The 54,998-nt window shown below is 64.4% G+C and carries 55 protein-coding genes and 2 pseudogenes (2 of these 57 only partly in view); 30 read left to right on the top strand and 27 right to left on the bottom strand.

What is annotated here, in order from left to right; all coding sequences use genetic code 11:
- A protein-coding gene (gene ku / locus AC0NIH_RS14675; protein WP_473467770.1) for a non-homologous end joining protein Ku crosses the window boundary here: on the bottom strand, nt 1-448 show its 5' portion. It extends 458 nt beyond the left edge of the window; the window shows 448 of its 906 coding nt (coding positions 1-448); its start codon is at nt 446-448; its stop codon lies off the left edge, out of view.
- Nucleotides 449-765: 317 nt separating this feature from the next.
- Between ku and AC0NIH_RS14670 the strand changes: the two genes are divergently transcribed.
- Nucleotides 766-1,053, top strand: a complete 288-nt coding sequence (locus AC0NIH_RS14670; RefSeq protein WP_023767193.1) for a GIY-YIG nuclease family protein — start codon at nt 766-768, stop codon at nt 1,051-1,053.
- 81 nt (nt 1,054-1,134) lie between these two features.
- Here AC0NIH_RS14670 and ligD read toward each other — a convergent pair whose 3' ends face one another.
- The 3 genes from ligD to AC0NIH_RS14655 form a co-directional block, all read right to left on the bottom strand.
- Nucleotides 1,135-3,636: a DNA ligase D gene (gene ligD, locus AC0NIH_RS14665; protein ID WP_473467768.1), complete on the bottom strand. Its 2,502-nt coding sequence runs from the start codon at nt 3,634-3,636 to the stop codon at nt 1,135-1,137.
- Between the two features lie 246 nt (nt 3,637-3,882).
- Nucleotides 3,883-4,107, bottom strand: a complete 225-nt coding sequence (locus tag AC0NIH_RS14660; protein ID WP_473467795.1) for a hypothetical protein — start codon at nt 4,105-4,107, stop codon at nt 3,883-3,885.
- A gap of 61 nt (nt 4,108-4,168) precedes the next feature.
- Complete coding sequence (locus tag AC0NIH_RS14655; RefSeq protein WP_473467766.1) at nt 4,169-4,372, bottom strand: hypothetical protein; 204 nt, start codon at nt 4,370-4,372, stop codon at nt 4,169-4,171.
- On the opposite strand from AC0NIH_RS14655, the gene AC0NIH_RS14650 reads away from it, so the two are divergent.
- A complete protein-coding gene (locus AC0NIH_RS14650; RefSeq protein ID WP_473467765.1) occupies nt 4,365-4,679 on the top strand; it encodes an EthD family reductase in 315 nt (104 codons plus the stop codon). The two genes, AC0NIH_RS14655 and AC0NIH_RS14650, sit on opposite strands and share 8 nt — an antisense overlap.
- 7 nt (nt 4,680-4,686) lie before the next feature.
- On the opposite strand, the gene AC0NIH_RS14645 is transcribed toward AC0NIH_RS14650, so the two are convergent.
- Genes AC0NIH_RS14645 through AC0NIH_RS14630 form a run of 4 tightly spaced genes read right to left on the bottom strand, consistent with a single transcriptional unit; the run spans nt 4,687 to nt 9,638 of the window.
- A complete protein-coding gene (locus AC0NIH_RS14645; protein ID WP_473467763.1) occupies nt 4,687-5,910 on the bottom strand; it encodes a GNAT family N-acetyltransferase in 1,224 nt (407 codons plus the stop codon).
- Between the two features lie 12 nt (nt 5,911-5,922).
- Nucleotides 5,923-7,167 carry a GNAT family N-acetyltransferase gene (locus AC0NIH_RS14640; protein ID WP_473467761.1) on the bottom strand — a complete coding sequence of 415 codons (1,245 nt, stop codon included), beginning with the start codon at nt 7,165-7,167 and terminating at the stop codon, nt 5,923-5,925.
- Nucleotides 7,168-7,170: 3 nt separating this feature from the next.
- The gene (locus AC0NIH_RS14635; RefSeq protein ID WP_473467760.1) at nt 7,171-8,472 is read right to left on the bottom strand and encodes a polysaccharide biosynthesis protein; all 1,302 of its coding nucleotides are present in this window, start codon (nt 8,470-8,472) and stop codon (nt 7,171-7,173) included.
- Nucleotides 8,469-9,638, bottom strand: a complete 1,170-nt coding sequence (locus AC0NIH_RS14630; RefSeq protein ID WP_473467758.1) for a glycosyltransferase — start codon at nt 9,636-9,638, stop codon at nt 8,469-8,471. The genes AC0NIH_RS14635 and AC0NIH_RS14630 overlap by 4 nt, the downstream gene beginning before the upstream one ends.
- A gap of 316 nt (nt 9,639-9,954) precedes the next feature.
- Here AC0NIH_RS14630 and AC0NIH_RS14625 point away from each other — a divergent pair, with 316 nt between their 5' ends.
- The 3 genes from AC0NIH_RS14625 (at nt 9,955) to AC0NIH_RS14615 (ending at nt 12,835) form a co-directional block, all read left to right on the top strand.
- Nucleotides 9,955-11,124, top strand: coding sequence for a DUF1972 domain-containing protein (locus AC0NIH_RS14625; protein ID WP_473467757.1), 1,170 nt, complete (start codon nt 9,955-9,957; stop codon nt 11,122-11,124).
- Nucleotides 11,121-12,392, top strand: a complete 1,272-nt coding sequence (locus tag AC0NIH_RS14620; RefSeq protein ID WP_473467755.1) for a glycoside hydrolase family 5 protein — start codon at nt 11,121-11,123, stop codon at nt 12,390-12,392. The genes AC0NIH_RS14625 and AC0NIH_RS14620 overlap by 4 nt, the downstream gene beginning before the upstream one ends.
- Before the next feature lie 155 nt (nt 12,393-12,547).
- Nucleotides 12,548-12,835, top strand: a complete 288-nt coding sequence (locus AC0NIH_RS14615; protein WP_473467753.1) for a GIY-YIG nuclease family protein — start codon at nt 12,548-12,550, stop codon at nt 12,833-12,835.
- An 82-nt stretch (nt 12,836-12,917) separates the two neighbouring features.
- Here AC0NIH_RS14615 and AC0NIH_RS14610 read toward each other — a convergent pair whose 3' ends face one another.
- Nucleotides 12,918-14,279 (bottom strand): VpsF family polysaccharide biosynthesis protein, encoded by a 1,362-nt coding sequence (locus tag AC0NIH_RS14610; RefSeq protein ID WP_473467751.1) that lies wholly within the window; start codon nt 14,277-14,279, stop codon nt 12,918-12,920.
- 1 nt (nt 14,280) lies between these two features.
- The gene (locus AC0NIH_RS14605) at nt 14,281-16,410 is read right to left on the bottom strand and encodes a GumC family protein (RefSeq protein ID WP_473467749.1); all 2,130 of its coding nucleotides are present in this window, start codon (nt 16,408-16,410) and stop codon (nt 14,281-14,283) included.
- Between the two features lie 281 nt (nt 16,411-16,691).
- Between AC0NIH_RS14605 and AC0NIH_RS14600 the strand changes: the two genes are divergently transcribed.
- From AC0NIH_RS14600 to AC0NIH_RS14590, 3 genes are all read left to right on the top strand, one after another.
- The gene (locus tag AC0NIH_RS14600) at nt 16,692-18,194 is read left to right on the top strand and encodes a glucosamine inositolphosphorylceramide transferase family protein (protein ID WP_473467747.1); all 1,503 of its coding nucleotides are present in this window, start codon (nt 16,692-16,694) and stop codon (nt 18,192-18,194) included.
- Nucleotides 18,195-18,288: 94 nt separating this feature from the next.
- Nucleotides 18,289-19,497, top strand: coding sequence for an FAD-dependent oxidoreductase (locus tag AC0NIH_RS14595; protein WP_473467745.1), 1,209 nt, complete (start codon nt 18,289-18,291; stop codon nt 19,495-19,497).
- Between the two features lie 152 nt (nt 19,498-19,649).
- Nucleotides 19,650-19,784 (top strand): hypothetical protein, encoded by a 135-nt coding sequence (locus AC0NIH_RS14590; RefSeq protein ID WP_280940356.1) that lies wholly within the window; start codon nt 19,650-19,652, stop codon nt 19,782-19,784.
- A 77-nt stretch (nt 19,785-19,861) separates the two neighbouring features.
- On the opposite strand, the gene AC0NIH_RS14585 is transcribed toward AC0NIH_RS14590, so the two are convergent.
- Nucleotides 19,862-20,716: a sugar phosphate isomerase/epimerase family protein gene (locus AC0NIH_RS14585; protein ID WP_473467742.1), complete on the bottom strand. Its 855-nt coding sequence runs from the start codon at nt 20,714-20,716 to the stop codon at nt 19,862-19,864.
- 7 nt (nt 20,717-20,723) lie between these two features.
- Nucleotides 20,724-21,761 (bottom strand): LacI family DNA-binding transcriptional regulator, encoded by a 1,038-nt coding sequence (locus AC0NIH_RS14580; protein ID WP_023767176.1) that lies wholly within the window; start codon nt 21,759-21,761, stop codon nt 20,724-20,726.
- A gap of 138 nt (nt 21,762-21,899) precedes the next feature.
- Here AC0NIH_RS14580 and AC0NIH_RS14575 point away from each other — a divergent pair, with 138 nt between their 5' ends.
- The 3 genes from AC0NIH_RS14575 to AC0NIH_RS14565 all read left to right on the top strand — a co-directional run bounded on the left by AC0NIH_RS14575 (nt 21,900) and on the right by AC0NIH_RS14565 (nt 25,320).
- Nucleotides 21,900-22,931 (top strand): hydroxyacid dehydrogenase, encoded by a 1,032-nt coding sequence (locus AC0NIH_RS14575; protein ID WP_031250560.1) that lies wholly within the window; start codon nt 21,900-21,902, stop codon nt 22,929-22,931.
- Nucleotides 22,932-23,851: 920 nt separating this feature from the next.
- Nucleotides 23,852-24,595, top strand: coding sequence for a helix-turn-helix domain-containing protein (locus tag AC0NIH_RS14570; protein ID WP_023780236.1), 744 nt, complete (start codon nt 23,852-23,854; stop codon nt 24,593-24,595).
- Nucleotides 24,596-24,654: 59 nt separating this feature from the next.
- Entirely contained in the window at nt 24,655-25,320 is a 666-nt protein-coding gene (locus AC0NIH_RS14565; protein WP_023767173.1) for a GntR family transcriptional regulator, read from the top strand.
- Between the two features lie 65 nt (nt 25,321-25,385).
- Here the strand turns inward: AC0NIH_RS14565 and AC0NIH_RS14560 are convergent, their stop codons facing one another.
- Nucleotides 25,386-26,387 (bottom strand): NADP-dependent oxidoreductase, encoded by a 1,002-nt coding sequence (locus tag AC0NIH_RS14560; RefSeq protein ID WP_473467793.1) that lies wholly within the window; start codon nt 26,385-26,387, stop codon nt 25,386-25,388.
- An 87-nt stretch (nt 26,388-26,474) separates the two neighbouring features.
- Entirely contained in the window at nt 26,475-27,290 is an 816-nt protein-coding gene (locus AC0NIH_RS14555) for an oxidoreductase (RefSeq protein WP_473467739.1), read from the bottom strand.
- 107 nt (nt 27,291-27,397) lie between these two features.
- Here AC0NIH_RS14555 and AC0NIH_RS14550 point away from each other — a divergent pair, with 107 nt between their 5' ends.
- From AC0NIH_RS14550 to AC0NIH_RS14535, 4 genes are all read left to right on the top strand, one after another.
- Entirely contained in the window at nt 27,398-27,985 is a 588-nt protein-coding gene (locus tag AC0NIH_RS14550) for a TetR/AcrR family transcriptional regulator (RefSeq protein WP_473467737.1), read from the top strand.
- A gap of 223 nt (nt 27,986-28,208) precedes the next feature.
- The gene (locus tag AC0NIH_RS14545) at nt 28,209-28,514 is read left to right on the top strand and encodes a hypothetical protein (protein ID WP_023767165.1); all 306 of its coding nucleotides are present in this window, start codon (nt 28,209-28,211) and stop codon (nt 28,512-28,514) included.
- A 236-nt stretch (nt 28,515-28,750) separates the two neighbouring features.
- Entirely contained in the window at nt 28,751-30,697 is a 1,947-nt protein-coding gene (locus AC0NIH_RS14540; RefSeq protein WP_473467735.1) for an acyltransferase family protein, read from the top strand.
- Nucleotides 30,698-31,089: 392 nt separating this feature from the next.
- The gene (locus AC0NIH_RS14535) at nt 31,090-31,401 is read left to right on the top strand and encodes a hypothetical protein (protein ID WP_023767162.1); all 312 of its coding nucleotides are present in this window, start codon (nt 31,090-31,092) and stop codon (nt 31,399-31,401) included.
- Nucleotides 31,402-31,466: 65 nt separating this feature from the next.
- Here AC0NIH_RS14535 and AC0NIH_RS14530 read toward each other — a convergent pair whose 3' ends face one another.
- Nucleotides 31,467-32,060: a DUF6456 domain-containing protein gene (locus AC0NIH_RS14530; protein WP_473467732.1), complete on the bottom strand. Its 594-nt coding sequence runs from the start codon at nt 32,058-32,060 to the stop codon at nt 31,467-31,469.
- Nucleotides 32,061-32,326: 266 nt separating this feature from the next.
- Here AC0NIH_RS14530 and AC0NIH_RS14525 point away from each other — a divergent pair, with 266 nt between their 5' ends.
- Both AC0NIH_RS14525 and AC0NIH_RS14520 read left to right on the top strand, forming a co-directional pair.
- Nucleotides 32,327-32,608 (top strand): DUF982 domain-containing protein, encoded by a 282-nt coding sequence (locus tag AC0NIH_RS14525; protein ID WP_352714833.1) that lies wholly within the window; start codon nt 32,327-32,329, stop codon nt 32,606-32,608.
- Nucleotides 32,609-32,665: 57 nt separating this feature from the next.
- On the top strand, nt 32,666-33,022 hold the full coding sequence (locus tag AC0NIH_RS14520) for a DUF982 domain-containing protein (RefSeq protein ID WP_224731716.1): 357 nt from the start codon (nt 32,666-32,668) through the stop codon (nt 33,020-33,022).
- A gap of 110 nt (nt 33,023-33,132) precedes the next feature.
- Here the strand turns inward: AC0NIH_RS14520 and AC0NIH_RS14515 are convergent, their stop codons facing one another.
- Nucleotides 33,133-33,801 (bottom strand): GcrA family cell cycle regulator, encoded by a 669-nt coding sequence (locus AC0NIH_RS14515; RefSeq protein WP_473467729.1) that lies wholly within the window; start codon nt 33,799-33,801, stop codon nt 33,133-33,135.
- Nucleotides 33,802-33,930: 129 nt separating this feature from the next.
- Nucleotides 33,931-34,179: a hypothetical protein gene (locus AC0NIH_RS14510; protein ID WP_473467727.1), complete on the bottom strand. Its 249-nt coding sequence runs from the start codon at nt 34,177-34,179 to the stop codon at nt 33,931-33,933.
- A 212-nt stretch (nt 34,180-34,391) separates the two neighbouring features.
- On the opposite strand from AC0NIH_RS14510, the gene AC0NIH_RS14505 reads away from it, so the two are divergent.
- On the top strand, nt 34,392-35,096 hold the full coding sequence (locus AC0NIH_RS14505) for an XRE family transcriptional regulator (RefSeq protein ID WP_023780227.1): 705 nt from the start codon (nt 34,392-34,394) through the stop codon (nt 35,094-35,096).
- Nucleotides 35,097-35,346: 250 nt separating this feature from the next.
- Here AC0NIH_RS14505 and AC0NIH_RS14500 read toward each other — a convergent pair whose 3' ends face one another.
- Nucleotides 35,347-35,649 (bottom strand): hypothetical protein, encoded by a 303-nt coding sequence (locus tag AC0NIH_RS14500; RefSeq protein ID WP_352570923.1) that lies wholly within the window; start codon nt 35,647-35,649, stop codon nt 35,347-35,349.
- 176 nt (nt 35,650-35,825) lie between these two features.
- On the opposite strand from AC0NIH_RS14500, the gene AC0NIH_RS14495 reads away from it, so the two are divergent.
- From AC0NIH_RS14495 to AC0NIH_RS14480, 4 genes are all read left to right on the top strand, one after another.
- Nucleotides 35,826-36,191, top strand: a complete 366-nt coding sequence (locus tag AC0NIH_RS14495; protein WP_473467725.1) for a hypothetical protein — start codon at nt 35,826-35,828, stop codon at nt 36,189-36,191.
- A gap of 99 nt (nt 36,192-36,290) precedes the next feature.
- Nucleotides 36,291-36,887 carry a hypothetical protein gene (locus tag AC0NIH_RS14490; protein WP_473467723.1) on the top strand — a complete coding sequence of 199 codons (597 nt, stop codon included), beginning with the start codon at nt 36,291-36,293 and terminating at the stop codon, nt 36,885-36,887.
- Nucleotides 36,884-37,474 (top strand): hypothetical protein, encoded by a 591-nt coding sequence (locus AC0NIH_RS14485; protein ID WP_473467722.1) that lies wholly within the window; start codon nt 36,884-36,886, stop codon nt 37,472-37,474. The genes AC0NIH_RS14490 and AC0NIH_RS14485 overlap by 4 nt, the downstream gene beginning before the upstream one ends.
- The gene (locus AC0NIH_RS14480) at nt 37,471-38,052 is read left to right on the top strand and encodes a hypothetical protein (protein ID WP_473467720.1); all 582 of its coding nucleotides are present in this window, start codon (nt 37,471-37,473) and stop codon (nt 38,050-38,052) included. The genes AC0NIH_RS14485 and AC0NIH_RS14480 overlap by 4 nt, the downstream gene beginning before the upstream one ends.
- Before the next feature lie 35 nt (nt 38,053-38,087).
- Here AC0NIH_RS14480 and AC0NIH_RS14475 read toward each other — a convergent pair whose 3' ends face one another.
- The 5 genes and pseudogenes from AC0NIH_RS14475 to AC0NIH_RS14455 form a co-directional block, all read right to left on the bottom strand.
- Complete coding sequence (locus tag AC0NIH_RS14475) at nt 38,088-39,368, bottom strand: hypothetical protein (protein ID WP_473467718.1); 1,281 nt, start codon at nt 39,366-39,368, stop codon at nt 38,088-38,090.
- A 147-nt stretch (nt 39,369-39,515) separates the two neighbouring features.
- Nucleotides 39,516-40,529 carry an ABC transporter permease gene (locus AC0NIH_RS14470; RefSeq protein WP_473467715.1) on the bottom strand — a complete coding sequence of 338 codons (1,014 nt, stop codon included), beginning with the start codon at nt 40,527-40,529 and terminating at the stop codon, nt 39,516-39,518.
- Nucleotides 40,526-41,605, bottom strand: coding sequence for a sugar ABC transporter ATP-binding protein (locus AC0NIH_RS14465; RefSeq protein WP_474025265.1), 1,080 nt, complete (start codon nt 41,603-41,605; stop codon nt 40,526-40,528). Before AC0NIH_RS14465 ends, AC0NIH_RS14470 begins: the two co-directional genes overlap by 4 nt.
- A gap of 42 nt (nt 41,606-41,647) precedes the next feature.
- A pseudogene (locus tag AC0NIH_RS14460) lies at nt 41,648-42,028 on the bottom strand (ATP-binding cassette domain-containing protein); the annotation flags it as partial.
- A gap of 321 nt (nt 42,029-42,349) precedes the next feature.
- Entirely contained in the window at nt 42,350-43,297 is a 948-nt protein-coding gene (locus AC0NIH_RS14455) for a substrate-binding domain-containing protein (RefSeq protein WP_023767148.1), read from the bottom strand.
- Between the two features lie 348 nt (nt 43,298-43,645).
- Between AC0NIH_RS14455 and AC0NIH_RS14450 the strand changes: the two are divergent.
- The 3 genes and pseudogenes from AC0NIH_RS14450 (at nt 43,646) to AC0NIH_RS14440 (ending at nt 45,027) form a co-directional block, all read left to right on the top strand.
- A pseudogene (locus tag AC0NIH_RS14450) lies at nt 43,646-43,833 on the top strand (type II toxin-antitoxin system HicA family toxin).
- A gap of 5 nt (nt 43,834-43,838) precedes the next feature.
- On the top strand, nt 43,839-44,240 hold the full coding sequence (locus AC0NIH_RS14445) for a type II toxin-antitoxin system HicB family antitoxin (protein ID WP_473467713.1): 402 nt from the start codon (nt 43,839-43,841) through the stop codon (nt 44,238-44,240).
- Between the two features lie 88 nt (nt 44,241-44,328).
- Nucleotides 44,329-45,027, top strand: coding sequence for a RibD family protein (locus tag AC0NIH_RS14440; RefSeq protein ID WP_473467711.1), 699 nt, complete (start codon nt 44,329-44,331; stop codon nt 45,025-45,027).
- 10 nt (nt 45,028-45,037) lie between these two features.
- Here AC0NIH_RS14440 and AC0NIH_RS14435 read toward each other — a convergent pair whose 3' ends face one another.
- Entirely contained in the window at nt 45,038-45,922 is an 885-nt protein-coding gene (locus AC0NIH_RS14435) for an SDR family oxidoreductase (RefSeq protein ID WP_473467708.1), read from the bottom strand.
- Nucleotides 45,923-46,019: 97 nt separating this feature from the next.
- Between AC0NIH_RS14435 and AC0NIH_RS14430 the strand changes: the two genes are divergently transcribed.
- Nucleotides 46,020-46,874, top strand: coding sequence for a helix-turn-helix transcriptional regulator (locus tag AC0NIH_RS14430; RefSeq protein ID WP_473467706.1), 855 nt, complete (start codon nt 46,020-46,022; stop codon nt 46,872-46,874).
- Nucleotides 46,875-46,887: 13 nt separating this feature from the next.
- Here AC0NIH_RS14430 and AC0NIH_RS14425 read toward each other — a convergent pair whose 3' ends face one another.
- The 3 genes from AC0NIH_RS14425 to AC0NIH_RS14415 form a co-directional block, all read right to left on the bottom strand.
- On the bottom strand, nt 46,888-48,804 hold the full coding sequence (locus AC0NIH_RS14425) for a diguanylate cyclase (protein WP_473467704.1): 1,917 nt from the start codon (nt 48,802-48,804) through the stop codon (nt 46,888-46,890).
- Between the two features lie 325 nt (nt 48,805-49,129).
- Nucleotides 49,130-49,918 (bottom strand): hypothetical protein, encoded by a 789-nt coding sequence (locus tag AC0NIH_RS14420; protein ID WP_473467701.1) that lies wholly within the window; start codon nt 49,916-49,918, stop codon nt 49,130-49,132.
- 262 nt (nt 49,919-50,180) lie between these two features.
- Nucleotides 50,181-51,086 carry a LysR family transcriptional regulator gene (locus tag AC0NIH_RS14415; RefSeq protein WP_352710759.1) on the bottom strand — a complete coding sequence of 302 codons (906 nt, stop codon included), beginning with the start codon at nt 51,084-51,086 and terminating at the stop codon, nt 50,181-50,183.
- Between the two features lie 93 nt (nt 51,087-51,179).
- On the opposite strand from AC0NIH_RS14415, the gene AC0NIH_RS14410 reads away from it, so the two are divergent.
- From AC0NIH_RS14410 to AC0NIH_RS14395, 4 genes are all read left to right on the top strand, one after another.
- Complete coding sequence (locus tag AC0NIH_RS14410) at nt 51,180-52,061, top strand: aldo/keto reductase family oxidoreductase (RefSeq protein WP_473467699.1); 882 nt, start codon at nt 51,180-51,182, stop codon at nt 52,059-52,061.
- A gap of 80 nt (nt 52,062-52,141) precedes the next feature.
- Entirely contained in the window at nt 52,142-52,921 is a 780-nt protein-coding gene (locus AC0NIH_RS14405) for a pseudouridine synthase (RefSeq protein WP_473467696.1), read from the top strand.
- A gap of 317 nt (nt 52,922-53,238) precedes the next feature.
- Entirely contained in the window at nt 53,239-53,985 is a 747-nt protein-coding gene (locus AC0NIH_RS14400; protein ID WP_473467693.1) for an SDR family NAD(P)-dependent oxidoreductase, read from the top strand.
- A 57-nt stretch (nt 53,986-54,042) separates the two neighbouring features.
- On the top strand, nt 54,043-54,998 hold the 5' portion of the coding sequence (locus AC0NIH_RS14395; RefSeq protein ID WP_473467692.1) for a sigma-70 family RNA polymerase sigma factor. Its footprint extends 88 nt past the window's final position; 956 of the gene's 1,044 nt are visible here — the first part of the coding sequence; the start codon lies at nt 54,043-54,045; its stop codon lies off the right edge, out of view.

Genomic DNA, 54,998 nt, shown 5'->3' with positions numbered 1-54,998 from the left:
GCTCGCGGCTGGACAGCACAAGGCGAGCAATCGCCAGCTTGCCGGATTTGCGCATGGCTTCGCGCAGCACGGCAAAGGTCTCCTCCGCCATCGCGCCATCGGGCGCCATATAGTACGGCGCGTCCTGGTAGATGACGTCGACCTCATCCTCGTCGACAAAGGCCTCGATGTTCATCGTATGGTTGGATTCGATCCTCACCGCATCGAGGTCGGTATCGTCGATGATGATGTACTGCTTGTCCTCGTACTCGTAACCCTTGACCAGGTCCGAGCGCTCGACGAGCCCGAGTTCCGGATCGACCGGCTTCATGTTGATGCGGTTGTGGGTCTTCTTGTGCAGCTGATTGAACGAGATGCGCTCGCTGGCGCTGGTGGCGGGATACAGCCGCACCGGACAGCTCACCAGACTGAGCTTGAGATAACCCTTCCAACTTGCCCTGGGCGCCATGCTACACTCCTACGCGGCCATGCACTGACAAAGAACTGCAGCGCTTTCGTCCGAAGGACGATTGGCGCCGTGGAAATCCTACACCGACCCCGCACAATACCGGCAAATCCCTGACGAAATGTTTTAGCGCGCTGGAAGGGTCGGGAGCGGAGGATAGTTCAAATTGTATGAAGCGTCGATAATGCTCTTCGTCATCCTAGGGCGTAGCAAGGAGCGAAGCGACGCGGCGCAGCCCCTAGGATCCATGCCGTGACATCGATCGAAGAATGCGGCGGATCAGAATAGCCGTAGATCGCGCCACCCGCTATCGTGGCCACATGACCGGTTACGTCTACATGACCGCAAGCCAAAAGCGTGGCACAATCTACATCGGTGTCACCAACGACCTCGGTCGTCGCGTACCCGAGCACAAGTCCGGCCAAGGCTCAGGCTTCACCAGTCGCTACGGTGTGCAACGCCTGGTCTGGTACGAAGAGTATTTCGACATTACTGATGCCATTCAACGTGAGAAGTCCCTGAAACGCTGGCCACGGCAGTGGAAGATCGAACTGGTCGAGACGACCAATCCGGAATGGTTCGAGCTCTTTCGCGGAACTGGTTGGTGAGCGTTTTGCACCGTCGCGGCGCCCTTAAGTCGCGGCATGGATCCTAGGGTCTGCGCGCGTCGCTTCGCTCCTTGCTTCGCCCTAGGATGACGAAAGAAGGGCGGGCAAATCCCGCGCGAACTCCTCGATCTCCGCCCAAGGATCCCCCGACGTTTCCAACAACCCCGGCAGTGAGGAATAGTTCAGGTCCTGCGGCGCATCGATCGTCTCCAGATCGCCCCAGCTCACCGGCGTCGAGGCCGGCAGGTTGGTGCGCGCGCGCAGCGAATAGGGAGCCGCCGAGGTGTGGCCGCGCGCGTTGCGGTGATAGTCGATGAAGATGCGCTTCTTGCGGTTCTCCTTGCCCATTGTGGTGGTGAAGGCGTCAGGCGCCGTCGCCGCCAGATGGGTCGAGATGGCGCTGGTTGCCTGGTGCAGCTTCTTCCAATTCTGCTTCCGCGTCACAGGAACCGTGATGTGGATGCCGTTGCCGCCCGAAGTCTTGGCGAAGGGCACCAATCCCAGCCGCTCCAGCTCGCCCTTGATGTGGACGGCGGCCTCGACCACCTCGCGCCATGAAATCCCCTCGCCGGGGTCGAGGTCGAAGACGATCTGGTCGGGCTTGTCGAGGTTGGCGCGATGCGTGCCCCAGGTGTGGAACTCGACAACGCCGAACTGCGCCAGCGCGAGGTAGCCCTTGGCGCCTTCAACCGAGAGGTAGGATTTGGTCTCGCCGTCGGAATTGGTCGCCTCGAACGTCGCCACCGAAGGCGGCATGCCGGTGAAGGCGTGGCGCTGGAAGAAACAGTCCTTGGGCAGGCCGGTCGGGCAGCGCACCAGCGACACCGGACGGCCGAGAATATGTGGCAGCATGAAGTCGCCGACCAGCGCGTAGTAGACGGCGATATCGAGCTTGGTCGGCCCGGTCTTGCCGAACAGCCGCCGGGTCGGGTTGGTTACCCAGATGGTGGCGAGGTCCGCCTCCGAGATCAGCCTTTTGCGCTTGGCCGAAACCGGCGTCGACAAGCCGACATCCCGCAGGCCCCGGAACACCGCGTGGCGCAGCGCATTGTCTGATGTGCGGTTGGCATAGTGGATGTGGGCCGAGAACAACGGCTTCACCCAGTTCATCTCGCGCATGATCTCGCGCGGCACGCCTTCCGGCGCGGTCGCGCCCAATGTCAGCGTCTCCAGCCGGGCGAGCAGGTCGGCGGCGGTTTCGGCATCGAAACCGGTACCGACCTTGCCGCGATAATGCAGCTCGCCATCCTCGAATTCGGCAAGGCCAAGCGCGGCGAGCCCCTCGGCCGCGTCGGATATGGTGAAGCCGGCGATGACGAAATCGCCGGTCTGCCGCGCCTTGGTCTTGGTCCAGCTCTTGGTGCGGCCGCTCTGGTAGGTCGCGGTCGCCCGCTTGGAGACCACGCCTTCCAGCCCGAGCTCCGAAGCCTGATCGTATAGCCCCTGCCCGGAACCTTCGACATGGTCGGAGAACTGGATGGCGGAGTTGGCGCCCAGCCCGCCAAGCAGTTCGGCCAGCAGCGCCTTGCGCCGAAGGAGCGGCGCCTTCATCAGGTCCCAGCCATCGAGATGCAGGAGATCGAAGGCATAGAAATGCAGCTTGCTGCCGGCGCCCTCGGCCAGCGCATCCTGCAGCAGCGCGAAGCGGCTGATACCTCGGCCATCGAGCACGACGATCTCGCCGTCGATGATGGCCTCACGGCACGGCAGTTTGGCAAAGGCATGCGGAAGATCGCCATAGCGCTTCGTCCAGTCGATGCCCGCGCGGGTCATCAATCTCACCGCTCCGTCTGTGAGATGCGCCATGGTGCGATAGCCGTCGAACTTGATCTCGTGCAGCCAGAGCTCGTTTGTGTTCTCGGCTGGGCTTTCGCCGCCCGGCGGCTTCAGCACCTGTGTCGCCAGTTGCGGCTCGATTCGGCTCAGCGCCCGCGCCTTGACCGCGCCGGGCAGCGTGCCCGGCTTCAGTGACCCGGGCTTGGGCGCGGATCTGGCCGCCGGTTTCGCGGACGCCGCCAGTTCCTCGATGCGCAATCCGGATTTCACGCTTTCCGGCCGCGCTTCCAGGATGTCGAGTGCGGTATCGGAGGCAAGGTCGCGCTCCTTGAACAGCAGCCAGTTTTTCTTGTTCTCATCCTCGCCGGGTTTGGGCTTCAGCCTGGTCAGCATCCAGCCGCCATTGAGCTTTTCGCCGGCCAGCCGGAACTTGAAGGCGCCTGTCCCGAGGCTCTTCTCGACATCGTCCATCGGCGCCCAGGTGCCGGTGTCCCAGACGATCATCGGCCCGCCGCCATACTCGCCTTCGGGGATGACGCCCTCGAAGTCGATATATTCGAGCGGATGGTCCTCGGTCTCGACGGCCAGCCTTTTGTCGGCCGGGTTGAGCGAGGGCCCGCGCGGCACCGCCCAGCTCTTCAGCACATCGCCGACCTGCAGCCTGAGATCGTAATGATCAGCGGTGGCGTGATGCTTGTGGACAACGAAGCGGTTGCCGTGAGCGGTGATCAGCGCGCCCGCCGGCTCCGGCGTCTTGGAGAACTCGCGCTTGGCGCGATAGGTTTTCAGTTTCGGAGACGTGGTCATGGCATGGAGCGAAGTATGGCAACCAAGTACCAGCGTCTCGTTCCGTCACACCCCCCTCTGTCCTGCCGGACATCTCCCCCGCAAGGGGGGAGATTGGATGTCGCGAATGCTTTCGCCAATCTCCGATGGCGAAGAAGAGACGCCAAGCTCGAAGCTGCCGATCTCCCCCCTTGCGGGGGAGATGTCCGGCAGGACAGAGGGGGGTGCTGTCCCGCCAGCGTTCCGGAAGGAGTGGGGATCACGCGCTCAATCGTCAGCAACCGGCGTCAGCTCGAGCTCGGCCGGGGTCAATCCTTGCTGCAGCTGGCTCAGCCGGAACTCATCCACCCAATAGGCCTCGCCGTCGACCAACACGCGCGCCCGGTAGGCGCCGTCTGAAAAGCTCTGCGCGGTGATGTAGACCTTGTGGCGGTCGAGCGCCTTGCGCACCGCGGCGCGCTTGGCATTCTGGCCGGTGACGGGACTGAACATGACGCTGCCCTCGGTCGCCCTGACACGCAACACGGCCGCTCCCGCGGCCCGGCGACTGGCCTCAAGGATGACGGAGACGCACGGTCCTGTCAATTTCGCGCAGCTCAGTCAAATTCTGCCAGGCTTTTGAAGAGGTTTGGGCCTCGGCCTGAATCAAAACATGAGACCGCTGTCGAAATCCGTTCTCCTGGAACGACATTGGTGCGGCGGCGATGAACATCGCGGCGCCGATCACGCCAGACAATGGGAGCACCACAATGGCCAAGATGCTTGTCATCTACAAAACCCCCGCCGATCCGGCTGCCTTCGACCGGTATTATTTCGACATCCACGTGCCGCTGGCCAAGCAGCTTCCCGGCCTGCAACGCTACGAGATCAGCCGGCGGCCGATCGTGAATGTCCTGCAGGGCGAGGTGCCCTACATCGTGGCGACGCTTTATTTCGACAGCCTGGAGGCCATCCGCAGCGCCTTTGCCAGCGAGATCGGCCGGGCCTGCGCCGTGGACAGGCGCAAACTCGCCGGCGATGACGATCTCGCGGCGATGCTGCTTTTCGATACCGAGCCGCTGTGAACTGGCTTCAGTCCTTCAACCGCCGCAAACGGCGCATCGCACCCTGCACGGCCTTGAACAGCCCTGGCCGGGAGCGAATGAAAAGCTCGGTCTTCCCGCGCAGCCTGATATAGGCGGTCGAGCCCCTGCCCCGCAGCGTTATCGGCACGCACAGTTCGGCCAGCACCGAACTCGACGCGCCGATATGCTGCTTGTAGCCCTGGCCGCCGACCGACAGGTCGAAATAGTCGAGCCCTCGCGCACGTCCCCACATCATCAGCTTGCCGATCATGGTCAGGCCCGGCGCAGCGTTGGCGACCGCGTCCTGATCGATCCCGAGCAGAAGGGCGTGAATTGTGCCCTTCATGATCAGCGCGTACATGACGGCGAGATAATCTTGACCGACACGCAGCCCGAAGATCCGCACCGATCCGTCGGTCAGGCCCCGCAGGGCCGCGTCGCGGTAGAAGTCGACGACCGGCGCCTGGGTCAGGAGGTCGAAACGCCCGAGCTCACGAAACCGTTTCAGCCGCAGTTCGAGGAGCTTGTCGAAGAGTTCCTGCGTCAGCGCCGGCGTGTCGGCCTCGACCAGGGCGAGCCCGCCCATTTGTTCGAAGCGGCGGCAATGCTTGTGGAAATTCTTGGCGAAGGACGATTTGCAGATGCGCTTGATCAGCGTCTCCGGTTCGCCGTGAAGGACGAGGCCCGAGGCGATCTGGATCGAGTCGCGCGCCACCGAAAGCAGCGCCAGCGGATTGGCGACGCCGTGGATCTGTTTCGGGATGCCCGCGATGTGGATGCGGTCCGCCGGCGGCAACACCGAGCGGATCGCGGCCCAGGCTGCGTCGGCACTTTGCGTGGTCCATTCTCTCTTGTCCGCCAGCAGCGGTGCCGAATAATCGCATACGCCGCGGCTCAGCCATTCGATCACAGTGTGGCCGAGTGCCCGGCGCCGCATCAGCGGCAGCAGCATGACAGGCGCGCCGGTGGCGGCGTCGTTGACTTCGACGACGAGCAACTCGGCGCCCTTGGGCATCAGCCGTTTGGCGATTCCTTCCACCCAGGCAAGGCTCTGGTGGCCAGTACACAGGCCATGCGCCTCAACGAGCAGCCATAGCAGCCTTGCCGTGTCGAAGCTGGTGTGCAGCCGGGCCGTAAAGCGCTGGGTTGCAGCAGCACCGGCGACAGTCGGAGAAGGCGAGCCATCGGGCAAATCCGCTGTCGGAGTCGTTCGCATCGCGTAGCTTGCCACATGCTTCTCCTGTCATTGCGGCTCGCTGGATCCCCCACGCAAACGCCGCAAGCCTCGCATCAGTCCCTGGGCCGCCTTGAGCAGCCTTGGGTTGGAGCGCACGAAGGCCTCGGCCCGGTTGCGGAACTCGATGGCAGCGCCCGCGACACTGCCACGCATCGTAACCCCCTGGCGAAGCTCGGCCAGCACCGAACCCTTGGCGCCCATATGTCCCTTATAGCCCTGGTTGCCGACCGACAGATCGAAATAATCGAACCGCCGCTCGCGCGCCCAGCCTATCAGCCTGCCCATGATCAAAAGGCCAGGTGAGACGTTGGGAACCGCATTCTGGTCTATCGCTATCAGCAAAGCGTGAACAGTGCCTTGATGGACGACCAGATATTGAGCGGCGATCAGAGCCTCGCCAACGCGCAGCCCGAAGAGCCGCACCGATCCGTCCGACAGGCCCTGCAGGGCGGCTTTGCGATAGAAATCGACAACCGGCTCTTGCGTCAGCAGGTCGAAACGGCCCATTTCGCGAAAGCGGTTGAGTCGCATCCGGACCAGACCGTCGAAGATGAGCTCGACCAGGGCGGGTGTGTCGGCCTCGACAAACTCCAGGCCGCCGAGCCGTTCGAGCCGGCGCCAGTCCTTGCCGAATTCCTTGACGAAGGATGGCCTGCACAGGCGCTTGAGGACGGTTTCCGGGTCGCCGTCGATGGCGAGCCCATAAGTGGTCTGCATGGAATCGCGCGTGGCCGCGAGCAAGGCCAGTGGATTGGCGACGCCGTCGATCCGCGGCGGAATTCCCATGATGTGGACACGGTCCGCCGGCGGCAGCACGGAACGCACTGCCGTCCACGCGGCTTGTGCGGATTGTGCGGTCCACACGCTCGCGTCGGCCAGCAGCGGCGCCGAATAGTCGCAGACGCCGCAGCTCAGCCACTCGATCACCCGATGGCGGAAGGCTGGCCGCAGCATCAGCGGCACCAGCATCAGGGGCGCGCCGGTCACCGCGTCGTTTACTTCAACGATGAGCGCCTCCGCGCCGGCCGGCATCAGCCGCGCCACGATCCCCTCGACCCAGGCAAAATGCTGGTGGGCGGTGCAGACACCATCCGCCTGGAAGCGCAGCCAGAGCGGCCTGACCGCCTCGAGGCTTGTGTGTAATCGCGCCGTGTAGGCGCCGTTCGCAGAGACAGCGGCAGGTTGGGAGACCTGCCCGCCGGGCAGGCCGTCCACCGCAGCAATTTGCACTGCCTCGCCTGTCAAATCCATCTCCTACCGCTTTGCCGCGGCGAACGGGACCGCTCGCCGCCAAGTGCCCGGCCGGCTGTTGCGCTGCTGGTCCGGGTGCTCGATGTTCCACATGCGATGACGCACGAAATACCATGATGCCACGAGCACGAAGATCTCCGAGATCGCGGAACCCGCCAGCGACCAAGGTGGAGAGGCTATGGCCAGCAGGATCGCGATCAGCGCCAGCCCGACGATCGCGCCGCCCGTCGTGATGAACGCGACGATGCGGAAATCGCCGAGGATCTCGAGCACGATGCGGGGCATGATGTAGAGCATGATCGGGACAAAATTCGCGATCACGAACACTCCGATGAAGCCCACCGAGGCATCCTGTAGGGCTTGGGATTTTATCATCGGCAAGACCGCCATGATGGCGCACCCATAAACCAGGCCGCCGAGCCCCATGACGAGCGACCAGATTTTTGCCTGCGCCCAGACACGGGCCGTTTCGTTGTTCCGCATCAGCTTCGCCAGCTCCGGCTGCGTCATGTTCACGAAGGCAAGACTGATGATGCGCAGCGGGGCAAACAGCACCAGCACCGCCGCCAGCGGAGCATAGGCGGCAGGCCCGGCAATGCCGGCAACCAGCAGCGCCAGGCATTGGCCCTGGATGTTGGTGGTGGTGGCGCTGAAACCCGACCACCGCAGCTGGGGCCAGAGCCTGGCATAACGCCGCCGCGTCGGCATGCGGAAGCTGATGCGGATCGTGCGGCGCGCCAGCCGAACCAGGACGACGATGCCAAACACATTCGCCGCGGCGAGAGCATAGAACACCGTCTGCAGCGCGCCCTGGGCGAACCAGATGGTGAACCCGGTCAGGACGGTGCCGGCGATGGTGAAGGCGGCGTCGCTGATGGAGACGACCACCTGCTGGCGACGGGCGAAGAATGCCGTGCGCATGTGGCTGCGCAACGACCACGCGCCGACAAAGCAGCCGGCGGCGATGCCGCTCGGATCGCCCAGGACGCGCATCAGGATCGCGGTGCCAATGGCCATCAGCAGCGCCACCACCACCGCCGCCGTCCCGAAGGCGACATCATGGGCGTCGACGCCGGCGCTGTTAGTGCTCTTGCTCATCCAGATCGAGGCGGGAACGGCGGTGAGCGATCTGATGTAAGACAGGCCGACGCCGCCCATCACCATGCCAATGGCGAACAGGCCGTAGCCTTGTGCCGACAGCATGTGCAGCAGCGTCAGGTTGAGGGCAAAGTGAAAGCCGCTCTGCATCGCCTCGCCGCCGACCATCAGCACGAGGCGCCGCACCAGATGGCCCGGGAATCTCACGATCGTGTCTCCGCCTGGCGACTGCTTGCCGCCCTGCCCGGCCTTGCCATGGTTGCCTTCAGCTTGTCGGCGGCGATCGCCGCGATCGCGGCCGCCGCGACCGGTTCGCTGAAGACCGCCTCGTAGCGCGCGCGGCCTGCGGCGATAAAACCGCGCCAGGCCTCGGGGGTAAGGATGATCTCCTGCAATTTCCTCGACAGCGCCGCTGCGTCGCCTGGCGGCACATGCCAGCCGGTCTCGCCGTCGCTGACCACCTCGACCAGTCCACCGATCGCCGACACCAGCGGCGGCCGGCCATAGGCCATCGCCTCGATGGCGACACGGCCCAGCGATTCGGGGCGTCGCGACGGCACGGTGACGATGTCGGCCCAGCGATAATGCTCCGAAGGGTCCGGTATGAAAGGCAGGACACTGACACGCCCGGTCAGGCCCATGCTGCCGACCAGTTCGGCCAAGGCGCGCTCGCGCTCGACGCTTTCGAAGGCGCCGCCGACCAGCCGCACTTCGATCCTCGACTTGAGCTCCGCCGGCATGGAGGCGATCGCCTCGAGCAGCACTTCCTGGCCCTTGATCCGGTTGATGCGGCCAAGCAGCAACACCCGCAGCGGGCGCTTGCCGTCATAGGTCATCGCTTCGGCCGCCGGCGGGCCGGCAACGCCGTTGTAGACGACATGCGAGCGCGCGGATTTGGGCTCACCGAATGCGGCGCGGGTTGCGCGCGAGTTGAAGATGAGATCGGCATGGCTCCAGTGCATCAGGCCGACGAGGATCCGACGCATGGCGCCTTCGGGAATTTCATGGATGTGCAGCACCGCCTTGCTGGGCAGGAAGCGGGCGGCCAACGCGTAATCAGCGACGATCGAGGTGTTGACATAGGTGAGATCGCAATTCCTGAGCCGCCGCCATGCTCTCAGCACGGCAACCGGCAGTCGTGCCATCTCGACGGTGGCAAGGCGCGCGATGGCCTGGCGCCTCAGCACCCACAGCGGCTCGAAGACGATGCGGCTGGCATGCGGTTCGAGGATCCCTACGATCGGGCCGCTGCGCGGCAGCACGACTTCGATGTCGGCGGACGGAAACGCCGCGCGCAACGCAGCGACGCTCTCCGCGAAGCTGCGGTCTGAACCATAGAGTTCATATCCCTGATGAACGCAGGCAATCCGCATCTTTGTATCCCGCCAGGTGCTGCACCATCGCATTGACTGACGGCGTGCAGAAACCGCTACGCAAAAATCATGCCTGGCTTGATCTGCCCGGCCGCCGGCCAACCAACCATGGCACTGCCTCGTTTCGATGCAGCTACGCACAGAAGGGTTGACCGAGAATGAAACAATCACCGGTCCAACACTGTTTTTTTACAACCCGGAGCGATGATCACCTGCCCAAACGCGAAGATTGTGGGATGGCACGGAAGTTGCCGGTCTCTAATTATTAATGCAGCAATTGCTAATATAAAGAACCTCTCTGAAAGCGCCAACAACCATGAAATCGGAAAAGCCTTCCATCCTGATCCTGGGGACCCGCGGCATCCCCGCGGCCCATGGCGGCTTTGAAACCTTCGCCGAGAAGCTGGCGCTTTTCCTTGCCGGGCGAGGCTGGAAGGTCGGCGTCTACTGCCAGGAGGAGGTCGAGCGGGTCGACCGGAGGATGCGCACCGAAACCTGGCGCGGCATCGAACTCATTCACATCCAGGTCGCCTCGAAAGGACCGCGCGCGACGCTGGAATTCGATTGGCAATGCGTGCTCGACGCCGCCCGGCGGCCCGGCGTATGCCTGGTGCTCGGTTACAATGGCGCGGTCTTCCTGACCTGGCTCAGGCTGATGCGACGCAAGATCATCACCAACATGGACGGCATCGAATGGCGCCGCCCAAAATGGGGACCGGCGGCACGCACATGGTTCTGGCTCAACGAGTGGATCGGCGCCTGGGCCTCGCACCGCCTGGTCGCCGACCATCCTGTCATCGCAGACCATCTGGCGACGCGCCGGCCGCGCAGTGCCATCACCACCATCGCCTATGGCGCCGACCCGGTGACGGCGGCACCGGAGGCGCCGGTTCGTGCGCTCGGCCTCGAGCCCGGCAAATACCTGATCTCGATCGCGCGCATCGAGCCCGACAACAACATCCTGCCGATCGTCGAGGCCTTCTGCGGCCAAAAGCGCGACATGAAGCTGGTGGTGCTGGGCACGCTCTCCGACGAAATCCCCTATCATGTCGCCATCCGCAAGGCGGCGAACGCCTCTGTGGTCCTGCCGGGCGCCATCTACGACCAGGCGACGGTGAAGGCGCTGCGGTATCACGCGCGCGCCTATCTGCATGGCCACACGGTCGGCGGCACCAACCCCTCGCTGGTCGAGGCGCTGGCCGCCGGCAACATGGTGATCGCCCACGACAATCCGTACAACAGGTGGACCGCGGGTGCCGCCGCCATCTTCTTCAAGGATACGCAGAGCTGCGCCGAGCGGATGCAGCAGGCGCTGGAGGACGACACCCTGGTCAAGGCCTGCGGTGAGGCAGCGAGGACGCGCGCCCGCGAAGCCTTCCGCTGGGAGGATGTCCTGGTCGCCTACGAGAATGAAGCCTACCGGCTTCTCGGCGTAACCGCTGCCGAGAGGGTCGCGATCGACCGTCCCTCGGCCGGCGCGGTATGACGGGCTGGTCCCGACGGCGGGTTCTCAGGACGGCGCTGTCGCTGGCGCCGGCAGCAGTGGCGCTGGCACCGCTTTCGTCGGCAACGCCCGCCCTCGCCGCCCGTGGCGAATGGCGCTTTCGCCGTGGCGTCAACGCCTGGCCCTGGTTTGCGCTGACGCGGGAATTTCCGGCACCGCGCACCGACTATGCCTGGCCGCCGTTCCAATCGCAGCGACCGGTGCCGACACCAGAGGATCTTCGCCGGCTGCGCAAGACCGGACTCGATTTCATCCGCCTGCCCGTCGATCCCGGCCCGTTCCTGGCAGCCGACGCCGCCACGCGCGGCAAGTTGCTGGACATGCTCGACGCGGCCGTCACCGCCACAATCGACGCCGGTCTCGGCATAATCGTCAACGTCCAGGCCAATGGCGCCACCCACTACTGGAACCCCGACCGCATGGTCTCCAGCACCGCGGCGCTCGAATTCGCGGCCTATCGGGCGCTGGTCGGCGAGCTTGCCGGCAGGCTCGCGCGGTTCACGCCGGGCATGGTGGCGCTGGAGCCGGTCAATGAACCGCCGCAATCCTGCGATTCCAACGTCTGGTCGCAGGTCCAGCTTGCCCTTCTGACGGCGGCCAGGGCATCGTCCGCGACCTTGCCGATCGTCGTCACCGGCGGCTGCGGCTCGATGGTGAGCGGGCTGGCGGCGCTCGATCCCGAACCGCTGGTTGCCTTCGAGCCGATCCTGTTCACCTTTCATTTTTACGAGCCCTATCTGTTCAGCCACCAGGGCGCGCCCTGGATGCGCGAGCCCGTCTACCGCGCGCTGAACAATGTGCCGTGGCCGGCCTCCGCTGGTTCGCTCGACGCGACGCTGGCCTCCGTCAGGGCACGCATGGCCGAGGATACCGAGACCTCCGAAGCGGACAAGAAAGCCGCCTACGCGGAAACCGAGCGCGTGCTGAAGGTCTATTTCGACGCCCGGCCCGACCGCTGGTTGATCGACAAATATCTCAGCCAGGCGCGCGACTGGGCCGACAGCCATGGCATTGCACCGGACCGTGTCGTCCTGGGCGAATTCGGCGCGCTGCGCACCGACGCGCGTTATGTGGCAGCGCCCAATCCCGATCGCGCCCGCTACATCGCAGATGTCAGGCAGAGCGCCGAGTCGTTCGGCTTCCCCTGGGCCTTCTGGGACCTCTTCGACGGCATGGGCATGATGGACGACACCACGCGCGCGCTCGACCCGGCGATGGTGGAGGCGCTTGGGTTGAGGATGCCGGAGTAGAACTGGCGGCCGAAAGTGGCCGAGCGCCTCCCCTCTCTTCGTCATCCTAGGGCGGAGCAAGGAGCGAAGCGACGCGGCGCAGACCCTAGGATCCATGCCGTGAGGTTGCGGTAGAATGCAGCGGTCCCTGAATCCCACGCGAGCACAAGTCACGCATGACCGGATATGTCTACATGACTGCAAGCCAGAAGCGCGGCACGATCTATATCGGCGTTACGAATGACCTCGGCCGCCGCATCCCGGAGCACAAGTCTGGCCATGGCGCGGGCTTCACCAGTCGCTACGGTGTGCAGCGCCTTGTTTGGTACGAAGAATACTTCGACATCACCGACGCTATACAGCGCGAGAAGTCCCTCAAGCGTTGGGCACGCCAGTGGAAAATCGACTTGATCGAAAAGACCAATCCCGAGTGGTTCGAACTTTTCCTCGGCACGGGATGGTGAGCATTCTGCGCCGCTGTGACGCCTCAACGTCCCGGCATGGATCCTAGGGTCTGCGCCGCGTCGCTTCGCTCCTTGCTCCGCCCTAGGATGACGAAACGCGGGGTTGCGTCTGAAGTCGGTGCATCCCTTGCACCCTTTGCCCCACCGCACCCCGCGCCGGCCTGTACAGCACCAGCGCGATCGCCACGAATTTAGTCATGAGCGTCGTCTTGGAGGCAAGGCTCTCGGAGGTGTTGAGCAGGATCAGCCAACCCAGCATCGGCAGCCAGATGCCGGGATGACAGCGGCGTGCGACCTCGTGCATGAACAAGGTGAAGCCGAGCAGCATCAGCAAGGTGAAGAACGCGCCCTGGTAGAGGACCAGGCGGATGATCGGATTCTCGATGCCCTGCTCGAGGCCGCTGATGCGGCGCATGCTTTCGAGGAGATCGATATCGGGCCCGACGATCAGGTCGCGCAGTTCCAGATGCTTGAAGAGCTCGAACATTTCGACGCGGGCATTGGCGCTGCCGCTGTCCGACACGAAGCGCTCGAGCAGTGCATCGAAGAAGCCGTAGGAGAACAGCATGGCGAACACGACCGGCAGCAGCGAGGCGAGCATGACCGCAAGGGCCGCACCCGGCAGGCTGATGCGTCCTCGCCGCAGGTAAGCCACGCCACTGACAAGCAAATAGATGCCACCGAGAACAATCGTCGTCACCATCGCCGAGCGCCCGCCGAACGCGACCAGCGCGGCGAATTGCAACCCGACCAGCCCGAGCCGCATCGGCATCGACAGCGATCGTGAGCCCGAAAGCAGCGCCAGCACATAGATCGAGGTGATCGTGGCATTGGCCAGCGGATGCCCCTGAAGGGCGGTCGAGCGTAGGTCGGAGACGAACATCACGCCGTCGAGCCGGTAGGGGAAGATCAGCGTCTTGGTCGCGAATTCGAACAGCGCCAGCACTGCATTCGCCGTCATGATCGCATGAACGACCGTCTGCAGCCGGGCGAAGGTCCGTTCGTCGTTCTCGCTCAGCATCATCACCAGCAGCGCCGGTGTCACGAACGTGTCGATCATGCCGGCCATGCCGGGGCGTTGCCTGACGATGACGATGATCAGCAAAAAGATCGAAATGACTGCCAGCAATGCGCTGGCCGGCCGCCTGTCGGCGACATGGATGGTGTAGCCGACCGGATTGCCGAACGTGCATGAGCGCCAGACAAACGCCAGCACCAATACATAGGTGGACGGGTGGATCTTGGTCGCCGGATTGCCGATCAGGCCGTCATAATTGTAGCCCACCAGCCATAGCATGCCGCCCGAGACGGCGAACAGCAAAGCCACCGTCGCGACCAATCCGAAGCGGGTCACCAAGTCGACGGAGCTGCCGGCGCGGGGCGCGGCGGCTTGACCAGCTTCTGTCCAGCTGGCTGCCGGGTTGGTGGCCCGGACGGCAGCCATGTCAGGCCGCCTCGTCGACCAGCATCGCGCCTGTCGGCAGCCGCCCCATGACCGAAATGGCCTGCGTGGCTGCCGTGACATCGCGCATTGGTGTCGAATTCAGCGTGGCGACGATCAGGATCTCGTCGACCATGGACACCAGCGGCGAGGCGTTGAGATTATCGGCCAGCGCGCCGCCATCGATGACGACGAGCTCGAAGCTGCGGCTCGCCTGGGCCAGCATGTGCTGCGCGAAATAGGCGCCCTGCGCCTCCTGGAAGACCGCGGTCGGCCGGCCCCTGCCCAACACCGCGACATTGCTGCCGGGCCTGTACTGGCTCAGCGCCTCGAAGGCGTATTCGCCGCGCAGCACGTCGAGCAGGCCGGGTTGCGGGTCCTTCTGGTGGCCGCCGGCATTGACGTCGATGAACAGGACGCGGCTGCCCCGGGCGGCCGCTGCATTGGCGAGCAGGCGCGCCACCCTGCCGCGCTGTGCGGCGTCCTCGGGCGGCGACGTCACCAGGATGGACGGCACCAGCGGCCAGTTCGGCGGACGCCGGCCGGAAGAGAACATGCGCCGGAGCGCCAGCCCCGCGACCGCATCCATCTTCTGGCTGGCCGGTGTGGCCGCGCCGCCGAAAGGCCACCAGCGGCGACCGCCCGACTTTGCCGGCAGCACGCCCAGCACCGGGGCTTCGATGGCCGATTGCATCTGATTGCTGGAAAGCACCGTCGGCGAGGAATATTCCGCGATCAGCGCCAGGCCGGTGCCCAGGCCCAGGCCGCCGAAGATCGCGCCGACAAGCAACAGCGCGAGAGGCGGCCAGCTCTTCTTCAGGGCGGGCATGGCCTTGGAGATGATGCGCGCATTGGTGCTGTCGACATTGACCTGCTCGCGCGTTTCCTGCGCCCGCTGCAGATAGGTGGCGTAGACGGAGCGCAGCGCCTCGAGATCGCGCTGCAATTCGCGCAGCTTGACCGAGGCCTGGTCGGTATCGAGCGACTTGCTCTTCATGCCGGCGACCTTGGCTTCGAGCGCCTGCTGGTTGGCCAGCGCCCGCTCGTAGTCGGTTTCGGCGGCGGCGCTGATGCGGCCGAGTTCACGCGCGATGAGCGCACGCGTATCGCGCAGCTGCTGCTGCGCCGCGATCATTGAAGGGTGGCGCGGCCCGAGTTCCGTGCCGAGCTGCGAAACCTGGTCGACAAGCGTTGCCTCCTGCGCCCGCAGGCTCGAAATCACCGAGGAACGCATGGCCTCGGAGGTCGCCTCCGGCGCACCGCCGGACCTGCGCAGTTGGTCGACCTGCGCCTTCAGCGTCGCGGTGCGGCTCTGTGCCGCCGAAAGCTGCGTATTGATCTCGGTCAGTTCCTGGTCGCTGACCAGATTGCCCGCCGCCATCACCATGTTGTTGGCGGACTTGTAGGCCTCGACGGCATTCTCCGCCTTCTGGACGCGCTTGCGTTGTTCCTCCAGCCGCGCGCCGATGGAATCGGAAGCATCCGTGGCCATCTTCGCGCGCGCGGCGGCCTGATCGGCCAGGTAGGCCTGCGCGATGGCATTGGCGAGCTTTGCCGCCTTGTCGGCGCTCTTGGCCGTGACGATCACGTCGAGGACCAGCACCTTGTCGGCCCGCTTCACCGCCAGCACCCGGCGCAGCGCATCGAGCGTCTTCCCCGTCTTGTCGGTTTCGGCCGATCCTGAACCTAGCAAGCCGCCGAGCAAACGGCTCAGTAACCCGCCCTGCCCGTTGAATTCGGGATCCTCGGTCAGGTTGGTCGCCTGGATCGCCCTGAGCAACACGCCCGTCGACTGAACGACGCTGACCTGGCTTTCCACGATCGTGATGCCGCCATCGGGCGGAACCCGGCTCGGATTGACGTCGTTGTTGACCACCTGCAGGTCTTGCGGATCGATGATGATTTCCGCCACCGAGCTATAGAGCGCCGGGGTGAACAACCCATAGAGCAGCGTCACGAGGGTCAACAGCGCGGCGGTCGCCAGGATCAGGAAACGGCGGCGCACCAATATGCGCTTCACGTCACCGAGTTCGACGGTCGAGGGTGCGTAAGACGGCGCCGGCACTGCCTCCGGAGCGTATTGCATCACCTCGGGAGGGTGTTGTTGCGGCATCGAGAGCAGGGATGATTGCAAGGGTCGCTCCGACAACACTCCATCTGCCTGCAAAGATCAAATTGCGGCGTGGTTCTAGCTATTCCTCCAACTGTTAAAACACTGTTAATTATATTGGGAAGTCTTAAGATTTCTGGCACGAAGTTTGCGTAGTAAAGGCACGGGTGTGTTGACACGGCGCGGGCGAGCGGGAAACGAATGGAAATGGGGCAGATTTTCACCCGACCCCGCCCGTCCGGCAATTTCCAATGCCCAATTTTCGACCAGCCAGATACCGAACGTCAGAATGCTAGGGGTGCGACATGCAGGTGAGCCTGCGTTTGGACAGCGAGGGCCTGCGTGCCTTTCACCTGAACCTGCTGCAGCGCCTGACGGCGACGGCGCAGGTTTCCGTCGACGTCAGGCCGGCCGAAGGCGGCATTCCAGGCAGCGCCGCGGCGCTGTTTCAGCTTGAGACGGCCATTCATGGCCTGCCCGCCAACGGGCTGGCCAAACGCTTGCCGCTTTCGGCGCTCGCGCCCTACCAGGCGACGCAGCCCTCCGCGTCACCGGACCTGGTGATCGACCTTTGTGGCGACGTGAAGCTGGAAGCAGCCCGCGTCTGGCGCGTAACCTATGACGGCGTCGCCGGCGAAGCGGCGCTACTGGCGCTGATCCTCGACGGACGCACGCCGATTGCCCGCATCGAGGAGAATGACACCACTATCGCCGAAGGACGTCTAGGCACCGAATATGGCGGCATCGCACTGGCCTCCTTCCTGGATATGCTGGCACGCACGGCAAGCCTGATCGTCGCGGCAATGACCGGCGCGGCGCATGCCGCCCTACCCGTCCTGCCCGAGCCAGCGCAGGCTGGCGTCCCACTGCAAATACCCTCTACCGCCAAGCTCGGTGTCAGGGCGGGCAAGGCGCTGGCGCGGCGCATTGTCCAGAAAATCTACCACCTCTGCTACAACGCCCCGCACTGGAAGGTCGGTTGGCGCGAGACCGGCGGGCGGGATCTGTTCGACCTGCGCGCCCATCCGGCAACCGGCTGGCAAGTGTTGCCCGACGACGGCAGCCGCTTCTACGCCGATCCGTTCCCGATCCTCTACCAGGGAAAGGTGATCCTGTTCGTCGAGGACTATATCCATCGTCTCGGCAAGGCCATCATCTCCGCCGTGCCGTTCGGCCCGTCAGGCCCGGTTGGCCGACCGGAGCCCGTGCTCGACCTGCCCTACCACCTCTCCTACCCCTTCGTCTTCGAGCGCGACGGCCAGGTCTGGATGGTGCCGGAAAGCTGCGCCAACCGCACGGTCGATCTCTACCGCGCCACCGCCTTTCCCGGCGGATGGGTCAAGGAAGCGACGCTGCTGTCCGACATCGTGGCCAGCGATGCCACCCTGGTCGAGCATGGCGGGCGCTGGTGGCTGTTCGCCACCGTCCGCGATGGCGGCGGCGCGTTCTCCGACGCGCTGCATCTGTGGTCGGCGCCCGACTTTCGCGGGCCATGGACACCGCACCCCAAAAATCCCGTGCTGATCGATATCGCCTCGGCGCGGCCGGCGGGCCGCATGGTCAAACGCGGCAACGACCTGCTGCGTCCTGTGCAGGACTGCCGCAGGAGTTATGGCGCGGCCCTTGGTATCGCCCGCATCGCTCACCTCGATTTGAACGGCATGGAGCAGGTTGTCGAGACGATCTTAACCCCTGGTGCGCTATGGAGTGGCCGCAAGTTGCACACGCTCAACGAGGCGGGCGGCCTGGAATTCATCGATGGCTCGGCAATCGCGCCGCGCTGGAAACAAAGAGGCGGCGGTCATTAACCTGAACATTGGTTACTACCAGCCGCTCGCGGTGGTTGCTTGAGGTTGATTTGGCTCGGGAAGATATTCCCACCACAGCTTGTGGAGACGGAAGATGACCAGCGGAAAGGGCAATGAAATGACGATCGCTAAGGCTGGCGGGGCCGAAGTCGACGTGGCGATCGTAGGCGCCGGAATGGCCGGCACCAGCCTGGCAACGCTGTTGGGAAAAGCCGGACGCAAGGTGGCGCTGATCGATCCGCACCGCGTTCATCACGATGAGTTCCGGGCCGAGAAGATCGGCGCGGATCAGATGCAGCTGTTCGAGAAGCTCGGCCTCGACAAGACCGTCATGCCGCTCGTCACCCCGTTTTCCGATCTTTATGTTTTCCGGCTCGGCCAATTCTTCGCACGTGAAAAGAAGTGGGAATACGCATTTTCCTATGGCTCGCTGATCAACGGCCTGCGTGATGCCTTGCCGCCCCAAGTGCCATTGACGGTCGGCAAGGTAACCGAGGTCTCGACCGGACCGGACCGGCAGCGGCTTGTGCTGGCCGACGGCTCCGTCATCAATGCCCGGCTGCTGGTGGTGGCCACCGGCTACAGCGAAGCGGTGCGGCGCGCCATAGGCGTCGAGCGCATCGAAGAATCCAAGGCCCACTCGCTCTCGATGGGATTCGACCTCGCCATCTCGCCGCGTGATTGCACCTATCAGGCACTTACCTGCTACGGCAGGCGGGCCGAGGACCGTGTCGCCTACCTCACCATCTTTCCGATCGGCAACAAGATGCGGGCGAACATGTTCGTCTACCGCACCGTCGCCGAACAATGGACAAGGGACTTTCGCGCCGATCCGCAGAAGATGCTACGCGAACTGATGCCCGAGATTTCGGCGCAGTGCGGCAACTTCGAAGTAGCAAGCCCCGTCGAGGTCAGGCAGGTCAATCTGACCACGACGCAAGGCCACCGCCGCGACGGGGTCGTCTTCATCGGCGACGCATTCTGCACGACATGCCCGACGCCGGGCGTCGGCATCGGGCGGGTGATGATCGATGTCGATCAGCTTCACTCGGTTCACATTCCACGCTGGCTGGAAACACCAGGCATGGCGGCTGACAAGATCGACGCCTTCTATGACGACCCGGTGAAAGTGACTTCCGATGAGAAAGGCATGCGTGTGAGCTTCTACGCCAAGCGGATCACCACCGAAACCGGGCTGGAATGGCGTGTCCGGCGCCTGCGCAACAACACCGCGCGCCAGTTGATGATCATCGGCCGCAAGGTGCGCCATCTGGGATCGCGGCGGCAGCCCGGTATGGCGTGAGGGATTCCTGTCTCGCCGTGGAGGGCAGCGAGGTGTCTTTCCTTCTCACGTCCCTGCGGAAAAGGAAGCCCTTGGTGTCTCAGGATGCGTCACGCCATCACCAAAAGCAAAAGGCGCGATCGACCGATCGCGCCTCGCATTTCGAAAGGCCAATGCGCCAGGCCGCTCAGGGCGGCGGCTTCGAACCGGGTGACGTCGCCGGCGCGGCCGACACGGCCGAAAGCCTTTCCCGCTTCTGCCAGCTTGGCTTCTCGTATTTCTTCACCGGATGGTGCCCTCCGCGTTGAATGCTGCCCCAGAAGAACCGCTTCGCGGCGCTGTGTCAATTGTGCCAGGACGGACTCTCACAGCTTCGATCGTGTCCTCACCCCAACTGCAGCCCAGCCTTCCTCGCTTCCTCGCGTAGGAACGGCAGCCCCACGCCAATCACATCGTCGGGATTTTCCGCCACCGGCCGCCACACGGCGAGCCCGCCGGCAATGTCGACATCGACATGGTTCATGCTTTCGAGCGTGATGGCGCCGCTGTAGCCGATCTCCGATATGGCCTTCATGCAGGCCGCCCAGTTTAGCATGCCGCGCCCCGGCACGCCGCGACTGGCTTCCGAGACATGGACATAGCCGAGATAGGGCGCCGCGGCGCGGAAGCCGGCCTCGAAACTCTCCTCCTCGATATGCATGTGATAGGTGTCGAGATGAATGAAGATGTTGTCGGCGCCGACGCGCTCGATAATCCGCGCCGCGTCGACGCCGCGGTTGATCAGATGCGTCTCGTAGCGGTTGCAGGGCTCGATGCCGAGCTTCAGCCCATGCGCCCTGGCGGCCTTTGCCGCGCGCATCAGGAAGCGGCACATGCCGTCGATTTCGCCAGCCGTCGGCGCACGGCCCGTGGTCTTGCCGATCGTGCCGTAGGTGACGCCGCCAAGGGCTCCGCTGCCCACCGCCGCGCAGACGCCAAAGGCCGGTTCGAGGAAGGCCAGCGCCTCGTCAGGCCGCGCCACCACGTCGAGTGAAGCAGGCAGTCCAAGCGACGGAATAAGCTCGACATTCCACCGTTCGGCAAAGGCGCGCGTGCGCAGAGTGTCGATCTCATCAGGGCGCAGCAGCGGGATTTCCAAAAGGCCGATGCCGAGCCCCTTCAGCCGCTCCATCTGCGGCTCGATCAGGTCCAGGTCCCAGACCGGCGCAATGGCAAATGTGTGCAGTCCAAAAACGTTCATCTCAGCCTCACCCGGAATGCGGGACGTTGCCAACGGATTCCCGCATCAAGACCCGGCAAGGCTCGAGCCGCGCCGTCGGCGGTCCCTCCTTGCCTTCAATCCTGGCGAACAGCGCATCCATCGCATGGCCGGCGATCTGGCGCACCGGCTGCACGACGGCGGCGATGGCCGGCCATGTCACCTGCATCCATTCGGCGTCGTCGAAGCCGATCAGCGAGATGTCGTTGGGGCAGTGCCAGCCACGGCGGCGGAATTCGGACAGCGCAACCAGCGTGCCCTTGAGGAACAGCGAGTACACGGCCGTCGGGCGCTCGCCTTTTGCAAAATAGTCGCGCAATTGTGCCCGCAGCGGTTCGACATCCGTTTCGGCGAGCACGACATCGATGCGCACATCCGGCGCCAGTCCGAGCGCCGTGGCGCGAAAGCCGTCGAGGCGCGCACGCACCGTCGCCGCCTGTTCGCCAAGGCCGACCACCAATATGTGGCGATGACCCTTGCCGAGAAGGTCGCGCGCCACCTCGGCACTGGCCGCGGCACTGTCGGCGGAGACCGTATCGAAGGCATCGTCGGAGAGCACACGGTCGATCAGCACGCCGGTCATGCCATTGGCCTTCATGAACGCGGCCGCCGGGCCATGCTCGTTGCGCACCGGCGCCAGCACGACGCCGGCGACCCGCCAGTCATGCATGCGGGCGAGAATTTCCGTTTCGCGCGCCTCGGATTCGCGGCTCGACGCCGCCACCAGCGTGTAGCCACGCTGCTCTGCCAGGCTTTCGAGTTGGGTGAGCATCTGGCCGAAGAATTCGCTTTCGAATTCAGGCATGATGGCGCCGATGATGCGGCGCTTGGCCCGGCGCATGTCGGAGGCCAGCGGATCGACGCGGTAGCCCAATTGTTCGACGGCATCGAAGACACGCTGCGCATTTTCCGGCTTCACCGTGGTGACGCCGGCCATGACCTTGGAAACGGTGGCCGCGGACACGCCGGCGCGGCTTGCCACGTCGTGGATCGACGGACGCCGCTGCTGGGCCTGCTTGTGCGCCATTGCTCCTCCTCCGAGGGCAGGCCCCGCATTTACCTGCTGCCGAAATAAGTAAATCGATTTTTCGTGGTTGTAAATCGTTTCACTGGCGGTATTTTGCTCGCCGAGAACGCGATGAGGATCGCGCCGGGAGGAATCGTCATGTCAAGCAAGGATTTGCCGCTGGTCATCAGCGCGCCGGAACCACGCACGCTCGAGCTGATCTTCACGCCACCGCAGTTGGCACGTCTCAAGGCGAACTACCGCGTCGTCGAGACGACCGCCGACGGTGTCGCCAAACTGCCGGCCGATGTTTTGGCCGGGGCACGCTACATCATCGGCCAGCCGCCGATCTCGGAAGAAACATTGGCGCAGATGAAGGCGCTGCGCTGCGTCTTCAATGTCGAGACCAACCTCATCAACAACATGCCCTACGAGACGCTGTTTGCCCGCGGCATCCATGTCGTCACCACCGGTCTCGTCTTCGCCGAGCCGGTGGCCGAGCTTGGCCTTGCCATGGCGCTCAACCTTGCCCGCAACATCGTCGATGCCGACCTCGCCTTCCGACAGGGCAAGGAGCTATGGGGCGGCGACGGCAACCTGACGGCGCGGCTGCTTTCAGGCGCCGATGTCGGCATCATCGGCTTCGGCGATCTCGGCCGCGCGCTGAACCGCCTGCTCTCGGGATTTCGTACCCGCACCAAAGTGTTCGATCCCTGGCTGCCGCCGTCGATCCTGATCGACAACGGCGTCGAGCCGGCCTCGCTCGACGACGTGCTGTCGCAGAGCGACTTCGTCTTCGTCGTCGCCTCGGTGACCTCCGAGAACCAGGGCTTTCTCGGCAGCCAGGCCTTCGCCAGCATGCGCAAGGGCGCCGCCTTCATCCTGCTGAGCCGCGCCGGCGTGGTCGACTTCCCAGCGCTGATGGCGGCGGTCAAGAGCGGCCACATCGTCGCCGCCAGCGATGTCTTCCCCGAGGAACCACTGGCGCAGGATCATCCCGTCCGCGCCATCCCCGGCTTCCTGCGCTCCGCCCACCGCGCCGGCGCGCTCGACATCGCCTTCAAGCGCATGGGCGACATGGTGCTGGAGGACATGGACCTGATCGACCGCGGCCTGCCGCCGCTGCGCTCCAAGCGCGCCGAGCGCGAGACCGTGTCGAGGATGCGCTCGAAGCCGGCGGACAGGAACTAGGCCGAGACGCGGCAAGCAGACCGACGAGAACGAGATCACGGCCACGACCACCGGCTTTGCGGCTGCTGTGCGTGATTTTAGCATCAGCAAGAACTGAAATTCCAACGAGTGCGGGGCTGCAGGAGACGAAACGTTTTGACATCGGCCCTTTCCTGAGCGTCAAGTCCAGCTGGTAAACTTGGGCAAAGGGGAACAAAATGAAGAAAAGCTATGCAAAGCCGACGCTTCTGAAGCGCCAAAAACTGTCCTCGGTGACGGCGCTTGTCTGTCCGATCTCCCAGTGCGGAGACTGACCTGCGCGCGCGGCCCGGATCGTTGGAACCTTTATCCGGCCTTTGCGTTTTTCAGTCGGATCGTCTCCCATTCGATCCGTCACTCCTCCAATCAACACCCCGCCAGGCTTCGCCTGGCGGGCGTCTCTTTATTTCAGAGGCAACTTGACAACAACCGGACGCGGGGGCTTACGTCAGGCGCATCGGGGCATGGGGGATTCAAATGAAAAAGACCTACCAGAAGCCGCTTCTGGTGAAGCGCGACAGGCTGTCGGCGGTCACCGCGGTCGCCTGTCCGATCTCGGTATGCCCGCACTGAATCGAAGACTTGGCACATCGAAGACTTGGCACATCGAAGACCTGGCCCTGGCCAGAATGGAGAAAGCCCACTTCCCCCAAAGTAGCGGGCTTCTTCTGATGGAACGATCGTCCCGCTGCGCGGTTTCTTAAAACAGCCGGGCGAAGGCGAGCCCGGTCTACTCCAGAAGGCCCGCCACGAGTCGCGTCGGTGGCGGGCCTTTTCGTATTGGCCCGCCCGTCGTGCGGTATTGGTCGAAGGTCCCATTCGCGGCAGCACGATCCTGTGCGAGATTGGCGGAATATAAGCACTTACTGAATAATGGTTCGGACGTCTGTCGGGGCGGTGTCGTGCCAATCCGCAAGAATCTTGCCGCGAATCTCAGACGCTTGGTCAGCGGCCATGCGTCGATCGCCGCCGTGTGCCGCGGATTGAACATGAACCGCTCGCAGTTCGAGCGCTACCTGCAAGGCAAGAGCGTGCCCAATCGGGCCACGGCGCGACTGATCTGCGACTATTTCCGCATCGAGGAGGATGAACTGTACCGGGCGCCGGACGTTGCAGCGCCCGGACACCCTGCCCTGCCGCCGCTCCACCAGAAGCTCTACGAGAACATGGTGCAAGGCCCTTCTCCCGCCATCGCCGGCGGCACCTACTTCACCTATTTTTCGGTTCCCGACCGTCCCGACCTTCTGATGCGGTCGGTCACCTTCGTGCGGCGCGAGGCCGAGCTGGTGACCTTCAGGCGCGTGACCCGGTGGGCCGAAGGCCATCGCCAGGACGGAGCGCGGGCGCCGGGCTGGCACTATGGCGTGGCGATCTCGCGCCTGAACTGGATCTACTTCGCCGGCATCAACCGCCGCCAAACCGGCGAACCGTCGATCGTCGCCGTCCAGTGGGCGCCCTTCTCTGAACCGGTCCTGGTCGGCAACGCCTTCATTCTGACCGCGGTGGGCCCGGTCTGCGTACCGGTCATCATGCGCCAGCAGGTTGGCAGGATCAGCCTGAGGCAGGCGCTGCAGATGTCCAGAGTTGTCAGCCTCGATGACCCGGGCGTCGACCAGCTTGTGGTAAGCCTTGTGCGTGAGCGCTAGAGTAGCATTGCTGGCCAATGAGAGGTTGGCCTGGGCCAATGAGAACACAAGGGTTCGCGATGCTCAACGCCTTCGACTATGGCGGCAAGGAAGCCGATACAGTGCATGCGCTGGAGGAGGACATCATCTTCGGCCGGCTGGCGCCGGGCGAGCGGCTGGTCGAGGACGTGCTGCTCGCCCGTTTCCCTGTGTCTCGCCACACCATCCGCCAGGCGCTTTACCAGCTGGAAAAACTCGGCATCGTCACGCGTGAGCGCAACAAGGGCGCCATGGTGCGCCGGCTTTCACCCGACGAGGTGCGGCAGATCTACGAGGTGCGCGAAATGCTGCAGCGCCAGGCCGCGCTGATGATCCGCTTGCCGGCCAGCGATGCGCTGATCGCGGAGCTGATGGAGATCCACGATATCTATGGCGGCCATATCGATAACGGCTATCTGCGCGGCATCCACGAGGCCAATGACCGCTTCCACCTCACCATGCTCTCGGCCTGCGGCAACGCCTATCTCGTCTCTTCGATCGAGCACTACATGCGCCTTAGCCTGCCGGTGCGAGCCAATTCGCTGGCCGACAGGGAAAAGCTGGACGTCTCGCGAAAACACCACTGGATGATGATCGAGGCGATGAAGCGCCGGGACAATTGGGTGCTGGCGCAGCTCTGCGTCGACCATCTGCAGCCGAGCAAGACGTTTTATCTCCAGGAGATCGAGACCGCGCCGGCCGGCTGAAGCAACGGTTTTGTACCCGCCATTGCGCCAAGGCAAGGATGTGGACCGTCCGCCGAACGTTCTGTCTATCTGATCTTGACGACGACCTTGCCCTTGGCTCGCCCGGTTTCGACATAGGCCAATGCCTCGTTGGTGCTCTCGAACGGAAAAATCCGGTCCATGACGGGCCGTATGATGCCGGATTCGATGAGCGACGTGATTTTACCCAGCTGATCGCCCTGCGCCCGCATGAACAGGAACGAATACCCGACACCCGCGCGCCTGGCCTTGCTGCGTATGCTGCGGCTCAGCAGGCGCAGGACCAGCTTCAGAACCATGTTCAACCCCTGCTTGGCTGCAAATCCGGGATCCGGCGGACCGGAAATGGAGATGAGTTTGCCGCCCGGCTTCAGCACATGCAGGGATTTTTCGAGCGTCTTGGCGTCCTGGCTGTTCACGACGACGTCGTAGCCTTGCAGGATGTTCTCGAAATCGTCTTTCTTGTAGTCGATGACGATATCGGCTCCGAGGCCTTTCACCAGATCGGCACTCGCCGCGCTCGCCGTCGTCGCGACGATCGCACCGAGATGCTTTGCCAGCTGGATGGCGAAGGTTCCCACGCCACCGGAACCGGCCTGGATAAACACTTTCTGGCCTTTCTTCAGCCCGGCTGTTTCGACCAGAACCTGCCAGGCGGTCAGGCCCACGAGCGGAATCGAGGCGGCTTCTTCCATGCTGAGGTTTTTGGGCTTCAGCGCCACGTCGGCTTCATCCATCGCGATAAATTCGGCAAACGCACCGATCCGGCCGTCGCGTGGCCGCGCATAGACCTCGTCACCGGGCTTGAATTTGCGGACTTTCGATCCGACCCGAACGACGATCCCGGCCACGTCATGGCCCAGGATGAAGGGCGGGCGATAGGGCAAAATCAGCTTGAACTCACCATCCCGGAGCTTGGAATCGAGAAGGTTTATACCGGCGGCGTGAATTTCGACCAGGACATCATTGTCCCGCAACTCGGGCTCCGGCATTTCGGCGAGCCGCAGGGCACCCTTCTTTTGATACTTGTCGACAACAAAGGCTTTCATCATGTTTTCTTTCTAAAATGATTTCGATGGCCGGCGCGAAACAGACCGAGCTTGCGTGTCGCATATGCGTTAAGTCACTTGCTTCGTTCAGACAGGCAGGCGAAATTGCTTGCGCAGGATTTTGTCGAACATCGCGGCCGGCGCGAACCGGCGCAGCATGCTGACCTGTCGCGCTGCCTGGCCGGCGGTGTAGCGCCGCCGGGGATGCCTGTCGGTCGCGGCCCGGAGAACCACCTTCGCCACGACATCCGGCGGATCCGCCTTGGGCATCACGTCGCGAAGCAATGCCTCGAACCCTGCACGCGCCTCATCATAGTCCTGCAGGACGGAATCGGGCTCGAATCCGTTCTGGTCGAACACGGTGCGCACGAATGCCGGTTCGATGACCGAAACGCGTATGTTGAAGGCGCGTACCTCGTGGTCGAGCGATTCCGAATAGCCTTCGAGCGCGTGCTTGACGGCTGAATAATGGGCCGAATACGGTGCCGGGACCAGTCCCAGGATCGAGCCGATATTGATGATGCGCCCTTCGCCCAGCCGGCGCATCGACGGCAGCACCGCGTGGGTCATGCGCATGACGCCGAACAGGTTGACGTCGAACAGAGCCTGCGACTGCGCGACCGAGGATTCTTCCGCGCCTCCCAGCAGCCCGACGCCGGCATTGTTGACCAAGAGATCTATACGGCCGGTCTTGCCGAGGACAGTTGAGACCAGGGACGCGACAGACGCGTCGTCGGTCACGTCGCAAACCAGCATCGATATCCCGTTCGAACTCTGGCTGGACGCCTTGCGGCTGGTGCCGAAGACAGTGAAGCCGGCGCGTGCCAAAATCTCGGCGCTGGCACGGCCAATTCCTGAGGAGGCGCCGGTCACAACAGCGGTCTTTCCCGAATTCCGATTCATTCTAAAGGCTCCAAAGGTAAGAGGTCTTGCCTGTGATCGGCAATTGAATTATGATCGTAATATCACATTATGCTCATAATGCAATAGGAAAACGGGAAGGAACGATCATGCGCTATGACAAAGGCCGGAAGGATGCATCACGGAGCCGGATCATGGAGGTCGCTTCCCACCGCTTTCGAGGCGACGGCATCGCCGCCTCCGGCTTGGCCAGCATCATGAGCGACGCCGGGATGACGAACGGCGCCTTTTATCCGCACTTCCAGTCCAAGGCCGACCTCGTACGCGAGAGCGTGGCCTCGGCCCTGGAGGCTCAGTCGCAGCAATTGCAGGATGTGCTTGCCTCTGGTGGCCTGGAACTGGCCCTGGCGATGTATCTGTCGCCCGAGCACCGCGATCATCCGCAGACCGGCTGTGCCTCCGCCGCGCTGTTGCCGGAAATCGCGCGTCAGCCGCCGGAGACACGCGCTTTCTACACCGAAAGGCTGCTGACCCTGGTGCGCCAGTTGGCGAAGGACCTGCCGCCGGGCATCCGCGATCCGGAAGGTGCGGCGCTGGGCGTCTTCGCCGCGCTCATCGGCGCCCTTCAATTGTCCCGCGCGGTGGAAGGAACGGAATTGTCGGACCGCATTCTAGCGGCGGGAGCGGATGCCGCGCGGACGCTGGCTCAACCGCGGAAGAAGGTCGAAGCATCCTAGACTTGGACCGGTGACTACCTTGCGTCAGACGACAACATCCCGCGCGCTGGTGCCACGGCGATCACTTGCAAAAGAACGAAAAAATCGTCGAAAGGTTTCCAAAAATATATTTCGATAAATCCCCACCGCTTCCGGCGTGTCATCGGAACTTTCCCTATCCCGACCCCGTTCCGGGCCTGACCGTTGCTTATGCGGTCATAAGGCAACAGGGAAGGATCCTACCATGAACATCAAGATGATCTGTTTTGGCGCGATGACGCTTTCTATGGTCGCTGGCTCGGCTCTTGCCGCAGGCAACACCGGCACGTCCGCTCTCGACGACCCGGCCAAGATGCAGCCTTTCTACACCGACTCCAGCATGAAGACGCTGCGCAGCAACGACGACTTCGTCAAAGCCTGGAAGGCCCTGACGCCGGAAGACCAGACCGCGATGATGACGGCTTGCGCCGACGAGGCCAAGAACGCCAACCCCACCAACACCCATCCTGAATTCTGCAGCAGCGTGAAGCAGAACGGCGGCAGCAAGTAACCCGCCGGTCGCTCTAACAGGCAAACAGCCCCGTTCGCGGGGCTGTTTTTGTGACTGTCGGGCATTGGTGCTCGTCCGCCGCCGTACGCCCTAGCCGCTCCGCTGCCCTGTGGCGCCCGCCTCCTTTTTCTGGCCATGTTGCATTGCGATAATTTTGTTGCATTGCGATATCGACCGTCCCGGCCGACATTGCATCGAGCTGGGCTGGCGGGCTGGGCTTGCACGAAGGAGGCCTCGTGTCGGCATCGTTCCGGCCAGACATACAAGGGTTGCGCGCGCTCGCCGTCGGCGGCGTCGTTGCCTATCATTTCGGCCTTACGGCGCTACCCGGCGGCTTCGCCGGCGTCGATATCTTCTTCGTCATTTCCGGCTGGCTGATCACCACGCATCTGATGCAGGAGATCACGGAGACCGGCAGGCTCGACCTCTGGCGCTTCTATGCCCGCCGCGCCCGGCGCCTTCTGCCCGCCGCCCTGTTCGTCATCCTGGTCACGCTGGCTGTCGGCTACTTCATCCTGGCGCCGCAGGAACAGGCGCTCTATTCGCGCGGCGCCATGTATGCCAGCGCCTACGCAATCAATCTGTGGCTGCTGCGCTGGTCGTTCGACTATTTCGCCGCCGATGCCTTGAGCAACCCCTTCATCCACTTCTGGTCGCTGTCGGTGGAGGAGCAATTCTACCTCGTCTGGCCGACGCTGCTTCTGCTCGCCGCCTGGCTGCGCCCTGGCCGGCGAACCGCCGTGGCGGTGATCGGCGTGGCCGGCCTCGCCTCTTTCGCCGCTTGCTTGTGGCTGACCAGCCTCTCGCCGGCCTGGGCCTTCTATTTCTCGCCGCTGCGCGCCTGGGAGTTCGCCGCGGGCGGCCTGGCAACGCTGGCGCCGACGGCCTCGTGCCGGCCGCAACTGCGGGCCGCGCAGGGCTGGCTCGGCCTGGCGCTGATCGCGGCGGCCTACCTTTGCTTGAGCGAAGACCTGCCCTTCCCTGGCTGGTACGCTCTGTTGCCGGTTGCCGGCACGGTGCTGGTGCTGCTGAGCGGCGCTGGCGAGCGGGAACTGACAGGCTGGCGGGCGCCCGCCGCCGCACTGTCGCTGCCGCCGCTGCAATGGATCGGCGCGCTCTCCTATTCGCTCTATCTCTGGCACTGGCCGGTGATCGTCTATGCGCAAATGCTGGTGCCGGATCTCAATGCGTCGCAGCGCCTCGGTTGCGGCGCGCTGGCGCTGGCGCTGTCGGTGTTCAGCTATCACCTGATCGAGAACCCGGGACGGCGTTTCGGCTGGCTGACGGCCGGCGCCCGGGCGTTGGCACCCGCGCTGGCGCTGACGGGTGCCGGCGTGGCGGTGGCCTATGCCAACGCGCATCTGGCCACCCGCAACATCGACCCCGCGCAGCGCGGCATCGAGCAGGCGGCCGAGCAGCCCTCAACAGCGCGCGCCCTCGACAAGAGCTGCCTGCTGGATTTCAACACGGTGAAGCCGAAACCCTGTGCATTCGGCCCAGCCGATGCGGCCCACACCATCGTGCTGTTCGGCGATTCGCATGCCGACCACTGGTCGACGCCGTTGGTCGAGGCGGCCAAACGCAACAACACCAAAGTGGTCACCTACCTCAAATCCTCATGCCGGGCCTCGCGGCTTTCGACCTTCAACGCGGTGCTGAAGCGCTACTACACCGAATGCGACGCCTGGCGCGAACAGGCGATTGGAGAAATCATCCGCCGCAAGCCGCGCCTGGTGGTGATCTCGGAATTCTCTTTCGGCAATCTGACCCGCGACATGCCCGACGCCACCCGCGAAGCCGAGACCGCGCGCTGGCAGGCCGGCCTGCGCTCTACCTTGCAGGCCTTCAGCCAGGCCGGCGTCGAGACCGCCGTCATCCGCGACACGCCGATCAGCGACAGCTTCGCCGACTCCTGCGTGGCCCGCGCCCTGTGGTGGCGCGAGGCCCCCTCGCGCTGCGACACGCCAAGGACCGAAGCCGCCAATGACGGCGTGGCGGCCGCCGAGCGCGCCGTGGTGAAAAGCGTGCCAGGCACGCTCTATGTCGACCTCACCGACCGCTTCTGCGGCGCCACCGAATGCCACGTCTTCATCAACGGCAAACTCGCCTTCCGCGACCGGCACCATCTGGCGACAGCGTTCGCAAAAACGCTGGAAGGGCCGCTGGAGAAGGCGCTGTTTTAGGGAGATGGAAGAACGCTCTTTCCTTCTCCCCTGTGGTCGAGCGTTACGCGGATGGGAATCTGGAGGCAGCCAACCTTGGACGCATGTTGGCCTCCTTATCCACATCATAACCTTCACGGCCGGCCTCGTTGTGCTGCGTCGATTTCGGCTGCCAAAGCCAACCGAGATCGACGTGGATTGGGCTCGGTAGCCAAGACACGTTTTCTGGCGTCTTGAGCGAAGCCGTCTTCCAAGGAATTGGAAGCGCGACAAACCTTTGCTCCCCCGCCCCCTCACCGCCCCATTGCATCGGGCTCCCTGGTGAACACCTGGTTCGTCACAGCTGGCGAATTTTCGGAACGAGGCTGCATCTCGGGAGTTTATATTAGGCCAACCTTGAAAAGGAGGTAGCCATGAAGAAGCTCCTACTCGTCTCGGTTATCGCCATTGCTTCGGCGGCGGCGATGATCGCCCCGGCGGATGCTCGCAGTCACGTTTTTATCGGCATCGGCGGCGGTTATAACGATTATTACGGCAATGATTATTACGGTGGCTATGGCAGTCGCTACGTCTATAGCCCCTACGACGACGATTACGATAGCGGCTATAGACCGTACCGGCACCACCGGGGTTATTACTATCGGCACCACCGTTGCCACATCGAACTGGTCAGACACTGGCGCCACCACCACAGGATCGTTGAGGAAATCCGCGTCTGCCGATGACCTGACCTTCTGCAACTGACCCGGCCGGCGTCTGCCGGTCGGGTTTTTGCGCCGTTATCTCACCCTCACCGCCCCATCATCATCCCATAGTGCACCGCCAGCAGATCCAGCCCCACCTTCAAGAGCTTTGTCACAACGTCCCGGCCCTCGCCGGTCTGTTCGGCCAGGCTCTTGATCGACCCGCCCGCACAGCAGACCTTTTGCACCACGGCGGCGACCTCCCAGTGGCCGAGCGCCCTTGTGGCGGCGGCGTTGGCGCGGCCGGCGTCCAGCACGTTGTCGGCAATGCCGCCGCCCTGGCGACCGCCGTCGACGCGTTCGGTCCAGCGCATGGGCTTGACGCTCGCCTGCTGGCTGCACTGGAAGTCCTCGCGATAACGCTGGCCGGCCTCGCGCTGCTGGCGCGACAGCGAGGTGATACCCAGAAGCGGATCGACATTGCGCACCCGCACGATGCCACCGGTGGAGGTGAAACCGTCATTCGACACCTCGTAGACGCGCCGTGCCTCGTGCGTTCCGGCGTTCAGCCGCTTGCGGCCGAAGGCGTCATCCCTTAGCGCGAAATCATGGCCGACCTCACGGCGGATGCGCACCTGCTCGGCCTCGCCCTTCGGCAGTTTCGGCGCCTGCGGTTTGGCGGCTTTGGCTTTTTTGGGCATTGGTTGGCTCCTTGGGGTTCTTGGGGTGGTTGAAGAGGCTGGCGGGATGATCATCCCGCCAGCTTCGCGAGCGCTTGCGCCCCGCGCCTCGCCACCGTTCGCGCGGTGGAGAAGGACATCGTGTCGCCGACTAAATCGGAGACGGGGAGCGGCATGAACGGCCGTTCGCTGATGCCCGCCTCCGCGCCGCGCTCATGGTCGGGTTTGATGGAACCAGCCTCCAGCCCGCACGTTGTGTCGCGTCGTTTCCAAGGAGAGAATTGCCGATGACGGCCTTCATGCCCGTGACGCTGCGCTTCTGCGACAACAAGACCATGTTGGTCGGCTCGGTGGCCGATGCCGCGACGGCGCTTCGGCTGCAATGGCCCGACAAAACCTCGCCTGGCTATCTCGACGCCGCACGGCTGGTCCGGCTGGCGGTCGAGGGGAGTTGCTGCCCGCGCACCGCCTTCGAAGCATTCACCCGCACCGCCAGGCAGCAAGGCATATTGGTGGCCAGGCGCAGAAGCCGTGCGCATGACTGGCTGGACGCCGCCGCCCGCCCGTGAGGCAGGTCCGACCGCCATGCAACCGCCTGCTGGTCTCGCGCGTTTATGAGCGTCGGCTTGAAAGCCGCGCGCACTGCACGACCGAAGGTGAACGCCGTGGGTACGATGAAAACCGGAGTGCCGCTTAAAGTATGCCTGGACGGCCATGTCGAGGAGATCGACAACGTGGCCGACGCCGCCGATTTCCTGCAACGCTGGCCGATCGAGCGGCGCGGCCACGTCTACCGCAGCGCGCTCAACGCCTGCAGCGCGGCCATTGCCGCGCAGATCTCGGAATCCGATGCGATAAAAGTGTTCACCGGCTTTGCCCGTGTCGCCGGCATTTTGGTTGGAGACAACGGTCCGGCGATGACCCTCGAGGCCCGGACGGCGCAAAGCCGCCTGCCCAAGCAGGGACGGCAGATGCCGAAATAGGGCCGCGAGAGTTCGTTCGTGCCGGGCCTGTTTCATTTGAAATCCTCAGAATTCGCCGGCTGGCGCACACCTGCACGATTTGCGTTAGCGTCCATTCACTCATCCCGGCGTTACCCGGCAACCCGTCGCTGGAATCGCGCCTGGTGATAGCTGCAATAGCTTTTCAGCGCCTTGGTGCGCATGCCGCAGCACAGCATGTCGGCGCCCGGCCGCCCGCCCGGCGCATCCTTCTCGGGGTCTTCCTCCAGCGCCATGTCCAGCGGCGCGCGGCAGCGGGAAAACAGGCAGTCGATGAACCGCATCGCCACGCCATGCGGCTGGCGGCCGATGGGTGCGCGCTGCGGCGCCGGCACCTCCAGTCGATAGGCCTCGCCATCGGCGATCAGCACACCCACCTCGCGCACGAACAGACGCGTCGGCAGCCAGGCCGGCGAAGGATCAGGCCTGGTCTGGATTTTGCCAGTGGCGCCGCCCCCGGCAATTTGTGCGTCGGGCAATTTTTCAGCGGCAACCTTGCCGTTGGCCCTGCTCTTTGCCCGCGTTCGGTCTTGTCGCCTGCTCTTCACCGCAACCCGCTTGACGCTGGCCGGCGGTCCCCCGCGGTTGGCAAAGCCGACCGCACCCAGCATGGCGTTGCGGTGGACGATGCCGATGATGGCGTTGCGCGAAACCGGGCTGCCGCGCAGCGCACTGAACGCGGCGGCGATCCTCGAGGCCGAAAGCCCCTCCTTTAGCCAGCGGGCGATCTCCTGCAGTTCGGCGTCTGTATAGCTTGCCATTTCCAGGCTCCATCCAAAGGTTCGCCTTCGGCCACGCTTCAAAGCGCGCCGCTGTCCAGGCGTCGGGTTCGGGCCCGGTCTGGGCCGCGGTCAGGGTGTTCGATGCGAGCGCCGGCTTCTCGCCGGCGATCAGCCGGAGCGGATCGATTGCCCGGCGAGGCGCGCAAGCCGCGCCTCGGCCGTCTTTCTATCGGAGGCGGACACCGCCCTGCCCGTTGCGGGCTCCAGCAGGATGACGGTGCCGTCCTGCGTGCGGATGCAGGATCGCCCGGGGAAGACACACGCGTCGAATTGGGGGCCGGAGCCGAGGGGAGCGGCGACTCCGGCCGTTCCGGTCGCCGCTGACGGGCGGACCGGACCCGAGGCTGGTGCAGTCAAGCACGGGGCCTCGGGCTTCACTCCGGCCGGGGAGGAGGACGGCCGGAGCGGAAGGGAATGGCTGGCGACTTCAGCCGCCGGAAGCGCCTCGCAAGAGGCCGGCGCTACCGCGCCATCGAAACTGGACATGTTTTGCATGACCGGATATAAGCATAACTTAAAAACAGATGCAAGCCATTCTTTCATAGACGAGAGCAGCTTTCATCGCTCACATGGGTGCCATGGCAAAAACGGAACTGTCGATCAAGGTCGGGGCGGCGATCCGCCAGGCGCGCAAGCAACGCGGCCTGGTCATGCGTCACATCGCCGAGCACAACGACACCGATGTCGCCGCCGTCGGCAATTGGGAAACCGGCCGCAATCTGCCCAAGACCGAGAACCTGTTGAAGACCGCCGCCTTCCTGCGCATCGACCCGGTAGCGCTTGGCCAAGGGCAGGTCGTCTTCCTCGACGATGCCGGTCCGGTGGCCGACGCCGAGATCGTCACCGATGCCGCACCCCTGCCCGCCGGACCGATGGATATCGAGCTGCTGGGCGCGGCCGTTGGCGGCGACGATGGCGACTTCACATTCAACGGCGAGGTTGCCGGCTATGTCCAGCGCCCGCCCGGTATCGCGCATCTGCGCAAGGTGTTTGCACTGCACGTGCTTTCGGATTCCATGGTGCCGCGCTACGAGCCCGGCGAAATGCTCTATTGCGGCGGCCGCGATGCCGTCCCTGGCGACCATGTGGTGATCGAGACCTTCCCGGAAGAGAACGAGCGCAACGGCAAGGCCTTCATCAAGAAGCTGGTCAAGCGCACCGCGGGCGAACTGGTGGTCGAACAGTACAATCCGCCGAAGACACTGACCTTCAACCGCTACGCCATCAAACACGTCTGGCGGGTTATCCCGCTGAAGGAACTGCTGGGGTATTAGAGGAGCGCCCTTTCCTTCTCCCCTTGCGGGAGAAGGAGGATCGGCGCGCCAGCGCCGAGACGGATGAGGGGTGCGTGACGGAATGAGACGCAGAAGATCTTGCACTCTTCACCCCATTAGACCATTCTTGAGATCGATAGCGACGAGACGTCGGCGTTCCCTGGAACACACCCCTCATCCGTCTTGGCGCTACGCGCCAATCCACCTTCTCCCACAAGGGGAGAAGGAAGAACCAGCGTCACCGCCCCCATCAAGCCCGCCTCGACCGCTCCAGCGGCACCTCGCGATCGCTCAGCATTTGTGCTTCGCTGCGGACGCGCTGGCGCTCGTCGATGAACGCGGCCTGGATCGACACCGCCGTACCCGGCAGCCCGTCGGCGCGGCAGGCGGAACACACGATGCGTCCCGAAAGTACAGCCAGCGGCGTCTTGCCATTCACCCCGAACCGCTTCAGCTGATCGGGCCGCCACCACCTGTTGCGGCCGCAATCGGCGCACTCGACGGAGATCGAGGCGACCTGCGCCATTACTGCTTCCCTGCCCGGCAATGCCATCGCCCCTGCTCGCCTTTTGTTCGTGATTTGTTCTTATATTCCCGCGTTTTGCACGGAGAGTCGAGTCGCACTTTCAAGACTTTCCTAAAAGTTTCTCTTCTCCGTATTTTTGAGTTATGCTTATATATACTCACAAATGTGAGTCGGCCGGCGAGCGCCGCGCCGACCGGGGAGCCATGATGGATGACGCCGATTTCGCCCGCGCCTGCGGTTACGCCGGCGACAGCCCCGCTTTGCTCCAGGCCTTCGAGGCGATCCGCCGCAACGGCATCGCTCACGCCCGCCACGACCATTTCAGGCGCAAGGCCGTCATCGACGAACTGAAGCAGGCGGAACTCCTGTTCCTGGCCGCGATCGGCCCTGCGCTGACGGCGCAAGAAGCCATGGAGGACACCGCCCATTTCATCGCCTGCTGGCGCAACATGCCGCGCTGGCGTCAGGAGCGTCGCCTGCCCGATCTGGTCCGGGCCAGGCAGCAGCGGCTCGTGGCGCGCTTCTTCCGCCGCTACGCACACCGTCTGTGGGCGCTCGAAGCAGCCTGAGGCAGGCACGCCTGGACCAGCCATTTGCGGGTTCCATCAGCGGCCTTTTCTTTCTACATTGCCTGCGGGTGGCTGTTCGTTCTACGTGCATAGTTTGGAATGTTGAAGACTGCCCGCTCAAGAGTTCAGACCTGGATAACGGCCGGCGCGGGAACCATTGCCGCCCTGTTCGTCGCCGGCCTGATGGGAGCCTTCGGCGCCCTGCCCGCTCACGCACCGCCGCAATTGCCGCCGGACACCGCCATCGATGCCGGGCGCTGGCGCGTGCAGCCGGTGCGCGCCTATGTCAGCCATGCCAGGGTCCATGGCGTGCCCTTGAAGCCCGGCCAGAAGGCGCTGGTGCTGGAAGCCGACATGACCAACCGCACCGCCCAATCCGACAAGGCCTATTTCGATGTCTTCAGGCCGGACGGGATCGATCTGCCCGACGTTCAGCCGATGATCGCGCTGACCCGTGATGCGACGCTGACGCCGGAACTGCACCCCGGCATGACCGAGCGCATGGCCTATGTCTGGCCGCTCGCCGGCGACGCGACCGTCCCACCAACGCTCGCCTTCGGCATTACCGCCGAGATCTTCAAGCCGCGCGACAATCTCTACGGCACGCCTGGCTGGTACAATCCTTATCGTCTCGGCACCGTCACCTTGCCGGTCGCCGATGTGCCGGCGACAGAGACGCCCGGGAGCGGATCATGAGAATCCGCGTCCTCGGCAATCTCGTGATTCTCGCCGCCACAGTCGCGCTGAGCTATGGCATGCAGGGCTCCAAGCCGCATTATGCCGACCTCACCGCGCCGATCCCGGTCGATGGCGCAATGCACGACACGGTGCGGGCACGCAGCTTCGAGGTCCGCCTGGACAAGATCGTCTTTGCCCGCAAGCTCAAGACCAACCAGTTCGGCCAGGAGAGGCTTTTGACGACCGGCGGCCTGTGGGCGGTGGTGACGACAAACCTCGCCGCCACCGGCTCCTCCACCACGATCGCCGACGGCACCTGGCAAGGCCCGACCGGGCTGCGCTATCACCAGACGGAGCGGCTCGGCTATCGCCAGGACATGCCGCCGCATGGTGTCGATCCGGGCCTCGAAAAACGCGGCCTGTTCGTCTTCGAAGTGCCATCAGACCAGATCCGCGGCGCCAGGCTGCTGATCGCCTCGCGCCGGTTCGGCCCGCTCGACGCCCAGGCCCGCATCGGTCTCGACGCCGTGCAGACCGGCGCCGACGGTGAGCCGGCCGACATCGTGCCGGAATACGATCTCGATGCGCAGCCGGGTGGAACATGACCGCCGTTTCCGCCAATGAGGAGCCAGCCACCGCCACCGACGCGCAGGCCGAGAAAAAATGGCGCCGGCTCAGCCTGGCGGCACTTGCCGTCCTGCTGCCGCTGACGCTGGCCGAGACCAGCTACGACAGCGTGCGCGCATGGCTGCGCGGCGAGGATCTGATCGCCAGGGATGTCGACTTTGGCCAATTCGCGCCGTTCGGCGGCAGCGACTGGCGGCTGGCCGACCTGCGCGGCGGCAAGGCCGGCCGCTTGCCCGACCATGCCTTCGCCGTCATCGCCACCTTCTCCGTGACCATCGGCGACCCCGACCTGCAGAAGCAGTGGCTGGGCTGCAAGCTGATGCTGACCGATGCCGCCGGGCGCCGCTGGCTGCCCGGCTTCATCTCGGGCGTCAGCCTGCCGGATGGCGTGATGAACTGCACCTCGGCAATCTTCTCCGGCGCCAGGAAAGGCGACGTCATCACCATCGGCGACATCTTCATCGTGCCCGAGGACGCCATCAAGACCATCCGCCCCGCCGTCGGACTCGGCAGTGAGCGGCCGTGGTACCTGCGTTTTCAAAGGCCGCCGAAATAGAGCCTACGAAAATTGGCGAAACCGCAAACCGCAGCTCACTTCCCCGTCCCCTTCGACAGCGAAAACGCCGTCTCCAGCACGGCGGCCAGAAAGCAAATCCGCAGCGGCTCGATCAGGATGCCGGTGGAGGAATCCTGGAACGGACTGCCGAACAGCAGCGTCACGCCGCGCGAGAAGATCTGCCAAACATCGAGCTCGTGCGGGCCGATCAGCCGCGTCGCGCCCAGCCACAGCCAGGCAGCACCCCAGTCGAGCAAGCGGTAGCCGACGACCAGCGTGCACAGAAGCACCAGGCTCGAACTCACCGTCAGCCGCACGCCGTTGGCGATCGGCAGGTAGCGCGAGCGGTAGCCCTTGACGAAATGCTCGACGAAGTCGCGCAGGAATTTCGGCAGGCCGGCATAGCGCTGGCCGAACCGCTCCAGCCGGCCGTGCACGCGCATCAGGGCGGCGTCGTCGTGCACATCGTAGCCATAGATCAGCGCCGCCATGACCAGCCAGATCAGCGGCAGCAGCATGTAGAAGAACAGGTTCACCGCGACCGTCGACGGCGCGATCGAGGTGATCTCGACCGGCACCATGGGTGCCGCCGTCGCCATCGGCACCGGGCTCGCCAGTCCATCGATCGACGCCTGCACGGCCGACCAGAAATTGCGGCTCATCAGCCATTGCAGCGCCGAGTCCTTCCAGCGGCTAATGACGTAGAGGCCGACGAAGATCCAGTTGGTCTCGCAGATCACCACCACGATCTGCCAGAATGAGAGGGCCGTGGTCTTGCCCTGCATGAATTTGGCCAGCCGGCGGATCAGCCAGGACACCGCCACCGAGACCAGCAGCCAGCGCGAATCGAGCACGTCGAGCACATTGGCGCTCTGGCCGAAATCGGCCTGGTCGAGCGTTTCGCGCGAATATTGCCGCACGATGTCGCCAAGGAATCCCCATGCGGCGTAGTAGGCGAAGAACGGCAACAACGCGATGGTGAGCATGCGCACCAGCCGCGAGCCGCGCCGGTCCGCAGCATTGTTATGACTGTCGGCGGTCGCAGCCTTGTCCGCGCTGCGCTGCGCTGCAAGCACATTGGGCAGGCCCGGCCGCAGCACGTGGAACATCGCCACCGTCACCACCAATTGCGCCAGCGCCACCAGCGTCAGCATGGCGAGCCCGGCGAAATGGTTGGCGAGCGCCACCTTCGCCGCCAATTGCAGCAGGATATCGCCGGCCAGCACGCCTGCCAGCACCAGCGCGACGAGCTGCGGCCAAAACCGTCGCAGCAGCGTAAAACTCAAGCTGATCGGTCTGATGATGTCGGCAAACATGAGGTTCTCTCACGATGCCACCCGCCCCAATTCTTTCTAGCAAAGGACGGCTTTATTGCAAGGAATGCGAAGGAGCCTCCTGGCAAACTGCATGGCGAGACGCCCCCCTCTGACCTGCCGGACAGAGGCCCAGGCGCAAACCTCTCCTCACCTTCTCACCCGCGACTTCAGCCACCTGTCGAACGCCACCGCCAGGATGAGGATCAGCCCGATCACGATGCTTTGCGTGTAGGACGACACGTTGTTGAACTGCAGCCCGTTCTGCAGCACCCCGATCAGCGCCGCGCCGACCACCGTGCCGCCGACCGAGCCGATGCCGCCGAACAGCGAAGTGCCGCCGATGACGACAGCCGAGATCACCGTCAGCTCGTAGCCGATGCCGGCGACCGCTTCCGAGGAGTTCAGCCTGGCCGACAGCACGAAGGCGGCGAGCCCGGCGAAGAAGCCGACGATGACATAGACCGAAACCAGGATGCGGTCGACGCGCAGGCCCGACAGCCGTGCCGCCTCGGCATTTCCGCCGACGGCATAGACGGCGCGGCCGTAGCGCGTGTAGCGCAGCACGATGTGGCACAGGATCGCGGCCGACGCGAAGATCAGCGCCGGCACCGGCACCGGGCCGATCAGCCCGGTGCCGAACCAGCGCATCGAGGCGTCGAAGCCGGAGATCGGGCCGCCATTGGAGATGGTCAGCGTCAGCCCGCGAAACACCGTCAGCCCGCCCAGCGTGACGACGAACGGCGGCACTTTCAGCCGGGTGATGGCCAAGCCCTGCACGCCGCCGGCGGCCGCGCCCACCACGACGGCGGCGAGCAGGGCGGCAAACCAGCCAAACCCTTGCGTGCCCGAGGTCGACAGCGACAGCGTGTTGGCGGTGCCGCCCTTGGCGACCACCGCGGCGACCATGCCGCAAAAGGCGAGCAGCGAGCCGACCGACAGGTCGATGCCGGCGGTGAGGATGACGAAGGTCATGCCGAGCGCGATCAGTCCGGTGATCGAGATCTGCCGCGTGATGTTGAACAGGTTGATCGGGTCGATGAAGCTCGGCTTCAGCACCGTGAAGACCACCACGAGTGCCGCCAGGAACAGCAGCGGCCCGAAGCTCATCAGCAGCCGCGCGAAGTTGATGCCGCCGCGCTCGTTCTGTTCCGTCACGCTCATCGTGCCCGCCCCTCGTCCTGCATCTGCCCCTCGTCCTGCCCTTGCTTATCGAGCGCCATCAATTCCATCAGTTTTTCCTCATTCGCCTCGACGCCCGGCATCTGCCCGGTGATGCGGCCCCGGCGCATGGTGACGATGCGGTCCGACACCGCCAGCACTTCGGGCAATTCGGACGAGATCATCATCACCGCGATGCCGCGCGCCGCCAATTGCACCAGGATCTGGTGCACCTCGGCCTTGGCGCCGACATCGACGCCGCGCGTCGGTTCGTCGACGATCAGCACTTTCGGATCGCGCGCCAGCCAGCGCGCCAGGATCACTTTCTGCTGGTTGCCGCCCGACAGGCCCTCGATCGCCTGCTCGGCCGATGCCATGCGGATCGACAGCATCTTCCTGAAACCCGACAGCGCGTCGCGCTCGCGCCGCTCGGCCATGAAGCCGAAGCCGTTGCTGAAGCGGCCGAGCGAGGCGACGGAGAAATTCGGCAGGATGCCGAGTGCCGCAAAGATCGCCTGGTGCTTGCGGTCCTCCGGCACCAGGCCGATGCCGAGCGCGATGGCGTCCGCCGGCGAAGCCGGCGCGATTTGTCTGCCGTCGAGCGTGATGGTTCCGGCAGCGATCCGGTCGGCGCCGAAAATGGCGCGCGCCAGCTCGGTGCGGCCGGAGCCGACAAGGCCGGCAACGCCAAGGATCTCGCCGGCCTTGAGGTCGATGTCGACATCGTCGAGCACGATGGCGTGCGGCGCCTCGGGGTCGCGCATGGTGCGCAAACCGCGCACCGACAGCACGACATCGCCGGCCACCGCGCGCTGCGCCGGCCGCGCATAAAGCTCGGAGGCCGCGCGGCCGACCATCTTCTCGATGATCCGTGGCAGTGCGATCGGCCCGCCCTGGCGATCGAGATGCCCGGCCAGCCTGCCGTCGCGCAGCACCGTCATGCGGTCGCAAATGGCGGACGCTTCTTCCAGCCGGTGGGTGACGAACATGATGGCGACCTTGTCCTGGCGCAGCCGGTCCATGATCGACAACAGCCGCTGCACCTCGGTCTCGGTCAGCGCCGAGGTCGGCTCGTCCATGATGATCAGCCGGCTTTTCAGCGACAGCGCCCGCGCGATCTCGACCAACTGCTGCTCGGCCACCGACAGCGCGGACACCGGCGTCATCGGGTCGATGGAGAGGCCAACGCGGGCGATGATATCGCGGGAATCCCGCTCCATGCGCTTCCAACTCACCAGCCCGAACGGCCCGGTCGGCGCGCGACCGATGAAAATGTTCTCCGCCACCGTCAGTGTCGGGATGAGGCTGAGTTCCTGGTAGATGGTGACGATGCCGAGCCGCTTGGCATCCTGCGGGCTCGACGGCTGGTAGTCGGCGCCATCGAAACTGATGTGCCCGCTTGAGGGCGGCATGACGCCCGACAGGATTTTGAGCAGCGTCGACTTGCCGGCGCCGTTCTCGCCAAGCAGGCCGAGGATTTCGCCGGGGCGGATGTCGAGCGAGACATCGCTGAGCGCGGTGACCCCGGAAAAATGCTTGGTGACGCCTTGGACGGCGAGCAGGACGGGCGATGCGGCTTCAGCTGGCAAGGGTGGCTCTCTCGACAAAAGTTCCTCTCGACGTCAGCGCTTGAACACCCCCCTCTGTCCTGCCGGACATCTCCCCCGCAAGGGGGGAGATTGGCTGTCCATTCCGCTTTCGCCAATTTTCAACGCCGCAAGGAGAAGGCGGACATCGATACTGCCGATCTCCCCCCTTGCGGGGGAGATGTCCGGCAGGACAGAGGGGGGTGCTGTCCCACCGGCTTACCCTAGCCTGAGAGCCTACTTCGTCTCGCTCAGCCTTTCCGCCTTGTCGAGATTGTCCTTGCCTATGACGATGGGCGTCAAGAGCACCAGCTTCTCCTTTGGCTCGGTCTTGTCCTTGGCGTAGGCGACCGCAATCTGCACGGCGGTGCGGGATTGCTTGCCGGGGAACTGTTCGACCGTGCCGGCGAGCTTGCCGTCGCGGACCGCGACCAGCGCTTCCGGAAGCGCGTCGAAGCCGTAGATCTTGACGTCGGTGAAGTTGCGCGCCGCGCACGCCTCGAGCGCGCCGAGCGCCATGTCGTCATTGGCGCAGACGATGGCGTCGGGCTTGCCGTTGGCGGCAAGCCCGGCTTCCGTCACCGACAGCGCTTCGGCGCGGGCGAAGTTGGCGGTCTGCTCGAAGACGATCTGGTACTTGTCCTTCAGCGGATCGAGGATGTTGTGCACGCCCTTGTTGCGGTCGATCGCCGGGCCGGCACCTGGCTGGCCCTGCAGATGGAACAGCTTGGCGCCATTCGGGAACGCCGCCACCATGGCGCTGGCTTCCGCCTCGCCACCCTTGACGTTGTCGGCCCCGACATGGGCGAGGATGCCCTCGACGCCGTCGACGCGGCGGTCGATCGTCACCACGGGAACGCCGGCCTTGACGGCTTCCTCGATCGCCGGCGCCAGCGCGTTGACGTCGAGCGGCGAGATGACGATGGCGTTGACCTTCTGCACCAGTGCCGCCTCGATGTCGGCGGTCTGCTTGGTGGCCGAGTTCTGGCCGTCGCTCTCGGTCAGGTTGACGCCTTGCGTGGCGGCTTCCGCCTTGATCTCGTTCAGCATGTGCACGAAGAACGGAAAGCCGAGACTGGGCACCGAGCCGAGGATGGTCAGCTTGTCCTCGGCGAACACCGAGGGCGCCGCCACCATCATGGCGCCGAAAGCCGCCGAAGACAGCAGGAATTCACGTCTGTTCATGGTTGATCCTCCTCCACAAGAACGCACGGCCCCGGAAACCGGGCCGGTTTCAGGAAGGATCATGCGTCGGTTCAAAGTGTTGGAGCATCCTCCTTGCGCCCGAGAACGCATGCCGCTCCAGCTGATCGCCGTTGCAGAAACTGCCTCCCATCGGCATCAGCATCGGGATGCTAACCCAGGGTCAACCATTTGTGCAACATCGATATAACAGAGTTGGCTGAGCTATTATCGGAATTGTCGGAATTTTGGATTGTCGGCATCCTGCTCCTGGTGGCTCGAGCCGGGGGAGCGAGAGCGCGGTTTCACATCCTTTGTTGAAAGATGGCCTTTCAATGTGTATAAATACACATGAACAGCGCCGACATTATCCGGCTTTTGGAAGCTGACGGATGGTTCGAGGTTTCCCGAAAGGGCAGCCATGCGCAATTCAAACACCGCGGCAAGCAGGACGGGTCACCGTGCCTCACCCCATGCGCGATATCCCGATAGGCACTCTGCGCAGCATCGAAAAGCAATCTGGACTGAAACTGAGGTGACGGACATGAAGCAGTATATCGGACTTATCCATAAGGATGCCGGCAGCGACTTCGGTGTGTCTTTCCCTGATTTCCCCGGCGTGATCACCGCCGGCAAGGATTTGGATGACGCGCGATCCATGGCTGAAGAGGCGCTGGCCCTGCATATCGAAGGGTTGGTCGAGAATGGTGATGCCATTCCGGAGCCTTCCAGTTTGGAGGCTGTGATGGCGGACGCCGATAACCGTGACGGTGTTGCAATCCTGGTCGCGGTGAAGACCGAGGCCAGGAAAACAGTGCGTATCAACGTGACGCTGCCGGACGACGTTCTGCAACGGATCGATGCCTTTGCCGAAGCCCACGGCTATACTCGATCCGGGTTTCTCGCAAAGGCGGCTGAAAAGGTGATGGAGCTTGAAATGGCCTGATGCATTCCCAAAATGACGGCGTTTTGGGGAACGACATGCACAACAACAACAAGGTCTGAACATTCAAAGTCCATCTCCGGAGAACCGCATGAAGCCGCAAATCATCTGCCACATGCTCGCGTCGCTCGACGGCAGCCTCCATCCGAGCCGCTACACCACCAGCCCCGATGGCACCCGGGCCGAGTGGTCGAGCCTCTACGAGCACATCCACAACGACATGGCGGGCGACGCCTGGATCGTCGGCCGCATCACCATGGCCGAGATGAGCAAGGCCGCCGCGCACCCGCCGGCTAATGCCGGCCAGGTCGACCGGCCCTATCATTTCGCGCAAGGCCACGCGGCTATCTATGCCGTGGCGCTCGATGCTTCCGGCAAGCTGCACTTTGCCAAACCCGACATCAGCGGCGACCATGTCGTGGTGCTGCTCGGGCGCGACGTCGCCGATAGCCATCTCGCCGAACTCGCCGCCGATGGCGTGTCCTACATCGTGTCGGAAACGCCCGACATCGATCTTGCAGCCATGCTTGAGGTTCTCGGCCGCGAACTCGGCATCCGCCGGTTATTGCTGGAAGGCGGCGCCGGCATCAACGGTTCCTTCTTCGCGGCCGGGCTTGTCGATGAGCTCAGCCTTCTCGTTGCCCCTGCCATTGACGGGCGGGCGGCAAACCAGGGGTTTGTCGAGTTCGGCGAAGGCGGCCTGGCGGGCAAGATGCAATTGTCGCTCACAAGCTGCGAAGCGCTGGTGCACGGGCTCGTCCACCTGCGCTACGCCGTCAGGCCTGGCTGAAGCCGCTTCCTCAGTATTGCATCGCGTCGAGATCGGCGATCAGCGTCGGGCCGATCGGGTGCCAGCCGAGCCGTGCCTGGGTGAGCGCGCTGGAGGCCGGCAGGTCCATGGGGGCGAACATCGCCATCCAGCCGAAATGCTCCGCCGCCTTTTCCGGCGCGATCGACACAACAGGCAGGTTGAGGCCCCGGCCAAGCGCCTCGGCGATCGCGCGCACCTCGACACCTTCCTCGCCGACCGCGTGATAGCGCGCGCCGGGCTGGCGCTTTTCAACGGCGAGCCGGTAAAGGCGCGCGGCGTCGAGCAGATGGCCGGCGGAGAAGCGATTGCGGCCCTCGCCGACATAGGCCGAGACGCCCTTCTGACGCGCCATCTCGATGAGCGGCGAGATCAGCCCCTGCTTGACCGGGTTGTGGACCTGCGGCAGGCGCACCACCGACACGTTGACGCCGGCCTCCAGCAAGGCATTGCCGGCGAGTTCGGAGGCGATGCGGGGATTGGGATGGCTCGGATTGAAGACGTCCTCGACCGCCAGTTGGCCATGTCCCGGGCTGCCCACGCCGACCCCTGAGGTGATCACCAGCGGCCGGTCGGATCCGGCAAGGGCCTGGCCTAGGGCCGCGATGACGCGCCTGTCCTTTTCGCAATTCTCGACAAACCGCGAGAAATCATGGTCGAAGGCGGTGTGGATCACGGCGTCCGCCTTCGCCGCGCCGTCGCGCAGCCCCTCGGGCTCCTCGAGGGTTCCGCGATGCACTTCGGCGCCAGCGGCGGCCAGCGCCTCGGCACCGGCATCGGAGCGGGTGACGCCGACCACCTGATGGCCCGCGCCGATGAGTTCGGGAACCAGCGCCGAACCGATGAAGCCGGTCGCGCCGGTCAAAAAGATACGCATGCAAAATCTCCTGCACAGTTGCCCGCGCAGTATCGCCGGTCTATTATTCCATTAAAGTAGTGACTTTATCCTATTATAATTGCTAACAGGATCGACCATGCCCATCAATTCCGCCGGCACGCTCGCAGCCTTCCTGAAGGACCGGCGCACCCGGCTCGACCCGGCGTCGTTCGGGTTTTCCGGGCGCCGGCGCACGCCCGGGCTGCGCCGCGAAGAAGTCGCCCAGCGCGCCAACATCAGCCCGACCTGGTACACATGGCTGGAACAGGGTCGTGGTGGCGCGCCTTCGGCCGATGTGCTGAATCGCATCGCCAAGGGGCTGATGCTGACCGAGGCCGAGCGCGAACATCTTTTCATGCTCGGGCTGGGGCGCCCGCCCGAGGTCCGCTATAACGGCGTCGAGGGCGTCAGCCCGCGCCTGCAGCGCCTCATCGACACGCTCGACGCAAGCCCGGCCCTGATCAAGACCGCCACGTGGGACGTCGTTGCCTGGAACCGCGCCGCGCGGATCGTGCTGACCGATTACGGCGCCCTGCCCGCCGGCCAGCGCAATATCCTGCGCTTCATGTTCCGCAGCCCTGCCATCCGCGAAAAGCAGCACGACTGGGAAAACCTCGCCCGTTTCGTGGTCGGATCGTTCCGGGCCGATGCGGCACGCGCCGGCGCGGTGTCCGAGGTGCGCGAACTCGTCGACGAACTTTGCAGCACTAGCCCGGAGTTTGCCGCCCTGTGGCGGGAAAACGACGTGCTCAGCCATGGCGACGGGACAAAGCGCCTGAAGCACCCGGTACTCGGCGACATCGAACTAGAATATTCGGGGTTCGCGGTCGACGGCCGGCCGGATCTGAGCCTGACCGTCTACAACCCGATCGACAGCAAGGTCGCCGACCGCATCCGCGACCTGGCGAGGCGCCTCCCGGGGCAAAAGCTGGGCGATCCCCCGCCACGATGACGCAGCGGAAGGCTTACGCTTTGCGCTGGGAACCGGCCGAGCGTGGCTGGCTGAGATGCGGGCGCCAGCCATGCACCCGGTCCCGTCCCGCGGCCTTGACGCCATAGAGCGCCTCGTCGGCGCGCCTGACAAGATCGGCGATCTCGATCGAAGCACTGCCCGCGTCGAAGGTGCCGACCCCGATGCTGACGGTAACGATGCCCTTTTCGCTGCCGGCATGCGCCAGCCCGAGATCGCGCACCTTGGTCCTGAGGTTCTCGGCGATGACGAAGGCGCCTCGCGCGTCGGTCTCGGGCAGGATGAGTGCGAACTCCTCGCCACCGTAGCGAGCCGCAGCGTCGGCCGGCCGCCGCGCCGCCGCTTCGATGCAGCGGCTGACGGCGCGCAGGCAATCATCACCGGCCGGATGGCCATAATGGTCGTTGAACCGCTTGAACCAGTCGACGTCGACGAGAAGCAGGCTGAGCGGCGTCGCGTTGCGCCTGCAGCGTGCGAACTCGCGCGCCAGCGCCTCGTCGAAGGCGCGCCGCGTCATGAGTTCGGTCAGGCCGTCGCGATGCGCCAGCAGGTTCAGCTTCTCGTTGGCCGACAGCAACGCGGCTTCGACCTGCTTGGCCTCGGTGATGTCGGAAAACACGCTGAGGCTTCCGCCATCGCCGGTCGGCCGGGTCCGCACATCGAGCCAGCGCCCGTCGGCGAGCCGGATCTGGCGGTGGCTGTCGAGTTTCTGCGAGGCCATGATGGCGGCGACCCATTCCTCGACCGCGTCCGGCGGCGTGATCGCCTCGCCGCGCGCCGCCGAGGCGCGCAAAATATCGCGGTAGTCGGCACCGGGCACCCGTATGTCGGCCGTCTTCGGAAACATGGAGCGGTAGCGGGCGTTGCAAAGCAGCAGCCTGCCATCCGGGTCGAACATCACCAGCCCATCGGCCATGTGCGTCAGGGCGTCTCCGAGCCTCGCCTGGCTCGCCGCCAGTTCGTTCTCGAGCTGCTTGCGCGCGGTGATGTCGCGGTTGTGCGTGATCAGGCCGACGATCGCTCCAGCCTTGTCGCGAAACGGCGCTTTCAAGGTCGCCAGCCAGCCATCGGTGCCGTCCTCATGGTGAAGGCGCTGTTCGATCGTGGACGAGACGCCAGCGGCCAGGACGGCAAGCTCGTCCTCGCGGAATCCCTGCGCCGTCTCGCGCGGGTAGAAGTCGAAATCGGTCTTGCCGATCAGCGCCTTGGCGTCCGTCGAATGCATCAGTTCGGCCGTTGCCGGATTGGCGACGATGAACCGTCCGTCGAGATCCTTCACATTGAGGCAATCGGGCAGTGTCTCGACCACGGCCTTGAAGATGCGCCGGGATTGCAGCGCTTCGATCCGACGCCGCTCCTGGTAGAGCGTAAGCCCCGACAGCCCCACCGAGACGAAGATGAGAAGGGTCGAGGGGAAAACCACCTTCGGCAGGACCGCCTGTATGACGGACTGCGGCAGCATGCTGAGGCCAAGCAGCGATCCGCACGCCGTCACGGCACCCAGGATCATGATATCGGCCATGCCGGGCGAACGACCCTTCAGGGCAAGGTTGCCGGCAACGCCGATCAGCATGGTGGCGGCGATCCCCACCGCGCCGGCAAAGGCGCCGATGCCGCCCTCGAAGGTCCGGAAGGCACCGGCCATGACGCCGGCGACGATGCCGGCTATAGGACCGCCGAAAAAGCCGGCAACGGCAATCATCGTCGCCCTGAGATCGACCAGGATGCCGGGCTGCAGCTGCATGGGGATCAGCATCAGGATGATGGCGCCAGTGCCCATCAAGAGGCCGAAAGCCGCGGCCTTCGCCGCGGCCGGCCTGCGGTCCAGCCACACATGCGTGTGGATCCAGACCGAAACGAACATCGCAACGACCGCGAGATTGGCCAGCAATTCGGACCAGGGCGAACCCATTGTGCGCCTTTCCTGTCACCGGGCTTTCGCCGTATCGCCTCTTCGATAGGCCCTCAATGACAACAAAGTGTTACGGTGGGCATTGGACCTGTGGTCTGCGAACAAATCGTCGCTTTCGATTTTACGCCGACATCAAGCTGCGCTGTTTCTCATCCATCAACCGATCGGCCGAGACGGAGATTCCACTGTGGTGCGGCGCAGGATGGCTTCAGCCGCGAGGGCTTGCTCCTCCACGTGGCAAGCGAGGTGCAGGTTTCGGAGAGCTGGGTGACGGCCTGCTCGACCCTTTGTGTCTTGCCGCGCTCGGGCATAACATAATCTGCCATCAATACTGTCCGCTAAGATTGAACGTACTGAGGATAGCCAAATCCGCTTCCGATAGAAGGGATGCGTCGCAATCAGGGATCAGCCCCTTCGACGCATCCCTGAATCGATATCGCGGGACGAAGGCTTCGCTTTTTTCCGATGTGACCGTCCAGGTGGCGGGGGCGGCGTGCACACACGCCTGGAAAGCAATCATGCGCGCCCATTTCTGGGCCATGTCGTCGCCCGCATACCCTTTCAAGACAAAGAACCCGTCGCATGTCGTCTTGAGGCAATACAGAAGTCTATCGAAATACCCGGTGAAGTATCTTTGGACAAAATCACGAGCGTCCAACTGCCGGCTGACGCTGAGTTTTTCGAGAATCGCTATCATTTCCCGGTGTATTTCAAGACAATGGGTCCGATCGTCCCCCAGGTCGTATTCTGGGCACTTCTTTACATATGCGCCTATCCCGCCTTGATCTAAAAGAAGGTACGAAATGTGATCGATGGTTACCGCGCCCGCGGTCGAAGCAAGATCTTCGGCCGCCGCGGCCCCGGGCAGGACAACACCGCTCATCCCACCGACCAGCACATAGACCGCGAAGATAGCCGCATATGATTTCATTCGCTGGCCCGTGGCTGGTCCTGCCGCCCGCCCGGCACCGCGCTGGGGACGATCAGCGCGAAGACGAAACAGCGCAGATATGATACCCGGTCGTACACGACAGCTTTGCGAGTCCGGAAACGAACTCTGGAACCATAGCAACATGGCGATCTTGCCCCGCACGCCACGCCTTTCGAGCGCCATGCCAAATCCGAATTCCGGCGCAAACCGCGCACAACACTAATTTAAACTAAGATAATTGCCTGAACTACGAATTGTATTTTCATACTGAACAGAAAAAATGGAGATTACAAGATAGAATCCGCTCAAGACACTTGATGCGTTCAAAACAGTCGGCATTTCTATTAATTTTATGCAATGTGTCAGCGATGCCCACCGGTTCGACCAAATATGCACCTGAGCGCGCCTCGGCCGGTGTCACTTAGCCTCTGGGCGTCACCCCAGATCACCCCCACCGCATCGTTCCGACAAAGTCTATGAACGCCCGCAGCGGCGCCGGCGTCAGGCGGCGGCCGGGATAGTAGAGGAACGGGCCGGAAAATTCCTGCCACCAGGGCTCCAGCACCGGCTCCAGCCGGCCGTCGTCGAAATAGGGGCGCAGCCAGTCCTCGAACAGCGAGACGATGCCGCCGCCGGCGACCGCCACCTCGAGCGCAAGGGCCATTGCGGTGCCGGTGCTCACCAAAAGCGGGCCGGTCGGTTCGACGCTCACCACCTCGCCGTCGCGTTCGAACTCCCAGGCCGGCGTCAGGCCGCTGGCGAAGCGTCCGCGCAGGCAGGCGTGGGCGAGCAGGTCGCGCGGATGGCCGGGCCGGCCGCGCCGATCGAGATAGGTCGAAGCTGCGCCGGTGGCGAAGCGCTGCCGGCGCGGGCCAATCGGCACGGCGATCATGTCCTGCTCCAGCCGCTCGTCATAGCGGATGCCGGCGTCGCAGCCGCTGGCCAGTATGTCGACGAAACTGTCCTCGGCGGTCACTTCCATGCGGATGTCGGGATAGGCGGCAAGGAAGGGTGGCAACAGGCGCGGCAGCACCAGTTTCGCCGCGACGACCGGCACGTTGAGCCGCAGCGTGCCGGCCGGGCGGCCGCGAAACCCGTTGACCACGTCGAGCGCCGCCTCGACTTCGCCCAGCGCCGGGCCTAGCCGCTCCAGCAGGCGCGCTCCGGCCTCGGTGGGAGCGACGCTGCGCGTGGTGCGATTGAGGAGCCGGACGCCAAGCCCGGTCTCCAGTCGCCGCACCGTCTCGGAGAGGCTGGAAGCGCTGACGCCGCCAACCCTGGCCGCCTCGCGAAAACCGCCGGCGCGCGCCACTGCCATGAACGCCTGGAGGTCTCCCAGATCCGTCGCCATTGTTCGCTTCTCCGTACAGGCTGTGCCGATTGCACCATATTATCGTGCAGGTGCGCTCTGTCTACATTGGGCCGATCCAAAGGAGATGAGACCATGACCGACATCAGCAAGGCCGGAACCTTCAAGCTCGGCGACCGCACCGTGAAGCGCCTCGGCTATGGCGCCATGCAACTGGCCGGACCCGGCGTCTTCGGCCCGCCGAAGGACCGCGACGCGGCAGTGGCCGTGTTGCGCGAGGCGATCGCCAGCGGCGTCGACCATATCGACACATCGGATTTCTACGGCCCGCACGTCACCAACCAGATTATCCGCGAGGCGCTGCATCCCTACCCGGCCAACCTCACCATCGTCACCAAGGTCAGTGCCCGGCGCGGCGCCGATGCATCGTGGATCCCCGCAATGTCACCGCAGGAGTTGACGCAGGCCGTGCACGACAATCTGCGCAATCTCGGGCTGGAAATTCTCGACGTCGTGAACCTGCGCTCCATGCATGGCATTCACGGACCGGCGGAAGGGTCGCTCGAACCCCAGCTGAACACACTCGCCGAACTGCAGCGTCAAGGCTTGATACGCCATATCGGCATGAGCAACGTCACATCGGGCCAGATCGCACAGGGACGCAGCATGATCGACATCGTCTGCGTGCAGAACCAGTACAACATCGCGCACCGCGAGGATGATGCGCTGATCGATGAGCTAGGCGCTGCCGGCATCGCCTATGTGCCGTTCTTCCCCTTGGGCGGCTTCACCCCGCTGCAGTCGGACACGCTGGCCAATGTCGCCAAGAAACTTGGCGCGACGCCCATGCAGGTAGCGCTCGCCTGGCTGCTGCGCCGCGCGCCCAACATCCTGCTCATCCCCGGCACCTCGTCGGTCGGCCATCTCAGGGAAAACCTGGCGGCGGCCGAGTTGAAGCTGCCGGCCGACGCAATCGAGGTGCTGAACGGCATCGCCGGCGAGAAGGCAGCCGCCTGAGGCGGTTCGACCCGCGCCACCTTGCGAAGCCGCCGCTGCCCGTGGCATCTGTCCGTCACAACGGACCGATCCACACCAGCATGGCTTCACGACGACCACCACAGCCCGCCAGCCCGGGCAAGCTGCCCAAACCGCCCACCGGTAAATCGTTGGGCGTCAGCCTCAACCGCGCGCTTTCAAAACTCGGCCTGTGCTCGCGCACGCAGGCCGAGGTGCTGATCACGGAGGGCCGCGTGCGCGTCGGCGGCAAGGTGGTGCGCGATCCGGCTCTGCGCGTTGATCTGAATCGCGATAGCATCGTCGTGGACGGTGAAAAGGTGATCGCCGAGCGTAAGGTCTACGTCATGCTCAACAAGCCGCGCGGCTTGGTCACCACCCGTGACGACCCGCAACAGCGCGACACCGTCTATGCTTGCCTGGAAGGGCTCGACCTGCCCTTCATCTCGCCGGTCGGCCGCCTCGACAAGACGAGCGAGGGGCTGCTGTTGATGACCAACGACACGCGCTTCGCCAACCGGCTGATGGACCCGGCCTCGCATCTGCCCAAGACCTATCACGTGCAGGTCGCCACGGTGCCCGACGCGGCGATGCTGGAGACGTTGCGTGCCGGTGCCACCGTCGACGGCGAGAGCCTGACCGCCAATTCGATCGACCTGCTGCGCAGCGGCGGCCGCACCGCCTGGCTGGAGATCGTGCTCGACGAAGGCCGCAACCGCCACATCCGCCGCCTGCTCGCCGCCCACGGCATCGAGGTCAAGCGCCTCATCCGCATCGCCATCGGCGGCCTGCGCCTAGGCGACCTCGCCAAGGGCACCGCGCGGCATTTGACGGCGGAGGAGTTGGCGTTGCTGGGTGGGTGAGCGAACGGACCGGAGGTAACGTCCTGTGGCGCCCCCTCTGTCCTGCCGGACATCTCCCCCAACTTTGGGGGGGAGATCGGCAACTCGATCGCCGGCTCTCCTCCTGCAACGTCGAAGATTAGCGAAGGCCCCGATGACATCAATCTCCCCCCTCGTGGGGGAGATGTCCGGCAGGACAGAGGGGGGCGCCATAGAACTCGACGGCGCGTACCGGATTCTCAGAAAAAATTTCGTCCCCACCGATGATTTCCGCCCTCCTGCGCTGTCTTCACCCATAGGCGCCGGAATCCTCCGGGCCGGAAGAAGCGAGGTGATCCATGGGATCGTTGAAAGGTCAAAATGTCGTCGTGGTCGGAGGCAGCAGGGGTGTCGGCCGCTCGAGCGTGGAAGCTGCTCTCGGCGAGGGAGCGATGGTGCTTGCCGTCGCCCGCGGGACAGCGGCCCTGAAGGAACTCTCCTGGGAAGCGTCGGGCGTCAAGACGCTAGCGACCGACGCCACGCAGGACACCGCGCCCGACGCGGTGTTCGCCGCCATGCAGCCGGACGTGCTGGTGATCTCGGCCGGTGCCTTCGCTGCGTCGGCACCCATCCAGGACCAGAGCTGGAGTGACTTCTCAGCGAATTGGGAGACGGACGTCAAAGCTTCGTTCCTGTTCTGCAGGGCAGCGTTGCGCGGCGGGCTGAAGCCGGGCAGCCGCGTCGTGCTGATCTCCAGCGGCGCGGCATTCAGCGGCGGCCCGCCGAACTCGGGCGGCTATTCCGGCGCCAAGTGCATGCAGATGTTCCTGGCCGCGCACAGCCAGAAGGAAGCGGATCGGCTCGGTCTTGGCCTGCGCTTCATGGCGCTGGCGCCGATGCGCATCATGGCTGGCACCGGCGTCGGCGAGCGCGGAATATCCAGCATCTCGGCCTATCTCGGCATCAGCCCGGCGGATTTCCTGGCCAGCCTGAGCGATATGCAGACACCGGCCGACGTCGGACGCGCCGTGGTCGCGCTCGCCGGCGGCAAGCGGCAAGGCACTGCCTTCACGGTGAGCGGCAGCGGCCTTGCTGACGCGGCATGAGACGCGCAGGATGCCAACCGAAATCAGCATGGCCGAATTCCGCACCGCAGGCTCGACATGACAGACGCTCCCGGCGTTTCTGAACCATCCGCCCGGCCGGTCCTCGATCGGCCGGCCTTCGAGCATCTGACGATGGTCCACCGCCGCGAGCTGAAGCTGCATTGCTACCGGATGATGGGCTCGCTGCACGAGGCCGACGACCTCGTCCAGGAGACGTTCCTCAAGGCATGGCGCGGCCGCGCGCAATTCGACGGGCGCGGCTCGCCGCGCGGCTGGCTCTATACGATCGCGACCAACGCCTGCCTCAACGCCATCAAGACGCGGGTCACGAGGCATCGAATTCTCGAGCAGCCCGACCGGCCGCCGACCGAAGGCCGCGCCGCTGCCGGGCCAGCGGCCGAGCTTTCTTGGCTGGAGCCCTACCCCGACGTCGAGCTGCCCGACCTTGTCGACGGCGAACCCGGCCCGGACGCGCGCTACGAGACAAGCGAAGCCGTCCGGCTCGCATTCGTCGCCGCCATCCAGTTGCTGCCGCCGAGGCAACGCGCGGCACTTCTGTTGTGCGACGTGCTCGGCTGGTCGGCGCAGGAGACAGCCCAACTGCTGGGCGGCTCGACCGCGTCGGTCAACAGCGCCCTGCAGCGGGCGCGCGCGACGCTGGCGCAGCGCTATCCGACCGGACGCCCCGTGCAGCGATCGCAGCCCAGCCGCGACGAAAGCGTGCTGCTCGAACGCTATGTCAGGGCCTGGCAGGCCGCCAATCTCGACGGCTTCATCGAACTGCTGTGCGACGACGCCACCTACCACATGCCGCCATGGCGCGACTGGTACCAGGGACGCGCCGCGATCCACGATTTCTTCAGGACTGTGTGGGGCAATTTCGCCGGCTACCTCCCGGTGGCGACACGGGCCAACGGCCAGCCCGCGGTTGCGATCTACGCGCGGCGCCATCAGGAGCCGGAATGGCGCGCGCAATCGCTGCATGTCATCGAGCCGGCCGACGGCGGGATCGC

It is taken from the genome of Mesorhizobium sp. WSM1386 (assembly GCF_055901595.1).
Note: the sequence above shows the minus strand (reverse complement) of the source record. Positions and strands in the feature narration are given on the sequence as shown.

Bases quoted from the DNA above. Each gene is read 5' to 3' on its own strand.
- AC0NIH_RS14585 (WP_473467742.1), bottom strand. From the start codon at position 20,716: ATGAACGTTTTTGGACTGCACACATTTGCCATTGCGCCGGTCTGGGAC.
- AC0NIH_RS14405 (WP_473467696.1), top strand. From the start codon at position 52,142: ATGGCTTCACGACGACCACCACAGCCCGCCAGCCCGGGCAAGCTGCCC.
- AC0NIH_RS14640 (WP_473467761.1), bottom strand. From the start codon at position 7,167: ATGGATTTGACAGGCGAGGCAGTGCAAATTGCTGCGGTGGACGGCCTG.
- AC0NIH_RS14660 (WP_473467795.1), bottom strand. From the start codon at position 4,107: ATGTTCAGTCCCGTCACCGGCCAGAATGCCAAGCGCGCCGCGGTGCGC.
- AC0NIH_RS14475 (WP_473467718.1), bottom strand. From the start codon at position 39,368: ATGTTTGCCGACATCATCAGACCGATCAGCTTGAGTTTTACGCTGCTG.
- AC0NIH_RS14410 (WP_473467699.1), top strand. From the start codon at position 51,180: ATGACCGACATCAGCAAGGCCGGAACCTTCAAGCTCGGCGACCGCACC.
- AC0NIH_RS14650 (WP_473467765.1), top strand. From the start codon at position 4,365: ATGGCCAAGATGCTTGTCATCTACAAAACCCCCGCCGATCCGGCTGCC.
- AC0NIH_RS14630 (WP_473467758.1), bottom strand. From the start codon at position 9,638: ATGCGGATTGCCTGCGTTCATCAGGGATATGAACTCTATGGTTCAGAC.
- AC0NIH_RS14470 (WP_473467715.1), bottom strand. From the start codon at position 40,529: ATGAGCGTGACGGAACAGAACGAGCGCGGCGGCATCAACTTCGCGCGG.
- AC0NIH_RS14530 (WP_473467732.1), bottom strand. From the start codon at position 32,060: ATGCCCAAAAAAGCCAAAGCCGCCAAACCGCAGGCGCCGAAACTGCCG.
- AC0NIH_RS14415 (WP_352710759.1), bottom strand. From the start codon at position 51,086: ATGGCGACGGATCTGGGAGACCTCCAGGCGTTCATGGCAGTGGCGCGC.
- AC0NIH_RS14615 (WP_473467753.1), top strand. From the start codon at position 12,548: ATGACCGGATATGTCTACATGACTGCAAGCCAGAAGCGCGGCACGATC.
- AC0NIH_RS14545 (WP_023767165.1), top strand. From the start codon at position 28,209: ATGAACATCAAGATGATCTGTTTTGGCGCGATGACGCTTTCTATGGTC.
- AC0NIH_RS14560 (WP_473467793.1), bottom strand. From the start codon at position 26,387: ATGAAAGCCTTTGTTGTCGACAAGTATCAAAAGAAGGGTGCCCTGCGG.
- AC0NIH_RS14590 (WP_280940356.1), top strand. From the start codon at position 19,650: ATGCGCCAGGCCGCTCAGGGCGGCGGCTTCGAACCGGGTGACGTCGCC.
- AC0NIH_RS14400 (WP_473467693.1), top strand. From the start codon at position 53,239: ATGGGATCGTTGAAAGGTCAAAATGTCGTCGTGGTCGGAGGCAGCAGG.
- AC0NIH_RS14480 (WP_473467720.1), top strand. From the start codon at position 37,471: ATGACCGCCGTTTCCGCCAATGAGGAGCCAGCCACCGCCACCGACGCG.
- AC0NIH_RS14575 (WP_031250560.1), top strand. From the start codon at position 21,900: ATGTCAAGCAAGGATTTGCCGCTGGTCATCAGCGCGCCGGAACCACGC.
- AC0NIH_RS14500 (WP_352570923.1), bottom strand. From the start codon at position 35,649: ATGGCATTGCCGGGCAGGGAAGCAGTAATGGCGCAGGTCGCCTCGATC.
- AC0NIH_RS14600 (WP_473467747.1), top strand. From the start codon at position 16,692: ATGCAGGTGAGCCTGCGTTTGGACAGCGAGGGCCTGCGTGCCTTTCAC.
- AC0NIH_RS14620 (WP_473467755.1), top strand. From the start codon at position 11,121: ATGACGGGCTGGTCCCGACGGCGGGTTCTCAGGACGGCGCTGTCGCTG.
- AC0NIH_RS14455 (WP_023767148.1), bottom strand. From the start codon at position 43,297: ATGAACAGACGTGAATTCCTGCTGTCTTCGGCGGCTTTCGGCGCCATG.
- AC0NIH_RS14485 (WP_473467722.1), top strand. From the start codon at position 36,884: ATGAGAATCCGCGTCCTCGGCAATCTCGTGATTCTCGCCGCCACAGTC.
- AC0NIH_RS14495 (WP_473467725.1), top strand. From the start codon at position 35,826: ATGATGGATGACGCCGATTTCGCCCGCGCCTGCGGTTACGCCGGCGAC.
- ligD (WP_473467768.1), bottom strand. From the start codon at position 3,636: ATGACCACGTCTCCGAAACTGAAAACCTATCGCGCCAAGCGCGAGTTC.
- AC0NIH_RS14670 (WP_023767193.1), top strand. From the start codon at position 766: ATGACCGGTTACGTCTACATGACCGCAAGCCAAAAGCGTGGCACAATC.
- AC0NIH_RS14550 (WP_473467737.1), top strand. From the start codon at position 27,398: ATGCGCTATGACAAAGGCCGGAAGGATGCATCACGGAGCCGGATCATG.
- AC0NIH_RS14445 (WP_473467713.1), top strand. From the start codon at position 43,839: ATGAAGCAGTATATCGGACTTATCCATAAGGATGCCGGCAGCGACTTC.
- AC0NIH_RS14440 (WP_473467711.1), top strand. From the start codon at position 44,329: ATGAAGCCGCAAATCATCTGCCACATGCTCGCGTCGCTCGACGGCAGC.
- AC0NIH_RS14610 (WP_473467751.1), bottom strand. From the start codon at position 14,279: ATGGCTGCCGTCCGGGCCACCAACCCGGCAGCCAGCTGGACAGAAGCT.
- AC0NIH_RS14625 (WP_473467757.1), top strand. From the start codon at position 9,955: ATGAAATCGGAAAAGCCTTCCATCCTGATCCTGGGGACCCGCGGCATC.
- AC0NIH_RS14595 (WP_473467745.1), top strand. From the start codon at position 18,289: ATGACCAGCGGAAAGGGCAATGAAATGACGATCGCTAAGGCTGGCGGG.
- AC0NIH_RS14565 (WP_023767173.1), top strand. From the start codon at position 24,655: ATGCTCAACGCCTTCGACTATGGCGGCAAGGAAGCCGATACAGTGCAT.
- AC0NIH_RS14490 (WP_473467723.1), top strand. From the start codon at position 36,291: ATGTTGAAGACTGCCCGCTCAAGAGTTCAGACCTGGATAACGGCCGGC.
- AC0NIH_RS14420 (WP_473467701.1), bottom strand. From the start codon at position 49,918: ATGGCGCTCGAAAGGCGTGGCGTGCGGGGCAAGATCGCCATGTTGCTA.
- AC0NIH_RS14580 (WP_023767176.1), bottom strand. From the start codon at position 21,761: ATGGCGCACAAGCAGGCCCAGCAGCGGCGTCCGTCGATCCACGACGTG.
- AC0NIH_RS14425 (WP_473467704.1), bottom strand. From the start codon at position 48,804: ATGGGTTCGCCCTGGTCCGAATTGCTGGCCAATCTCGCGGTCGTTGCG.
- AC0NIH_RS14555 (WP_473467739.1), bottom strand. From the start codon at position 27,290: ATGAATCGGAATTCGGGAAAGACCGCTGTTGTGACCGGCGCCTCCTCA.
- AC0NIH_RS14430 (WP_473467706.1), top strand. From the start codon at position 46,020: ATGCCCATCAATTCCGCCGGCACGCTCGCAGCCTTCCTGAAGGACCGG.
- AC0NIH_RS14515 (WP_473467729.1), bottom strand. From the start codon at position 33,801: ATGGCAAGCTATACAGACGCCGAACTGCAGGAGATCGCCCGCTGGCTA.
- AC0NIH_RS14535 (WP_023767162.1), top strand. From the start codon at position 31,090: ATGAAGAAGCTCCTACTCGTCTCGGTTATCGCCATTGCTTCGGCGGCG.
- AC0NIH_RS14465 (WP_474025265.1), bottom strand. From the start codon at position 41,605: ATGGACGAGCCGACCTCGGCGCTGACCGAGACCGAGGTGCAGCGGCTG.
- AC0NIH_RS14525 (WP_352714833.1), top strand. From the start codon at position 32,327: ATGACGGCCTTCATGCCCGTGACGCTGCGCTTCTGCGACAACAAGACC.
- AC0NIH_RS14505 (WP_023780227.1), top strand. From the start codon at position 34,392: ATGGGTGCCATGGCAAAAACGGAACTGTCGATCAAGGTCGGGGCGGCG.
- AC0NIH_RS14435 (WP_473467708.1), bottom strand. From the start codon at position 45,922: ATGCGTATCTTTTTGACCGGCGCGACCGGCTTCATCGGTTCGGCGCTG.